The sequence below is a fragment of the Streptomyces sp. NPDC006739 genome, from assembly GCF_042869815.1.
Taxonomy (GTDB): Bacteria; Actinomycetota; Actinomycetes; order Streptomycetales; family Streptomycetaceae; genus Streptomyces.
This window is the reverse complement of the sequence record NZ_JBIAGM010000021.1, coordinates 1-55729: the sequence shown is the minus strand read 5'-3', so window position 1 is coordinate 55729 and position 55729 is coordinate 1. Positions and strand designations below refer to the sequence as shown.

Annotated in this window: 53 protein-coding genes, 4 tRNA genes and 1 pseudogene; 31 read left to right on the top strand and 27 right to left on the bottom strand. The window is 70.9% G+C overall.

Annotation, left to right across the window (positions count from 1 at the left end; genetic code table 11):
* Positions 1-195: 195 nt before the first annotated feature.
* Positions 196-2037: a copper resistance CopC/CopD family protein gene (locus tag ACFYMM_RS32890; RefSeq protein WP_388393303.1), complete on the bottom strand. Its 1842-nt coding sequence runs from the start codon at positions 2035-2037 to the stop codon at positions 196-198.
* Between the two features lie 151 nt (positions 2038-2188).
* Entirely contained in the window at positions 2189-2662 is a 474-nt protein-coding gene (locus ACFYMM_RS32885) for a cupin domain-containing protein (protein WP_388393301.1), read from the bottom strand.
* 103 nt (positions 2663-2765) lie between these two features.
* Between ACFYMM_RS32885 and ACFYMM_RS32880 the strand changes: the two genes are divergently transcribed.
* The 5 genes and pseudogenes from ACFYMM_RS32880 to ACFYMM_RS32860 all read left to right on the top strand — a co-directional run bounded on the left by ACFYMM_RS32880 (position 2766) and on the right by ACFYMM_RS32860 (position 6075).
* Positions 2766-3389, top strand: a complete 624-nt coding sequence (locus ACFYMM_RS32880) for an HhH-GPD-type base excision DNA repair protein (RefSeq protein ID WP_388393298.1) — start codon at positions 2766-2768, stop codon at positions 3387-3389.
* A gap of 73 nt (positions 3390-3462) precedes the next feature.
* A pseudogene (locus tag ACFYMM_RS32875) lies at positions 3463-4184 on the top strand (HdeD family acid-resistance protein).
* A 95-nt stretch (positions 4185-4279) separates the two neighbouring features.
* Positions 4280-4618 (top strand): hypothetical protein, encoded by a 339-nt coding sequence (locus ACFYMM_RS32870; RefSeq protein ID WP_388393295.1) that lies wholly within the window; start codon positions 4280-4282, stop codon positions 4616-4618.
* Between the two features lie 396 nt (positions 4619-5014).
* Positions 5015-5311 carry a type II toxin-antitoxin system VapB family antitoxin gene (locus ACFYMM_RS32865; RefSeq protein ID WP_003999914.1) on the top strand — a complete coding sequence of 99 codons (297 nt, stop codon included), beginning with the start codon at positions 5015-5017 and terminating at the stop codon, positions 5309-5311.
* A 149-nt stretch (positions 5312-5460) separates the two neighbouring features.
* Positions 5461-6075, top strand: coding sequence for a LytR C-terminal domain-containing protein (locus ACFYMM_RS32860; protein WP_388393478.1), 615 nt, complete (start codon positions 5461-5463; stop codon positions 6073-6075).
* A gap of 27 nt (positions 6076-6102) precedes the next feature.
* Here ACFYMM_RS32860 and upp read toward each other — a convergent pair whose 3' ends face one another.
* A complete protein-coding gene (upp, locus tag ACFYMM_RS32855; RefSeq protein ID WP_388393292.1) occupies positions 6103-6738 on the bottom strand; it encodes a uracil phosphoribosyltransferase in 636 nt (211 codons plus the stop codon).
* Positions 6739-6840: 102 nt separating this feature from the next.
* Here upp and ACFYMM_RS32850 point away from each other — a divergent pair, with 102 nt between their 5' ends.
* From ACFYMM_RS32850 to ACFYMM_RS32815, 8 genes are all read left to right on the top strand, one after another.
* Positions 6841-7053, top strand: coding sequence for a hypothetical protein (locus tag ACFYMM_RS32850; protein ID WP_388393475.1), 213 nt, complete (start codon positions 6841-6843; stop codon positions 7051-7053).
* Positions 7054-7314: 261 nt separating this feature from the next.
* Positions 7315-7848 (top strand): hypothetical protein, encoded by a 534-nt coding sequence (locus tag ACFYMM_RS32845; protein WP_388393473.1) that lies wholly within the window; start codon positions 7315-7317, stop codon positions 7846-7848.
* Positions 7849-7934: 86 nt separating this feature from the next.
* Positions 7935-8366, top strand: coding sequence for a tRNA adenosine(34) deaminase TadA (gene tadA, locus ACFYMM_RS32840; protein ID WP_388393290.1), 432 nt, complete (start codon positions 7935-7937; stop codon positions 8364-8366).
* A gap of 55 nt (positions 8367-8421) precedes the next feature.
* Positions 8422-8506, top strand: a tRNA-Ser gene (locus tag ACFYMM_RS32835).
* 114 nt (positions 8507-8620) lie between these two features.
* Positions 8621-8797 carry a hypothetical protein gene (locus tag ACFYMM_RS32830; protein WP_388393287.1) on the top strand — a complete coding sequence of 59 codons (177 nt, stop codon included), beginning with the start codon at positions 8621-8623 and terminating at the stop codon, positions 8795-8797.
* 15 nt (positions 8798-8812) lie between these two features.
* Entirely contained in the window at positions 8813-9106 is a 294-nt protein-coding gene (locus ACFYMM_RS32825; protein ID WP_388393284.1) for a Dabb family protein, read from the top strand.
* A 217-nt stretch (positions 9107-9323) separates the two neighbouring features.
* The gene (locus ACFYMM_RS32820; RefSeq protein WP_388393282.1) at positions 9324-10193 is read left to right on the top strand and encodes an RNA polymerase sigma factor SigF; all 870 of its coding nucleotides are present in this window, start codon (positions 9324-9326) and stop codon (positions 10191-10193) included.
* Positions 10194-10459: 266 nt separating this feature from the next.
* Entirely contained in the window at positions 10460-11371 is a 912-nt protein-coding gene (locus ACFYMM_RS32815) for an RNA polymerase sigma factor SigF (RefSeq protein WP_388393280.1), read from the top strand.
* 224 nt (positions 11372-11595) lie between these two features.
* Here the strand turns inward: ACFYMM_RS32815 and ACFYMM_RS32810 are convergent, their stop codons facing one another.
* Positions 11596-11793, bottom strand: a complete 198-nt coding sequence (locus ACFYMM_RS32810) for a hypothetical protein (RefSeq protein ID WP_388393277.1) — start codon at positions 11791-11793, stop codon at positions 11596-11598.
* 192 nt (positions 11794-11985) lie between these two features.
* Here ACFYMM_RS32810 and ACFYMM_RS32805 point away from each other — a divergent pair, with 192 nt between their 5' ends.
* The 4 genes from ACFYMM_RS32805 (at position 11986) to ACFYMM_RS32790 (ending at position 16492) form a co-directional block, all read left to right on the top strand.
* Positions 11986-12489 carry a MarR family winged helix-turn-helix transcriptional regulator gene (locus tag ACFYMM_RS32805; RefSeq protein ID WP_388393273.1) on the top strand — a complete coding sequence of 168 codons (504 nt, stop codon included), beginning with the start codon at positions 11986-11988 and terminating at the stop codon, positions 12487-12489.
* Between the two features lie 13 nt (positions 12490-12502).
* Entirely contained in the window at positions 12503-15034 is a 2532-nt protein-coding gene (locus tag ACFYMM_RS32800; RefSeq protein ID WP_388393271.1) for an MFS transporter, read from the top strand.
* Between the two features lie 113 nt (positions 15035-15147).
* The gene (locus ACFYMM_RS32795; protein WP_388393270.1) at positions 15148-15969 is read left to right on the top strand and encodes a YceI family protein; all 822 of its coding nucleotides are present in this window, start codon (positions 15148-15150) and stop codon (positions 15967-15969) included.
* Between the two features lie 49 nt (positions 15970-16018).
* Complete coding sequence (locus tag ACFYMM_RS32790) at positions 16019-16492, top strand: PPOX class F420-dependent oxidoreductase (RefSeq protein ID WP_388393269.1); 474 nt, start codon at positions 16019-16021, stop codon at positions 16490-16492.
* 5 nt (positions 16493-16497) lie between these two features.
* On the opposite strand, the gene ACFYMM_RS32785 is transcribed toward ACFYMM_RS32790, so the two are convergent.
* From ACFYMM_RS32785 to ACFYMM_RS32755, 7 genes are all read right to left on the bottom strand, one after another.
* The gene (locus tag ACFYMM_RS32785) at positions 16498-17259 is read right to left on the bottom strand and encodes a TetR/AcrR family transcriptional regulator (protein WP_388393267.1); all 762 of its coding nucleotides are present in this window, start codon (positions 17257-17259) and stop codon (positions 16498-16500) included.
* 97 nt (positions 17260-17356) lie between these two features.
* Positions 17357-19618, bottom strand: a complete 2262-nt coding sequence (locus tag ACFYMM_RS32780) for a glycosyltransferase family 39 protein (RefSeq protein WP_388393264.1) — start codon at positions 19616-19618, stop codon at positions 17357-17359.
* Positions 19615-21078 carry a glycosyltransferase gene (locus tag ACFYMM_RS32775; RefSeq protein ID WP_388393262.1) on the bottom strand — a complete coding sequence of 488 codons (1464 nt, stop codon included), beginning with the start codon at positions 21076-21078 and terminating at the stop codon, positions 19615-19617. The genes ACFYMM_RS32780 and ACFYMM_RS32775 overlap by 4 nt, the downstream gene beginning before the upstream one ends.
* Before the next feature lie 14 nt (positions 21079-21092).
* On the bottom strand, positions 21093-22706 hold the full coding sequence (locus ACFYMM_RS32770) for an ATP-binding protein (RefSeq protein WP_388393259.1): 1614 nt from the start codon (positions 22704-22706) through the stop codon (positions 21093-21095).
* The gene (locus ACFYMM_RS32765) at positions 22703-23443 is read right to left on the bottom strand and encodes a response regulator transcription factor (RefSeq protein WP_388393256.1); all 741 of its coding nucleotides are present in this window, start codon (positions 23441-23443) and stop codon (positions 22703-22705) included. The genes ACFYMM_RS32770 and ACFYMM_RS32765 overlap by 4 nt, the downstream gene beginning before the upstream one ends.
* Before the next feature lie 107 nt (positions 23444-23550).
* Positions 23551-24432: a DUF2797 domain-containing protein gene (locus tag ACFYMM_RS32760; protein WP_388393253.1), complete on the bottom strand. Its 882-nt coding sequence runs from the start codon at positions 24430-24432 to the stop codon at positions 23551-23553.
* Between the two features lie 10 nt (positions 24433-24442).
* A complete protein-coding gene (locus ACFYMM_RS32755) occupies positions 24443-24829 on the bottom strand; it encodes an HGxxPAAW family protein (RefSeq protein WP_388393250.1) in 387 nt (128 codons plus the stop codon).
* Positions 24830-24930: 101 nt separating this feature from the next.
* On the opposite strand from ACFYMM_RS32755, the gene ACFYMM_RS32750 reads away from it, so the two are divergent.
* From ACFYMM_RS32750 to ACFYMM_RS32740, 3 genes are all read left to right on the top strand, one after another.
* The gene (locus ACFYMM_RS32750) at positions 24931-25422 is read left to right on the top strand and encodes a MarR family winged helix-turn-helix transcriptional regulator (protein ID WP_388393247.1); all 492 of its coding nucleotides are present in this window, start codon (positions 24931-24933) and stop codon (positions 25420-25422) included.
* A gap of 167 nt (positions 25423-25589) precedes the next feature.
* The gene (locus tag ACFYMM_RS32745; protein WP_388393245.1) at positions 25590-25946 is read left to right on the top strand and encodes a peptidase inhibitor family I36 protein; all 357 of its coding nucleotides are present in this window, start codon (positions 25590-25592) and stop codon (positions 25944-25946) included.
* A 79-nt stretch (positions 25947-26025) separates the two neighbouring features.
* Complete coding sequence (locus tag ACFYMM_RS32740) at positions 26026-26910, top strand: hypothetical protein (protein ID WP_388393242.1); 885 nt, start codon at positions 26026-26028, stop codon at positions 26908-26910.
* Positions 26911-26940: 30 nt separating this feature from the next.
* On the opposite strand, the gene ACFYMM_RS32735 is transcribed toward ACFYMM_RS32740, so the two are convergent.
* Positions 26941-27951: an alpha/beta hydrolase gene (locus tag ACFYMM_RS32735; RefSeq protein WP_388393239.1), complete on the bottom strand. Its 1011-nt coding sequence runs from the start codon at positions 27949-27951 to the stop codon at positions 26941-26943.
* A 48-nt stretch (positions 27952-27999) separates the two neighbouring features.
* Between ACFYMM_RS32735 and ACFYMM_RS32730 the strand changes: the two genes are divergently transcribed.
* On the top strand, positions 28000-28488 hold the full coding sequence (locus ACFYMM_RS32730) for a MarR family winged helix-turn-helix transcriptional regulator (protein ID WP_388393237.1): 489 nt from the start codon (positions 28000-28002) through the stop codon (positions 28486-28488).
* A gap of 45 nt (positions 28489-28533) precedes the next feature.
* On the opposite strand, the gene ACFYMM_RS32725 is transcribed toward ACFYMM_RS32730, so the two are convergent.
* The gene (locus ACFYMM_RS32725) at positions 28534-29892 is read right to left on the bottom strand and encodes a helix-turn-helix domain-containing protein (protein WP_388393235.1); all 1359 of its coding nucleotides are present in this window, start codon (positions 29890-29892) and stop codon (positions 28534-28536) included.
* A gap of 186 nt (positions 29893-30078) precedes the next feature.
* On the opposite strand from ACFYMM_RS32725, the gene ACFYMM_RS32720 reads away from it, so the two are divergent.
* The gene (locus ACFYMM_RS32720) at positions 30079-30804 is read left to right on the top strand and encodes a DUF4232 domain-containing protein (protein WP_388393232.1); all 726 of its coding nucleotides are present in this window, start codon (positions 30079-30081) and stop codon (positions 30802-30804) included.
* A gap of 122 nt (positions 30805-30926) precedes the next feature.
* Here the strand turns inward: ACFYMM_RS32720 and ACFYMM_RS32715 are convergent.
* Together ACFYMM_RS32715 and ACFYMM_RS32710 are read right to left on the bottom strand one after the other, a co-directional pair.
* A tRNA-Arg gene (locus tag ACFYMM_RS32715) sits at positions 30927-30999 on the bottom strand.
* A 193-nt stretch (positions 31000-31192) separates the two neighbouring features.
* Positions 31193-31283: transfer RNA gene (locus tag ACFYMM_RS32710), tRNA-Ser, on the bottom strand.
* Positions 31284-31635: 352 nt separating this feature from the next.
* On the opposite strand from ACFYMM_RS32710, the gene ACFYMM_RS32705 reads away from it, so the two are divergent.
* Together ACFYMM_RS32705 and ACFYMM_RS32700 are read left to right on the top strand one after the other, a co-directional pair.
* Positions 31636-32166 carry an SSI family serine proteinase inhibitor gene (locus tag ACFYMM_RS32705; RefSeq protein WP_388393470.1) on the top strand — a complete coding sequence of 177 codons (531 nt, stop codon included), beginning with the start codon at positions 31636-31638 and terminating at the stop codon, positions 32164-32166.
* Between the two features lie 304 nt (positions 32167-32470).
* Entirely contained in the window at positions 32471-36658 is a 4188-nt protein-coding gene (locus ACFYMM_RS32700) for a PAS domain-containing protein (RefSeq protein WP_388393230.1), read from the top strand.
* 45 nt (positions 36659-36703) lie between these two features.
* Here the strand turns inward: ACFYMM_RS32700 and ACFYMM_RS32695 are convergent, their stop codons facing one another.
* The 8 genes from ACFYMM_RS32695 to ACFYMM_RS32660 form a co-directional block, all read right to left on the bottom strand.
* Positions 36704-37285, bottom strand: a complete 582-nt coding sequence (locus ACFYMM_RS32695) for a TetR family transcriptional regulator (RefSeq protein WP_388393228.1) — start codon at positions 37283-37285, stop codon at positions 36704-36706.
* A 90-nt stretch (positions 37286-37375) separates the two neighbouring features.
* Positions 37376-39031: a long-chain fatty acid--CoA ligase gene (locus ACFYMM_RS32690; RefSeq protein WP_388393226.1), complete on the bottom strand. Its 1656-nt coding sequence runs from the start codon at positions 39029-39031 to the stop codon at positions 37376-37378.
* A gap of 390 nt (positions 39032-39421) precedes the next feature.
* A complete protein-coding gene (locus ACFYMM_RS32685; RefSeq protein ID WP_388393224.1) occupies positions 39422-39979 on the bottom strand; it encodes a SigE family RNA polymerase sigma factor in 558 nt (185 codons plus the stop codon).
* A gap of 147 nt (positions 39980-40126) precedes the next feature.
* Positions 40127-41308 carry a lipid-transfer protein gene (locus ACFYMM_RS32680; protein ID WP_388393222.1) on the bottom strand — a complete coding sequence of 394 codons (1182 nt, stop codon included), beginning with the start codon at positions 41306-41308 and terminating at the stop codon, positions 40127-40129.
* Positions 41305-41712 carry a MaoC family dehydratase gene (locus ACFYMM_RS32675; protein ID WP_388393220.1) on the bottom strand — a complete coding sequence of 136 codons (408 nt, stop codon included), beginning with the start codon at positions 41710-41712 and terminating at the stop codon, positions 41305-41307. Before ACFYMM_RS32675 ends, ACFYMM_RS32680 begins: the two co-directional genes overlap by 4 nt.
* Positions 41709-42773 carry an acyl-CoA dehydrogenase family protein gene (locus ACFYMM_RS32670; RefSeq protein WP_388393218.1) on the bottom strand — a complete coding sequence of 355 codons (1065 nt, stop codon included), beginning with the start codon at positions 42771-42773 and terminating at the stop codon, positions 41709-41711. Before ACFYMM_RS32670 ends, ACFYMM_RS32675 begins: the two co-directional genes overlap by 4 nt.
* 1 nt (position 42774) lies before the next feature.
* A complete protein-coding gene (locus ACFYMM_RS32665) occupies positions 42775-43803 on the bottom strand; it encodes a bifunctional MaoC family dehydratase N-terminal/OB-fold nucleic acid binding domain-containing protein (protein ID WP_388393215.1) in 1029 nt (342 codons plus the stop codon).
* Entirely contained in the window at positions 43800-44948 is a 1149-nt protein-coding gene (locus ACFYMM_RS32660) for an acyl-CoA dehydrogenase family protein (protein ID WP_388393213.1), read from the bottom strand. Before ACFYMM_RS32660 ends, ACFYMM_RS32665 begins: the two co-directional genes overlap by 4 nt.
* 178 nt (positions 44949-45126) lie before the next feature.
* Between ACFYMM_RS32660 and ACFYMM_RS32655 the strand changes: the two genes are divergently transcribed.
* Both ACFYMM_RS32655 and ACFYMM_RS32650 read left to right on the top strand, forming a co-directional pair.
* Positions 45127-45993: a bifunctional DNA primase/polymerase gene (locus ACFYMM_RS32655; protein WP_388393211.1), complete on the top strand. Its 867-nt coding sequence runs from the start codon at positions 45127-45129 to the stop codon at positions 45991-45993.
* 237 nt (positions 45994-46230) lie between these two features.
* On the top strand, positions 46231-48198 hold the full coding sequence (locus ACFYMM_RS32650; protein WP_388393208.1) for a hypothetical protein: 1968 nt from the start codon (positions 46231-46233) through the stop codon (positions 48196-48198).
* A gap of 73 nt (positions 48199-48271) precedes the next feature.
* On the opposite strand, the gene ACFYMM_RS32645 is transcribed toward ACFYMM_RS32650, so the two are convergent.
* Positions 48272-49240, bottom strand: coding sequence for a LysR family transcriptional regulator (locus ACFYMM_RS32645; RefSeq protein ID WP_388393206.1), 969 nt, complete (start codon positions 49238-49240; stop codon positions 48272-48274).
* 72 nt (positions 49241-49312) lie between these two features.
* Between ACFYMM_RS32645 and ACFYMM_RS32640 the strand changes: the two genes are divergently transcribed.
* On the top strand, positions 49313-49735 hold the full coding sequence (locus tag ACFYMM_RS32640) for a RidA family protein (RefSeq protein WP_388393203.1): 423 nt from the start codon (positions 49313-49315) through the stop codon (positions 49733-49735).
* A gap of 129 nt (positions 49736-49864) precedes the next feature.
* Here the strand turns inward: ACFYMM_RS32640 and ACFYMM_RS32635 are convergent.
* Positions 49865-49952: transfer RNA gene (locus ACFYMM_RS32635), tRNA-Ser, on the bottom strand.
* Positions 49953-50504: 552 nt separating this feature from the next.
* Here ACFYMM_RS32635 and ACFYMM_RS32630 point away from each other — a divergent pair.
* Positions 50505-51611, top strand: coding sequence for a hypothetical protein (locus tag ACFYMM_RS32630; protein ID WP_388393200.1), 1107 nt, complete (start codon positions 50505-50507; stop codon positions 51609-51611).
* 227 nt (positions 51612-51838) lie between these two features.
* Here the strand turns inward: ACFYMM_RS32630 and ACFYMM_RS32625 are convergent, their stop codons facing one another.
* Both ACFYMM_RS32625 and ACFYMM_RS32620 read right to left on the bottom strand, forming a co-directional pair.
* Complete coding sequence (locus tag ACFYMM_RS32625; RefSeq protein WP_388393197.1) at positions 51839-52309, bottom strand: NUDIX domain-containing protein; 471 nt, start codon at positions 52307-52309, stop codon at positions 51839-51841.
* A gap of 2 nt (positions 52310-52311) precedes the next feature.
* The gene (locus ACFYMM_RS32620; RefSeq protein WP_388393194.1) at positions 52312-53055 is read right to left on the bottom strand and encodes an XRE family transcriptional regulator; all 744 of its coding nucleotides are present in this window, start codon (positions 53053-53055) and stop codon (positions 52312-52314) included.
* A gap of 107 nt (positions 53056-53162) precedes the next feature.
* Here ACFYMM_RS32620 and ACFYMM_RS32615 point away from each other — a divergent pair, with 107 nt between their 5' ends.
* The 3 genes from ACFYMM_RS32615 (at position 53163) to ACFYMM_RS32605 (ending at position 55003) form a co-directional block, all read left to right on the top strand.
* Entirely contained in the window at positions 53163-53405 is a 243-nt protein-coding gene (locus ACFYMM_RS32615; RefSeq protein ID WP_388393191.1) for a hypothetical protein, read from the top strand.
* 246 nt (positions 53406-53651) lie between these two features.
* Positions 53652-54095 carry a glycine-rich domain-containing protein gene (locus ACFYMM_RS32610; RefSeq protein WP_388393188.1) on the top strand — a complete coding sequence of 148 codons (444 nt, stop codon included), beginning with the start codon at positions 53652-53654 and terminating at the stop codon, positions 54093-54095.
* A 71-nt stretch (positions 54096-54166) separates the two neighbouring features.
* The gene (locus ACFYMM_RS32605; RefSeq protein ID WP_388393185.1) at positions 54167-55003 is read left to right on the top strand and encodes a protein kinase; all 837 of its coding nucleotides are present in this window, start codon (positions 54167-54169) and stop codon (positions 55001-55003) included.
* Positions 55004-55729: the final 726 nt, after the last annotated feature.

The window sequence follows — 55729 nt, the reverse complement described above, 5'->3', positions numbered from 1 at the left end:
ACGCGTACGCGTCGGACATGGGTACGGGTCAGCGCGACGCGCGCTAGTGCCACACCGGCCCGCGGGGACCACACGGCCCCGGCCGCGGTGCGGGAGGAGACGACGGTGAGCGCGCGCGGGTACGGCCCGTGCGCCCGCGAGGCCGCGATCCCGTCGGTCCGGCGGGTGTCCATTCGGACGCGGACGGGACCGTCGCTAACGCTCGATCCGTACCGGTTTCGTCACCGTCACCTGGTCCAGCTCCGAGACCCGTACCGTCACCCGCATCGTCCAGGTCCCGGGAATGGGGAGGTTGAACGAGTCGGCGGCCCAATAGCCGCCGCGGTCGGTGATCCCGGAGTCCAGCGGGCCCACCTTCTGGGCCGCGAGGACGAAGGAGACGTGCAGTTCGGGGACGCTCGACAGGCCGCCGTCCGGGCCGTAGACCACCGCCTGCACGGAGTTCTGGCCCACCCTGCCGGGGTCCAGGGTGACCTGCACCTTGCCGTGCGCGCCGGGGGTGCCGACGTCGAAGGGCACGGTGGTGACGGAGGCCGCCGGGACGCCGCCCGTCGTGTCCGCTCCGGCCGCCTCGGCCGCCGCCCGGCCCGGCTGGGTGCCGGTGAGGAGGGTCGTCAGGACCAACACCAGGACACCTACGGCCACTTCGGTGAGGACCGAGCGGCGCAGGTCCCTGGGATCGGAACCCGAGGGGGCGGCAGCTGAGGAGGAGACGGCAGGGGGCGTAGTGGCGGAGGCGACCGAGGAGGGCGTCGGTTCGGAGGTGGCCGCCGGTGCGCCCACCGTCTGCGGCACCCGGTCCCGTACCGCCCCGGACACCTCCGCGCCCGCCGACCGCGCCGTCCACCGCCGCGACTGGCCGGCCGCAGCCAGCAGCAGCACCACGGCCGCCAGCTTGGCGAGCAGGATGCGGCCGTACGAGGTGTCGGTGAACGCCTGCCAGGAACCCAGGCCCCGCCAGGACTGGTAGACGCCGGTGGCCACCAGGACGGTCACCGAGGCGAAGGCCGACCGGGAGAAACGGGTCACCACGGCGGTCGGGGGCGCCGCGCGGTAGAGCGTCGTCAGCAGGGCCGCCAGACCGCCCAGCCACACCGCCATCGCCAGCAGGTGCAGCACCGCCGAGACCATCGCCACCGGCACCTGCAGCCCGGCCGAGGCGTGCTCGGCCGCCGCCCAGGTCAGGGACAGCGCCACCGCCAGCACCGCGCCCGCGGCCAGGGCCGACCGGGACCACGTCCGGCGCCTGCGCAGGACCGGCAGGAATGCGGCGGCCAGGAGCAGCAGGGCCAGCCGGGCGAGCAGGAGCTGACCGGGGCGTCCGGTCACCGTACGGCCCAGCCCGGCGGCCGTGAAGGCGGTCGCCGGGGAGGCACCCTCCTCGTACGGCGCCCGCAGCACCAGCAGCATGAGCGTCGAGGCGAACAGGACCCACCAGCCGGCCAGGGCCGGCCGCCGCAGCCGGGCGGGGTCCGGCGGCCGGCAGTGGGCGGCGAAGGCGAGCGTGCCGACCAGGAGGGCCACCGCCAGGTAGGCGAGGTAGCGGCCGATGTTGTAGAGGCTGGTGGTGGCGGGGTTCTCCACCGGGTCGGCGCTCACCTGGGCCGTCGTCGAGGACGGCTTGCCGACCGAGAAGGTGAAGGCCCCGGCGACCGGGTGGCTGTCCGCCGACACCACCCGCCACGCCACCGTGAAAGTCCCCGTGCCGAGCCGGGCCGGCAGCGGCACGCGGGCCGTGTCGGAGTGGCCGGGGGCGTGGTCCGCCCCGCCGGTGCGCACCCGGCGGTTGTCGGGGTCGTAGACGCGGAAGGAGTCGTCGAGCAGGCCGACCGACTCGGAGAAGGTCAGGGTGATCCGGCGCGGTGCCGTCTTGAGGACCGTGCCGTCGGCGGGGTCGCTCGCGCGCAGGGTGGCGTGCGCGGACGCGGGGCCGGCTCCGCCGAACAGGAGGAGGAGCAGGGCGCCGCCCAGCAGGGTCAGTCTCCACAGCCGCCGAAGTCGCCGGGTTGTGCCATACGTTCCTCGCCGGTCGCCCACGTCACCGCTCCGTCGTCGCCACTCGGGTGCTCCCGATAGGTACGCACGGATCCGGCCGCGCGCTCACCACCGGCTCATCCCCGGCTCATTCCGGCTCATCCCGGCTCATCCCGGCTCACCGGCGACTCATCCCGGCTCGCCGGCGCGGCCGTCATGGTCGGCACAGGTCCGCGATCCGGGCGGCCTCGGCCGGGTAACCCGCCGTCAACCGCCCTGCCTCGCCGTGCTCGTAGCCCTCGAAGGTGAATCCCGGGGCCATCGTGCAGCCGAAGAACGTCCACGCGCCGCCCCGCGCCACCCGGCCGCCCATCCAGGTGCCGGCCGGGACGGTGAGCTGGAGGTGCTGGCCGGCCAGCGGGTCGGGGCCGAGGACGGCGGTCCTCGACGTGCCGTCCGGGGCCAGGAGCAGCAGCTGGAGGGGGTCGCCGAGGTAGAAGTGCCAGATCTCGTCGGAGGGCAGGCGGTGCAGGGCGGAGTAGTCGTCGGCGGTGAGCAGCGCGACGATCGCGGTGCCCTCGGGCCGGCCGTCCGCCCGCTCGGGCCCCGCCCAGGTCTGCCGGAACAGGCCGCCCTCGCGGGGGATGGGCTCCAGTCCGTAGTGCGCCACCAGCTCCTCAGGAGTCATCCGGGCAGGCTACCGGCCGGTCACGGAGGACGGTCGGCGGCGCGTCCGCCTCCGGTGCGGGGTCCGGCGGGCGGCCGCCCCGCGGCGGGGGCATGATCGGGGCATGGACGTCACTCTGCATCTCGCCCAGGATCCCGAGGCCGACGAGCTGCTCGGCCGTAGTGCGCTCGCCGCGCTGACCGGCATGCTGCTGGACCAGCAGGTGCCGATGGAGTGGGCGTTCAAGGGACCGGCGACCATCGCCGGGCGGCTCGGCGCCGACGACCTCGACGCGCACGAGATCGCCGCGCAGGAGCCGGAGGCGTTCGCCGCGCTGCTCGCCGAGAAGCCCGCCGTGCACCGCTACCCCGGCGCCATGGCCAAGCGGGTGCAGCAGCTGTGCCAGTACCTCGTCGAGCACTACGACGGTGACGCCGAGGCCCTGTGGCGGGACGCCGGCAGCGGCGCCGAGCTGCTCGAGCGGCTCCAGGACCTGCCCGGCTTCGGCAGGCAGAAGGCACAGATCTTCCTGGCGCTGCTGGGCAAGCAGCTCGGGGTGCGGCCCGAGGGCTGGCGGGAGGCCGCCGGACCCTATGGCGAGGCCAAGTCCTTCCGGTCCGTCGCCGACATCACCGGACCCCAGTCGCTGGCCAAGGTCCGCGCGCACAAACAGGAGATGAAGGCCGCCGCCAAGGCCGCCAAGACGGCCAAGATGGCCAAGGCCACCAAGCCGGCCAAGGCGGAGTAGTCGCGCCGGAACAGGCCGCAGGGCCCTGCGGCGGGACCTCCGGCCCCGGAGCAAGCCGTCCGGTCCTCCCCCGATGGCAGCAGGGCGGCGCGCGGGCCGAGCATGGAGCACGACCGAGCCGTCGAGCGGCGTTCCCGGCTGGGGCCGGGAGTTCGACGACCAGAGGGGCCACGCCACGACGCCCCAGGACCGGGCACCGGGCGGCGGCGGCCACCATGAGCCCGACCCCCCCTTCGAGGGCCCCCTGCACGCCCTGTCCCGGGCCGCCCGGCAGGTCGTCCTGGTCACCGGGATCGCCTCACTGGTCCTGGGCGTCCTGGTACTGGTCCGGCCGGCCGCCTCACTGCTCGCCGTCGGCGTCCTCCTCGGCGTCTACCTGGTGATCAGCGGTGTCTTCCAGCTGGTCTCCGCCCTCGGCACCCACAGGACGACCTCGCTGCGGGTGCTGGCCTTCATCATCGGCGCCCTGTCCATCCTGCTGGGCCTGTTCTGCTTCCGGGGGCCATGCAGTCGATCCTGCTGCTCGCCCTGCGGATCGGCATCGGCTGGCTGATCCGCGGGATCACCCAGACCCTGGCCGCCGCCTCCGACCACCGGATGCCCGCCCGGGGCTGGCAGGTCTTCCTCGGGGTGGTCACCTTCCTCGGCGGCGTCGTGCTGATCGACTCGCCGTTCCCCTCGGTCGCGGTGCTCACCCTGGTCGGCGGCATCTGGCTGGTCGCCGTCGGCGTCGCCGAGATCGTCACCGCGATCCGCTTCCGCGGCCGGGCCGAGCGGGTGCCGCGCACCCTGTGAACGGCGTCAACCCGGCACCCCGTCCCTACGCCGAGCGAGCGGATCTCGCGGCCGGCGCGATGGACGCCGTACCGCTCCCGGGGAGATGACCTCCCATGACCCGCGCGGCCCGAGCCCTCCCGCGCAGCCATGTGTGGCTGCGCGCGCTCATGCTGCTGCTCGCCCTGCTGGTGCCGGGCGCCCACGCGGAGCCGCCCACGGCACCGGCCGTTGCCATGGAGGGCATCGGGTACGACGGCCCGGAGGACGCGGCCCTGCGGCCACCGGCGCAGGTCAGCGCCGTAACCCCGCGTCCCTCGCCGCTCCCGCGGCCGACGTCCGGCGACACCGCGCCGGCCTCCCGCGCGGCCCCGCTCCCTCCCTCGTCCTCGTCCTCGCCGAAGCCGCCGCACGCCCGGCTCCCGGCCCTGCGCTGCGTGGTCCTGCGCTGCTGACCGACCCGCCCTCCGGAAGGTCCGTCAACCAGTCCGTCAACCAGTCCGGCAGCCAGGTCCGTCAGCCAGGACCGTCAGCGAGGTCCGCCGGCGAAGTCCGCCAGTCGCGAGGACCACGACGAACACGAGAACACGAGGAACACGGCCATGTCCACCGACCCTTACGCGGTCCTGCGCGCCCTGCTGCGCGCCGAGGCCGCGCGCGGCGCGAAGAAGACCCCACCGCAGCAGCCCCCGAAGCCTCCCCGGGAACGGGAGCGCTGACCCGCCGGCGGAGCGAGCGGGCAGCTCTCCCGGACCCAAGATCCAGATATGCCCGCTTTGCTCCGCCTTTTCCCGCGTCGCACTCCCTCGCCTTGGCTGCGCCCGGAACGTCTTGACCGGTAGGCTTTCCGTGTGATCTTCAAGCGCATCGGAAACGGCCGGCCGTACCCCGACCACGGCCGGGAAAGCACCCGGCAGTGGGCGGACGTCGCGCCGCGCCCGGTCCGCCTCGATCAGCTCGTGACGACCAAGGGCCAGCTCGACCTCGAGACCCTCCTCGCCGAGGACTCCACCTTCTACGGCGACCTCTTCGCGCACGTCGTGAAGTGGCAGGGCGACCTGTACCTGGAGGACGGCCTGCACCGCGCCGTCCGCGCCGCGCTCCAGCAGCGCCAGGTACTGCACGCACGCGTGCTCGAACTGGACTGACCCGCCGGGCAGGAGCACCCTCCGACCAGGCACCGCGACGTGGACTTGGCCCTTTCGGGTTCACCTGCACGGCGTCGAATGATCATCTAGTAGGAATCGTCGCCGGGGAGCACTACGCTGCGGCCATGAGCATGCTGACTCCCCCTGGCATGGGCGGCCAATACCGGATCACGGGGGACAAGTACCCGCGGATGCGCCAGCGCCGGCGGCGCGGCAGGCTCGTGTTCGCCGTGGTCGCCTCCATCGCCGCGCTCGGTCTGGTCGGCTGGGGAACCCTGCAGCTCATCGACGTCTTCTCGGGCGGCAAGAAGGCCGCGGCGGCCGGCACCGAGAAGGCCTGCCCCGCCACGAAGGCGAGCCCGGCCGCGCGGACGAGGACACTGCCGAGGCCCGGCGACATCACCGTCAACGTCTACAACGCCACGGCCCGCACCGGCCTCGCCAAGCAGACCGCCGACGAACTGCGCAGGCGCGGCTTCCGGATCGGCGACGTGGGCAACGCGGCGAAGGAGTTCGACAAGAAGGTGAAGGGCACCGGGATACTCCTCGGCCCCGCCTCCGCGCTGAACACCTCCCTGCCGGTGCTCGCCACCCAGCTCGCCGGCGCCGAGCCCCGCACCGACGCGGCCCGCAAGGGCGCCGCCCTCGACCTCGTGATCGGGGACGGCTTCAAGGCCCTCACCGGCAAGCCGGCCGCCGACCAGGCGCTGACGAAGCTGACCGCGCCCGGCACGACGGCCGTGACCTCGAAGAAGAGCTGCTGAACCCAGGCCGGGGAAGAGCCGCTCGGCCTACTCGGCCGCCCCGTACAGCCGGTCGCCCGCGTCTCCGAGGCCCGGGACGATGTACCCGTGCTCGTTGAGGTGGTCGTCCACCGCCGCCGTGACGACCGTCACCGGGGTGCCCGCCAGCTCGCGCTCCATCACCTCGACGCCCTCGGGGGCGGCGAGCAGCACCACGGCGGTCACGTCGTCGGCACCGCGCTTGATCAGCTCCTGGATCGCCGCGACCAGGGTGCCGCCGGTGGCCAGCATCGGGTCCAGCACGTACACCTGACGGCCGGAAAGGTCCTCCGGCATGCGCGTGGCGTACGTGGAGGCCTGGAGCGTCTCCTCGTCGCGGACCATGCCCATGAAGCCCACCTCGGCGGTCGGCAGCAGCCGCACCATGCCGTCCAGCATGCCGAGGCCGGCCCGCAGGATCGGCACCACCAGCGGGCGCGGACGGGCGAGCTTGACGCCGGTGGTCGCGGCGACCGGGGTCCGGATGTCGACCGCCTCGGTGCGCACGTCCCGCGTGGCCTCGTAGGCGAGCAGGGTGACCAGTTCGTCGGCGAGCCGGCGGAAGGTCGCGGAGTCGGTGCGCTGGTCGCGCAGCGCGGTGAGCTTGTGGGCGACCAGAGGATGGTCGACGACGTGGAGACGCATGCCCATAACAGTAACCGCGCACGACGTCCCCCGGCTCTGGCATCAAACCGCCCGTCCGAGGGAAAGTGGGAGGGACGGACCGGGGGTGAGACCGTGCCTGACCTGCCTGACCTGCCTGACCGCACATCCGACAAGACCGGGGCCGCCGCGCGGCGGACACGGCCGGCGGAGACGGACGCCGAGCGCCGGCGGCGACGCGCCCAGTTCCTGCGCGACCTCGCCGAGGCCCGGGAGCTGCGCGACCGGGTCCAGCCCCGGCGCGCCAAGGCCGCCCGGCTGCGGCACGCCATGCGTATGCGCACATTCCGCTGGTAGGCGGATCCACCGGGGATCGAGTGTCGTGGGCAAGGCCGTGCGTGAGCGGCGGGAAAACCCGCGTACGATCCGCAGGTGGCGGCAACAAGTGCGCTGGTGACTGATCGAAACTGCCAGACACAGGGAGCCGAAGACGTCCCCTGAACGCTTTGTTTCTGCCACGATTCCGAGTGGGTGGGCTCGGAGCGCAGCTCTCCCCGCCCAGAACCTCCGCCGGGGGGACCCCCAACCGGCACGCCTATGACCAGTGGGAGAGTCACGGTGTACTTCGCCGCACTGCTCGCGCGCACCGAAGACGGGTGGGAAGCGAGCGACACAGAGCTCGACGATGTGGAGACCCTGTCGGATCTGGCCGACCTGGCCCGGGAGTCCTCTCCCGACGACGACACGGTGCTCGTCCTGATCGAGCAGGAGGACGCCTGGTTCGGCGTCGTCCGCGTGGACGGCGAGGAGGACCCTCGCATCTACGTCTCGGACGCCGCCGCTGCCGCCCGCAGTGCCTACGGCGAGCTGTTGCTCACGGATGAACTGCTCGGCCGGGAACCCGGCTCGGACGGACCCGACCTGGACGCGCTGGACCTCGACGGCACCGAGGACGGCGAGTCCGAGGACGACGACGAGGAGACCGAGGCCACCTCCGCCGACGCGGTGCCGCACAGCCCGGTGGGCGACAGCGAGATCCTCGACGACCTGGGTGTCAGCGAGAAGGAGCTGCGCGCCCTGGACGCCGACGACGCGCTGGGGTCGATCGCCGAGGCCCTGGGTGCCTCGGAGGTGCTGGAGACCGTCCGCTGACCGCCCCGCGCCCGGACGGGTCACTCGACGACAGGCCACCGGAGGACAAGCCACCGGACCCGGTCCGCGACCGCTGGCGGGACCCGATGCGGCTCGCCCTGGACGAGGCCGGACGGGCCGTCCGGGGCGGGGACGTGCCCGTCGGCGCCGTCGTGCTGTCCCCGGACGGTACGACGGTGCTCGCGACCGGCCACAACGAGCGCGAGGCCACCGGCGACCCCACCGCGCACGCGGAGATCCTCGCCCTCCGGCGGGCCGCCATACGGCTCGGCGAGTGGCGGCTGACCGGATGCACCCTGGTGGTCACCCTGGAACCGTGCACCATGTGCGCGGGCGCGCTGGTGCAGTCCCGGGTGGACCGGGTGGTCTACGGCGCCCGCGACGAGAAGGCGGGCGCGGCCGGCTCCCTGTGGGACGTGCTGCGCGACCGGCGGCTCAACCACCGGCCGGAGGTCGTCGAGGGCGTACGGGCGACGGAGTGCGCCGGACTGCTCACCGAGTTCTTCCGGGCGCGCTGACCACCGCCGGATACCGATTTCAAACCTCGCCCCCCTGTGCTGTAAGGTCTCCCTCGGTAGCGTGTCCGAGCGGCCGAAGGAGCTCGCCTCGAAAGCGAGTGTGGCGCAAGTCACCGAGGGTTCAAATCCCTCCGCTACCGCTTCAGAAGGGCCCCGTCGACAGACGGGGCCCTTCGTGCGTTGAAGTACACTCGGCCGCCGACAGCACAGGTTTTCGGGCACGCAAGCACAGGACAGGCACAGGGGAGGCCGCGGTGGCGGTGAACGCCAAGAAGATCACCGTGTACGTGCTCGTGGTCTTCGCGCTGTACGTGATCATCACGGACCCGGCCAAGGCGGCGAGCTACGTCCAGATAGGCTTCGAGGGCATATCGGACGCGGCGAAGGCCATCGGCGACTTCATGACCTGGGTCGCCAACGGAGCGAAGTGAGCTGAGGGAACACCCATGATCCGCCACCTGGTCCTCTTCAAGCTGAACGAGGGCGTCGAGCGCGACGATCCCCGGGTCGTGGCGGGCGAGGAGGCCTTCCGCTCGCTGGAGTCGAAGATCCCCGAGATCCGCCACTGGGAACTCGGCTGGAACCTCAGCGACCGGCCCATCGCCTACGACTTCGCGATCAACTCCGCCTTCGAGGACCCGGCCGCGCTGCGCCACTACGCGGAGCACCCGGAGCACCGGGCGGGCGTCGCGCTGTGGCGGGAGTTCGCCACCTGGGTGGTCGCCGACTACGAGTTCTGAGCCGCACCGACTCCCCGAGAGCCCCCCGTCGTGACGGCGGGGGGCTCTCGCGCGTCCCGCGGTTGCCCATCGGGTGCCTTCGGTCTTCTTTCTTCTTTCTTCTTTCTTCCTTCTTCCTTCCTCCTCGAATCTGCCCCAAGTGGGCCTAAAAAACGCAACTTTCCCTCAACACGGCGTTATGCGGTGCTTGCACACAGTGCGCATGTCTTGTGATGCTATGACCGCCTTTGACGCATTCTTGATCGATGAAGAGGTGGCGTTGACCGTGTCGGCCAGTACTGCGCCGCCCCAGGAGGAGGTGCCCGCTCCCGTTCCCGAAAAGCGCCGTGGCGCCGACACCCGCGCCCTGACCCAGGTGCTCTTCACCCAGCTCAAGGACCTCCAGCCGGGCAGTCCGGAGCACAACCGGGTCCGGGGGGCGCTCATCGAGGCCAACCTGCCGCTGGTGCGCTACGCGGCCGCCCGCTTCCGCTCCCGCAACGAACCCATGGAGGACGTGGTCCAGGTCGGCACCATCGGCCTGATCAACGCCATCGACCGCTTCGACCCGGACCGGGGCGTACAGTTCCCCACCTTCGCGATGCCCACCGTGGTCGGCGAGATCAAGCGGTACTTCCGGGACAACGTCCGCACGGTCCACGTACCGCGCCGGCTGCACGAGCTGTGGGTGCAGGTCAACAGCGCCACCGAGGACCTGACCACCGCCTTCGGACGCTCCCCCTCCACGGCCGAGATCGCCGAGCGGCTCAGGATCAGCGAGGAGGAGGTGCTGTCCTGCATCGAGGCCGGGCGGTCCTACCACGCCACCTCGCTGGAGGCTGCCCAGGAGGGCGACGGGCTGCCCGGACTGCTGGACCGCATCGGCTACGAGGACCCGGCCCTGGACGGCGTCGAACACCGCGACCTGGTCCGCCATCTACTGGTCCAACTCCCCGAAAGGGAACAGCGGATCCTGCTGCTGCGCTACTACAGCAATCTCACCCAGTCGCAGATCAGTGCGGAACTCGGCGTCTCCCAGATGCATGTCTCACGGCTACTCGCGCGTAGCTTCCAGCGGCTGCGTTCGGCGAACCGGATCGAGGCGTAACCGCAAACAGGATCGAGTCATCACCGGCGCGAGCGAATCGCTCACCTGGGCCGTTCCCGACAGTTCTGCGGTGAATATCCGTCAGACCCCCTCTTTCCAGGGCCGATTCGCATCTCGCATGTCGACATGTCACTACAGCGTGTTGCCGACATGTGACATTCTGCCGGAAGCGCGTTTGCCGTGGCTCCGGCTCCGGTATTCAGGTGAAGGCTGCGTTCCTCGAAAGAGATCGCCGCCGTACCGTCCCGCGACCCAAAGGGGGTGGCATGTCCGCAGAACAGGGCAGCTCCAAGGTGCTGACGCCCACGAAGGAAGAGGCGGCGCCCAAGGCGCTCGACTCTCTCGACGTGCTCGACAGCGTGGAGGGCGTACCGGCCCTCGCGGCCGCGCCCGCCCCGGCCACCCCGGCCCCCGAGGCCCTCGACACCCGCACCCTGTCCCGCTCCCTGTTCCTGCGGCTCGCCGCGCTCGACGAGGACAGCCCCGAGCGTGCCTACGTCCGGGACACCCTGATCGAGCTCAACCTCCCCCTCGTGCGGTACGCGGCGGCCCGCTTCCGCTCCCGCAACGAGCCGATGGAGGACATCGTCCAGGTCGGCACCATCGGCCTGATCAAGGCGATCGATCGCTTCGACTGCGAACGGGGCGTGGAGTTCCCGACGTTCGCGATGCCGACGGTGGTCGGCGAGATCAAGCGCTTCTTCCGCGACACCTCGTGGTCGGTGCGGGTGCCGCGCCGGCTCCAGGAGCTGCGCCTGGCCCTCACCAAGGCCAGCGACGAACTCTCCCAGAAGCTCGACCGCTCCCCGACCGTCACCGAACTCGCCGCCGTACTGGGCGTGTCCGAGGAGGACGTGGTCGACGGCCTGGCGGTCGGCAACGCCTACACGGCCTCCTCGCTGGACTCCCCGGCCCCGGAGGACGACGGCGGCGAGGGCTCCCTGGCCGACCGGCTGGGCTACGAGGACACCGCCCTGGAGGGCGTGGAGTACCGCGAGTCCCTCAAGCCCCTGCTGGCCAAGCTCCCGCCCCGGGAGCGCCGGATCATCATGCTGCGCTTCTTCGCGAACATGACCCAGTCGCAGATCGGCGAGGAGGTCGGCATCTCCCAGATGCACGTCTCGCGGCTGCTCACCCGCACCCTGTCCCAGCTGCGGGAGGGCCTCATCTCGGACTGAGGTACCGAGGAGTTCCGTCCGGATCGACTCATGGCCGCCGGGGCGCCGTGGTGACGGCAGCGTCGGCGGCCGTCGTCTGCCGTCGTCCCGCCCGGCACGCGACGGGGGTTGTTCCGGGCGCACGAAAGAAACCCGCCTGGACGGCGTGCGCACGTCGAGGCGTGGGCCGCGACCGTCCAGGGGAGTGAGCGGTCCCGGACAGCGGGACCGGAAGCCGGCCGGACCTACATGAGCGCCAGCCAGGCGACCGCCGCCACGACGACGACCGCGAGGACGACGCCGACGATCAGACCGATGCGGGGGCCGGACGGAGCGGCCTGCTGCTGCCGGCCGCCCTGGGGGGCCTCGTCGACGAACGCGCGGAACATCTGGGTGCTGCCGGCGGGGTCGTAGTTGCCCTGCGGGCCCTGGGTGTTAGCCATGGGCCGAGACACTAGCGAATCCCGGGGAAGGGCCCAAGTGGGGGGCTGCCCGGCCCCTCGGCCGTCCCGCCTTCCCGTGCCCCCGCGACACTTGCCTTTGCCAACTTTTTGCGTCACCCTCCGCCTTCTTATTTGCCTGCAGCAACCAACTGTCCTATGGTTGCCCTAAGCAACAAATGCGGGAGGTGTGGGATGGCCGTACAGGCGCGATACGAGCAGTACGAGGAGCTGAGCCGTCAGCTCGGCGCCTTCGGTGCCGTCAAGCGCGAACTGGGCCGCATCCTGCCCTCGGAGTGCGCGAGCGGCTCCGCCGCCGTCGTCACCCTGCTCGGCCGCCACGGCGACATGCGCATGAGCAAGCTCGCCGAGCTGCTCGCCGTGGACATGTCGGTGACCAGCCGGCACGTCGCGCACGTCGCCGAACGCGGCTGGATCGAGCGGCTGCCCGACCCCGCCGACAGACGCTCGCGCATCCTGCGGCTCACCCCCGAGGGCCACCTGCTGCTGGCCGAGCTGTCCCGCCGGACCACGCACCTGCTCGCCGAGCGCCTCGGCGACTGGAGCGAGGAGGACGTGACCCAGCTCACCCGGCTGATGGCGCGGCTGCGGGCCGGCTTCGACGACTGCCGCGCCCTGCCGCCCCGGCTCCCGCCGCCCGAACCCCAGACAACCACCCGTACACCCGCGACCACGTAAGAAAAGGAAGCCCATGGCAACGACCACACCAGCCGGTGTGCGGGCTCACGCCAAGCACGGGGGCGGCGCCACCGCCGACGCCCCGATGACGCACCGGCAGATCATGGAGGCCCTGTCCGGGCTGCTGCTCGGCATGTTCGTGGCGATCCTGTCGTCCACGATCGTCTCCAACGCCCTGCCGCACATCATCGGCGACCTCGGCGGCGGCCAGTCCGCCTACACCTGGGTCGTCACCGCCGCCCTCCTGTCCATGACCGCGGCCACCCCCCTGTGGGGCAAGCTCGCCGACCTGTACAGCAAGAAGGCGCTCGTCCAGATAGCCCTGGTCATCTATGTGCTGGGCTCGGCCGCCGCCGGTCTGTCGCAGAACGCCGGCATGCTGATCGCCTGCCGTGTCGTCCAGGGCATCGGCGTCGGCGGTCTGTCCGCCCTGGCGCAGATCGTCATGGCGGCGATGATCTCCCCGCGTGAGCGCGGCCGTTACTCCGGCTACCTCGGCGCCACCTTCGCCGTCGCCACCGTCGGCGGCCCGCTGCTCGGCGGTGTCATCACCGACACCTCCTGGCTGGGCTGGCGCTGGTGCTTCTACGTCGGCGTCCCCTTCGCGGTCATCGCCCTGATCGTGCTGCAGAAGACCCTCCACCTGCCCGTCGTCAAGCGTGACGTCAAGGTCGACTGGGGCGGCGCGTTCCTGATCTCCGCCGCCGTCTCGCTGCTGCTGGTCTGGGTCACCTTCGCCGGCGACAAGTACGACTGGCTGTCCTGGCAGACCTACACGATGGTCGCGGGCTCGATCGTGCTCGGCGCGCTGTTCGTGTTCGTCGAGTCAAGGGCCGCCGAACCGATCATCCCGCTGCGCCTGTTCCGCAACCGCACCATCACCCTGGCCTCGCTCGCCTCGCTGTTCGTCGGCATCGCGATGTTCACCGGCACGGTGTTCTTCAGCCAGTACTTCCAGCTGGCCCGCGACAAGTCCCCGACGATGTCCGGCGTGATGACGATCCCGATGATCGGCGGCCTGTTCATCTCCTCCACGGTCTCCGGCCAGTTCATCACCCGCACCGGCCGCTGGAAGGCCTGGCTGGTCAGCGGTGGCGTGCTGGTGTCTGCCGGGCTGCTGCTGCTCGGCGGCATCCGCTACGACACCGAGTACTGGAAGATGGCCATCTTCATGGCCCTGCTGGGTCTCGGCATCGGCATGATGATGCAGAACCTGGTCCTCGCCACGCAGAACCAGGTGGCTCCCTCCGACCTCGGCTCGGCCAGCTCCACGGTCACCTTCTTCCGCTCCCTCGGTGGCGCGGTCGGCGTCTCCGCGCTGGGCGCGGTGATGGCCCACCGGATCACCCACTACGTCCAGGACGGCATCTCCGCCCTGAACCCCAAGTACGCCGCCGCCCTGGCCGGTTCGAGCTCCACCGACAGCATCCCGGACATGGGCAAGCTGCCCGCGCCGCTGCGCACGCTCATGGAGAGCGCCTACGGCCACGGCATCGCCGACGTCTTCTTCATCGCCGGCTGCCTGGCGGTCCTCGCCTTCCTGATCACCCTGTTCATCAAGGAGGTCCCGTTGCGGACCAAGGGGGCCCTGGCGCAGGCCGCCGAAGGCGCGGCCCCGGCCGACGTCACCGCCGAGGCCCCGGCCGCCGTCCCCGCCGCCTCCCCGGCCGCGGAGCGGGTGCCCAGCTGGGCCGCCGCCACCTCCACCACCGAGGCGGCCCCCGACGGCACCGGGCGGCTGGCCACGGCCGTCGCCACGATCGCCGAGCCCGGCTCCCTGGGCGGCGACACCCCGGTCCACGGATACGTCCGCGGCGCCGAGAGCGCCCCGGTCCCGCAGGCCGCGATCACCCTGATCTCGCTCGCCGGCCGCCAGCTGGGCCGCTCGGTCGCGCAGGCCGACGGCTCCTACGGGCTCGACGCGCCCGGCGCCGGGTCCTACGTCCTGATCGCCTCCGCCGACGGCTACCAGCCGCAGGCCTCCACCATCGTGGTGGGCGAGGAGCCGGTGTCGTACGACATCCTGCTCAGCGGCACCAGCGGGCTGAGCGGTGTGGTGCGGGCGGCCGGCAGCGCGCTGCCGGTCAAGGACGCCATGGTGATCGTCACCGATGTGCGCGGGGACCTGCTGGCCAGCGCCGCCACCGGTGAGCAGGGCGAGTTCACCTTCGCCGAACTGGTGCCGGGCGTGGTGACCGTCGCGGTGAACGCGATCGGGTTCCGGCCGCGGGCCCTGCCCGTGGAGGTCGGCGCCACCGGCGTCACCCGGATCGAGGTCGACCTCGACTCCGGCGCCCAGCTCCAGGGTGTCGTACACGCCCCGCGCGGTCCGCTGGCCGACGCCCGGGTGACCCTGGTGGACGCGGCGGGCAACGTGGTCGGCACGGCGACCACCGGGGACGACGGGGCGTACGCCTTCGCCGACCTGGACGGCGGCGAGTACACCGTCATCGCGACGGGCTACCCGCCGGTGGCCACGGCCCTGACCGTCTCCGGCGCCGGAGTCGACGGCCACGACATCCAACTCGCCCACCCCGGCGAGTAGTCGGCCCACGGCCCGTGGCGGGCGCGCCTGTCGGTTCCAGGGCGCCCGCCACGGGCCGGTCTCATACGGTCAATTTGTAAGCGTTTCCAGTACTTGAGAAGGAAGAGAACGGGATGGGACTGACCGCGAGGATTCGCACCCGGGACGGATGGGCCGTGTCGCACGCGGTCGTCACCGTGACCGACATGACGGGCGCCCAGGTGCTGCGCGCCGAGGCGGACGCGGAGGGAGCCGTGCGCGACACCACCGAGCTGGCCCCGGGGGCGTACACGGTGATCGTCACGGCCGTCGGGTACGCGCCCGCCGCCGCCAGCGCGCTCGTCACCGCCAGCGGCCGGGCCGAGGTGGGCACGCTGACGCTGGCCCGGCAGGGCGGCACCGAACTGCCGCCGCCCGGCCCCTGGACGATCGACCCGGTGCACTCCTCCGTCGCCGCCGTCGCCCAGCACCTGGGGATCTCCAGCGTGCACGGCCGGTTCACGGAGTTCGCCGGCGGCATCGAGATCGCCCCCGACGACGTCACCAAGTCCCGGGTCCAGGCGGTCATCCGGGCCGCCTCCGTCGACACCGGCAACACCATGCGCGACACCCACCTGCGCTCGGCGGACTTCCTGGACGTCGAACGGCACCCGGAGATCACCTACCGCTCCACGGGCGTCACGGCGGCCGGCTCGGACCGCTGGACGGTTCACGGCGAACTCACCATGCGCGGGGTCGTCCGCCCCGTCGACCTCGACCTCGCCTACCTCGGCACCGGCGCCGACCCCTGGGGCGGCACGCGGGCGGCGTTCCGGGCGACGGCCGAACTGCACCGCGAGGACTTCGCCATGAACTACAACCAGGTGGTCCAGGCGGGCATCGCCGCCGTCGGTACGACCCTCAAGGTGGAACTGGACATCCAGGCGGTGCAGGGCGAGTCGCTGCCGCAGGCGTAGGCACGCCAGGGTCAGCCACACCGGCGCCCCCTGCCCCTAGGCTGAGGCCATGGCACCGAACATCGCGACCAACACCGCCGTCTCGCGGGACGACCTGCTGGACTTCGTACGGCCCCGGCACCGCGCCATCCTGCTCACCCGCCGTGCCGACGGCAGCCCCCAGGGCTCGCCGCTGACCTGCGGGGTCGACGACTCGGGGCGGATCGTGGTCTCCACCTACCCGGAGCGCGCCAAGACCCGCAACGCCAAGCGGGACCCCCGGGTGAGCCTGATCGTGCTGAGCGACGACTGGAACGGGCCCTGGGTCCAGATCGACGGCACGGCGGAGGTCATCGACACGCCCGACTCCGTGGAACCGCTCGTCGAGTACTACCGCAACATCGCCGGTGAACACCCCGACTGGGACGAATACCGGGAGGCGATGGTCAAGCAGGGCAAGTCGATCATCCGGGTCACGCCCGAGCGCTGGGGCCCGGTGGCGACCGGTGGCTTCCCGGCGCGGCTGTCCGAGCAGGAGGGCTGACACCGTCAGCCCCGGGTGACCATCGCCTCGATGCCGGCCACCAGGAGGTCCAGGGCGAAGGCGAAGTCCCGGTCCATCATCTCCGCGACCGTGTCACCGCCCCGGGCCGCCATGTTCTCCCTGGCCTCCTCGACGATCTCGGCGGCCTCCGGCGACTCGGAGGCCGCGCTCATGGCCTGCCGGAAGTAGTCGTCCGCGCTCACCCCGGCGTCCTCGGCCCGGGCGAGGAAATGGCCCTGGATCGTGCCGTAGCCGTACACGAACTGGAAGACGGCCGAGATCGCCCCCGTCACCCGGTGCGCGGGCAGCCCGGTGCGGCGGATGGTGTGCTGCACCGCGCGGGCGAAGACGAGGGCGTTGGGACCGATGTTGAGATAGCGCCCGGTCAGCGGGGACAGCCACGGATGGCGCACCAGCAGCTGCCGGTACTCGCCGGCCAGCGCCCGCAGCCGGTCCCGCCAGTCCTCCTCGCCCTCGCCCTCCGCCGGCGTCCGCAGCTCGCCGAAGGCCGCGTCGAGGGCGAGTTCGAGCAGGTCGTCCTTGGTGTCGACGTACCAGTACACGGACATCGCGGTGACGTTCAGCTCCGCCGCGAGCCTGCGCATGGAGAACTTCGCCGGCCCCTCGGCGTCCAGCAGCCGTACGGTCGCCCCGGTGATCCGCTCCCGGTCCAGCCCCGAGGGCTGCCGGCCCGCACGGCCGCCCCGGCGCGTCCTGCCCGCCAGCCACACGCTGGACCGTGCCGGCCGTTCGGCTGCCTTGCCCATCGGCGCACCTTCCATGACTCCGGCCCCCTCTTGAAGATGCTAGGGCTGGAACCACCTGTGCTGTCAGGGCACGTCCACCCGCTGGGCGGCTTTCCCGTCAGCCTTTCCGGGTCAGGTCGTAGAAGGTGGCCGTGCCGACCGTCACCTTCTTGAAGGTGCTCTCCACCCATGCGGTGATCTGGGACGCCGTGCCGCTGTTGCCGCCGCCCATGCCCCCGCCCATGCCGCCGCCGGCGATGAAGTAGTGGATCTTCCCGTCGGCCACGTACTTCTTGAACTGGGCCAGGGTCGGGGACGGGTCGGTGCCGTTGAAGCCGCCGATCGCCATCACCGGCTCCCCGGTGGCCAGTTGGTAGCTGGCGGCGTTCTGGGAGCCGATGGAGGCGGCCACCCACGTGTACCGGCCCGCGTCCGTCTCCAGCAGTTTCCCGGCCGCGGAGCTGACCTCGGCGCCGTTGAGCAGACCGCCCACGCCACCGCCGCCCCCGCCGGTCCGGCCGCCGGGGAGGCCGTTGCCGTTCTGCCGGCTCCCGCCCGGCATGCCGCCGCCGAAGCCGCCGGTGCCGCCGTTTCCGGCGCCGGGGAAGCCGTTGCCGTTCTGCTGCCGGCCCTGGTTCTGGCCCTGCCCCTGGTTCTGGCCCTGGTTCTGGTCCTGCCCCTGGTTCTGGCCCTGCCCCTGGTTCTGGCCCTGGTTCTGCCCTGGCATGCCGCCGCCGAAGGCGCCGCGCATGCCGCCGCCCTTGCCGCCGGGGCCGCCCCCGCCGAAGCCCATCATGCTCGCGCCCGCCGGACCGGCCGTCGGGATGGAGCCGGTGTGCGCGGAGTCCACCGTGCTGAGCGTGTACGCGGTCGGACCGGCCAGCGCCGCCACCAGACCCACGGCCGCCGCCCCCAGGGCGAGCCGCCGGGAGATCCGGCCCGCGAAGACCAGACCGAGCGCGGCGGCCGGCCCGCCGAACAGGACCAGCCACTTCAGCCAGGGCAGATAGGTGGAGGTGCGGTTGAGCAGGACGTAGCCCCAGGCCGAGGCGGCCACCACGGAGCCGGCCAGGGTGATCGACGCCCACAGTTCGTCCCGCTTCTCCCACAGCAGTCCGGCGCCCATGCCGACGACGGCCGCGATGTACGGGGCGAGGGCCACGGTGTAGTACTGGTGGAAGATGCCGGCCATGTAGCTGAAGACCACCATGGTGATCAGCAGCGAGCCGCCCCAGACCAGGAACGAGGCGCGGGTGGCCGACGTACGGCGGGCCCTGCGCGTCGCCCACAGGCCGGCGGCCAGCAGGATCAGCGCGGCCGGGAGCAGCCAGGAGATCTGGCCGCCGATCTGGGAGTTGAACATCCGGTTCCAGCCGGTGGCGCCCCAGCGGCCGGTGCCGTTCCCGCCACCGCCGCCCACGCTGCCGGTCTCGTCGCCGCTGATGCGGCCGAGGCCGTTGTAGCCGAAGGTCAGTTCGAGGAAGCTGTTGTTCTGCGAGCCGCCGATGTAGGGGCGGGAGGAGGCCGGCCACAGCTCGACGATCGCCACCCACCAGCCGCCCGACACCACCAGCGCGACGGTCGCGAGCCCCAGCTGCGCCAGGCGCCTGCGCAGCCTCACCGGGCCGCAGACGGCGTAGACGATCGCCAGCGGCGGCAGGATCAGGAAGGCCTGGAGGGTCTTGGCGAGGAACGCGAAGCCGATCGCGGCGCCCGCCCACACCAGCCACCGGGTCCGCCCGTCCTCCACGGCCCGTACGACGAAGGAGCAGGCCAGCGCCATCAGCAGGGCCAGCAGCGCGTCCGGGTTGTTGAAGCGGAACATCAGCGCCGCGACCGGGGTGAGCGCGAGCACCGCGCCCGCGATCAGACCGGCCGCGGGGCCGAACCGGCGGCGCACGGAGGCATGGACCACGGCGACCGTGCCGACGCCCATGAGGACCTCGGGCGTCAGGATCGCCCACGAGTTCAGGCCGAAGATCCTGACCGACAGCTCCATCGGCCACATGAACGCGGAGGGCTTGTCGACGGTGATGGCGTTGCCCGCGTCCAGCGATCCGAAGAAGAACGCCTTCCACGACGTGCCGCCCGCCTGCACGGCCGCCGAGTAGAAGGAGTTGGCGTAACCGGAGGCACTCAGGTCGTACAGGTACGTCACGAGGGTGAGGGCCAGCAGGCCGAGGAGGGCGGGGCGGGCCCAGCGCGGGTCCTCGGGCCGGCCGCGCCACAGTCGCCGCACGAACGGCTGTTTGGGTTCGCCGTTCTCCGGGGCCGGGGCGGCGGGGGAGTGCGGATCGGCCGAAGGCGGGGCCGTCGGGGGCGGGCCCCAGGCGAGGGTGCCGCCCTGCTGGGTCGTCGTCCGGTCGTAGTGGGTGGTCATCGGGGGTCCCCCGGGTCGGTGTCGTGGGAACGCGCCGGCTGCAGCCGCATCGTCGCGTCCCTCCAGGTGCCGTCCGCGGCCTCACCGGCGCGGATCTGGGTGGTCGTGGTGGTGGTCGTCGGCGTCCGCGGGGCCGGGCGCTGCGGGAGCGGCGCGTACGGGCCTGGCTGCGCCGGGATGGCGCAGACGGTCTCCCCCACCGGCTCGGCGGCGCCGGCCTCACCGTGGTCCGGGAAGACCCAGGCGCGGAAGAGCAGGAAGCGCAGGACCGTCGCGGCGAGGTTGGCGGCGATCAGCACCGCCAGTTCGGTGGAGTGCGCGGGCCCGGCGCCGGCCGCGTTCAGCGCGGCGAGCGAGCCGCTGGTCAGCGCGAGGCCGATACCGAAGACGACCAGACCCTGCGCCTGATGCCGTACGGCACCGCCCCGGCCGCGCACCCCGAAGGTCAGCCGGCGGTTGGCCGCCGTGTTGACGACGGCGGAGACGAGCAGCGCGAGCGCGTTGGCGATCTGGGAGCCGGAGAACTGCCGGAAGACGCTGTAGAGGAGGAGGTAGAAGAGGGTGGAGAGGCCGCCCACGACGCAGAACCCGACCAGTTGGCGGGCCAGCCCCTTGGGCACGTCCTGGATCTCGCGGTCGCGCGGGTCGTCGCCGAACGGCCGGGCGACCCGGTCCAGCGGCAGCGAACCGGTGGCCAGGGCCCTGCCCACCCGCCAGACGCCCTTGAGGTCCTCGGTGGCCGTCCTCACGATGTGCACGGTGGAGTCCGGGTCGTCGACCCAGTCGACCGGCACCTCGTGGATGCGCAGGCCGGCCCGCTCGGCGAGCACCAGCATCTCCGTGTCGAAGAACCAGCCGGTGTCCTCGACCAGCGGCAGCAGCACCTCGGCGACATCCCGCCGGATCGCCTTGAAGCCGCACTGCGCGTCCGAGAAGCGGGCCTGCAGCGAGCCGCGCAGGATCAGGTTGTACGCCCGGCTGATGAGCTCACGCTTGGGACCGCGCACGACGCGGGAGGAGTGGGCGAGCCGGGAGCCGATCGCCAGGTCCGAGTGGCCGGAGATGAGCGGCGCCACCAGCGGCAGCAGCGCGTTGAGGTCGGTGGACAGGTCGACGTCCATGTACGCGAGGACCGGCGCCCGGGAGGCGGACCACACCGTCCGCAGGGCGCGCCCGCGGCCCTTCTGCTCCAGGCGGACGCTGGTGACCTCCGGGACCTCCGCCGCCAGCCGCGCCGCCACCTGCGGGGTCGTGTCCGTGGACGCGTTGTCCGCGATCGTGATCCGGAACGCGTAGGGGAAGGTGCGCTCGAGGTGCTCGTGCAGTCTGAGCACACATGGCTGGAGGTCCTTCTCCTCGTTGTAGACGGGGATCACTACGTCCAGGACAGGCGTACCGGCGTTTCCGGCCGGGAGGTGCTCCCGCGCCGGCAGGGTGCCGGGAGAAGAGTCGGTTCGCATGGAACCGACTTTCGTCAGGCGCCCTGTCGCGCCGATGTGGTGGCACTGTGCTGTGCCTGTGAGTGCGACTGCCAGTTGGTTTCCGGGGCGGGCCGGGGCACGGCCGGGCCGAGCGCGGGCAGGTGCACGGTGAACACGGTCCGCCCTGGAACGCTGTCCACGGTGACGGCGCCGCCGTGCGCGGTGGCGACGGCCTGCACGATGGCGAGGCCGAGGCCGGTGGATCCGGTGGACCGCGAGCGCGCCGAGTCGCCCCGCGCGAACCGCTCGAAGACGTGCGGCAGCAGGTCGGGCTGGATGCCCTGGCCGTTGTCCTCGACGTCCACGCACATCCACGGGCCGCTCCGCCGCACGCGCGCGGTGATGGTCGTACCGGGCGGGGTGTGTTTGCGGGCGTTGCCCAGCAGGTTGACCAGCACCTGCTGGATCCGCGCCGCGTCGGCCGACACCAGGGCGGGTTCGTCCGGGAGGTCGAGGCGCCAGTTGTGGTCCATGCCGGCCGCGCGGGAGTCGCTGATGGTGTCGACGACGAGGGGGATGAGGTCGGTCTGCTCGAACTGCAGGGGCCGTCCCGCGTCCAGCCGGGCGAGCAGCAGCAGGTCCTCGACGAGCAGGGTCATCCGGCCCGCCTCGGACTCGATACGGCCCAGCGCGTGCCGGGTGTCGGGCCCGACCTGTTCCCTGCCGCGCCGGGTCAGCTCGGCGTAGCCGCGGATGGAGGCGAGCGGGGTCCGCAGCTCATGGCTGGCGTCGGCGACGAACTGCCGTACCCGCGTCTCGCTCTGCTGGCGGGCGTGCAGGGCGCCGTGCACATGGTCGAGCATCCGGTTGAGCGCGGCCCCGACCTGGCCGACCTCGGTGTGCGGGTCGGTCTCCGCCTCGGGGACGCGCTCGCTGAGGTTCACCTCGCCGGTGTGCAGGGGGAGTTCGGAGACGCGGGTGGCGGTGGCGGCGACCTTGCGCAGAGGGCGGGTGGCCACGCCGACGAGGACGTACCCGGCGAGCACGGCGGCGGCCAGGCCGGCGGCGGTGACGCTGACCTCGACGAGGATGAGGGTGTTGATGTTGCCGTCGGTCTCCTTGGTGGGGAAGCCGACGTAATAGCCACCCATGTACTCAACCCGGTACGTGCCCAGTCCCGGGAGATCCACGGTGTGCCCCTGGCCGTCCCGGGAGGCCTGACCGAGTGCGGTCTTCTGCGCGCCGGTGAGGTCCTCGGCGTTCATCCCGAAGCTGGAGTCCGACTTCTTGCCGAGCTTGCCGTCGGTGACGTAGCCGCCCACGACCGTGGCCGCGACCGTGCCGCTGGGCTGGCCGGGGCCGTGGATGACGAACTCGCTGGGATCGATCGCCTTGCGGTTCTGGCCCTGCTGGTCGCTCTGACCGGGCGTGCCGCCGTCCCTGCCCGGGCCAGGAGGCACGTGGATGCCCGACGCGCGCGCGGTGGCCTCGTGCAACTGCCCGTCCAACTGGCCGTACAGGTGCGTCCTGAGCGCCAGCGTCGTCACCGTGCCGATCACCGCGCACACCACGGCGATCAGCACCACCGACGCGACGACGAGCCGCGTCCGCAGGGTGCGCGGCGTACCCGCCCGCTTCCGCGGACGCGGCCGTCGTCGCCCGCTCATGACACGGCGGGCTTGATCAGGTAACCCGCCCCGCGCCGGGTGTGGATCATCGGCTCCCGGCCGGCGTCTATCTTGCGTCGCAGGTAGGAGATGTACAGCTCGACGACGTTGGCCTGGCCGCCGAAGTCGTAGGACCAGACCCGGTCCAGGATCTGCGCCTTGCTGAGCACGCGCCGCGGGTTGCGCATGAGGAACCGCAGCAGCTCGAACTCGGTGGCGGTGAGATGGATGTTGTCCCCGGCCCGCGAGACCTCGTGGCTGTCCTCGTCCAGGGTGAGGTCCCCGACGACCAGCACGGAGTCGGAGCGCCGGTCGGCGGCGCCGGAGCGCCGGATGAGCCCGCGCAGCCGGGCGACGACCTCCTCAAGGCTGAACGGCTTGGTGACATAGTCGTCGCCGCCCGCCGTGAGCCCGGCGATACGGTCCTCGACCGCGTCCTTGGCGGTCAGGAACAGCACGGGCACGTCCGGCAGTTCGCGGCGCAGCCGCCCGAGCACGGCCAGACCGTCCATGTCGGGCAGCATCATGTCGAGGACGACGGCGTCGGGCCGGAACTCCCGCGCGGTCTGGACGGCGCCCTGTCCGTCCCCCGCGCTCCTGATCTGCCAGCCCTCGTAGCGAAGGGCCATGCTCAGCAGTTCGGTGATCGACTGCTCGTCATCCACCACAAGCACTCGGACGGGGCTCCCGTCCGGCCTCAGCAGTTCGGTGCGCCCCTGGGGCGAGGTCGTGGTCATGGTGGACACCCTGTCGGGGCCCTCTGAGAAGACGCTTTCCGCAGTCTGTGTTTTTCCTGAGAAACGCACAGGCGTCTCTCAGGCAGCTCCTGGGAACGCCGCTCCCTTCAGAACAGCCCGTCCTGCACGCCCGCCGGCTCCCCGAACTCTCGCACCGGCAGGGTGAGTCCTTCCCGCTCCGCCACGGCCGGCGACAGCTCCCACCCCGTCATCAGCCGCGTGTCCAGGACGACGACCCCACGCCCGGCGACCGCCAGATGGAGATCGGGCCCGGCCGCCGCGACCAGCTCCCCGCACGCCGCCCCGCCCGGCCCCAGCTCGGCGACCTCCCCGACAGCCGTCGGCAGGTCTTCCAGCCCGAACGCCCGTGCGTGGTCGACCGGTCGGCAGGGCTCCCGGGTCAACGACTCGGGCCACGCGTCCAGTACGACAGCCCGCGCGTGCAGTTCCCTGATCTCCGCCGCCCGTTCGCCCGGTGTCCCCGGCAGCGCGGACCGCACCGCCCGCTTGGCGGCGTACGGGATCCGGTCCGGCACCCGCAGCGCGGCCCGCAGCAGCTCCTCGGTGCGCCGGGCGGCCATCAGCGGACCGGTCCCGAGCCAGCTGAAACAGACGGCACCCTGCTCCAGCAGCCGCGCCGGCCCCCGCTCCAGAGCCGTGATCCCGACCTTCACCATGCCGGGCCCGAACCACGCCAGATAGACGTGGTACGGCCGTGGATCGTCGGCGATCGTATCCGCGGCCACGGAGTGCGCCCGGTCCAGCCGCGCACACTCCTCGCACCGCGCCCCCGTGCTCCGCCCCGGCACCACCGCCCGCACCGGGCACGGATGCCCCCGCGCCCCCACACACTCCCGCACGCCCCCTTCCGCGACCCCGAAGGCCACGCGTTTCCCCCACCCCAGCGGACTCCGGCGCCCGCCGTCCCACACGAGCACAGGGCCGTCCGGCGACCACCGCAGTCCCGAGCACTTCCACGTCCGCGCCATCACTCAGAGACTAGGCGGAGGGTCTGACATCGGCCCCGAGCACCGGCTCACCCTCCCCCACGGCCGGCGCGGCCGGCGCGACGGCCGTCGTACGCGTCCGTCCCCGGCCCGCCAACCGGCAGCTGACGCAGCCGGAGTGACCGTCGCGGGCCGCCGTGTCGCGCACCCGCATCCCCCACTGCCCATGGGGCCGCACCCCGGGCGGCTTGCCCCAGCCGGAGAGGTGCAGGACCCAGGTGACCAGGGCCCCGCCGGCGACCACCGCCAGCCCGCCGACGACGGCCACGACCGAGGCCGTACACACCCCCAGTCCCACCAGGCCGCTTCCGACGGTCGCGATCCCGAACCCCGTCCACCCGGCGATGGTGTGACCCTCGTCGTACAGATGCGCGCTCACGTACCCGCCTTCCCCTTGTAGGCAGCTTGAGAGGCCTAGACTTCTCACGACGGAAGAAATTTAGCGACCAAATCTCTCACGCTCTAAGGGGTTCGCGAAAGATGCACGGCCCGCCGCGACCACCCGCCACCCCGGCCGAGGCGCTGGCGGGGATGGACCACCTGATCGCCGCCCATCTGATCGGCCAGCAGGAGCTGGCCCGCCGTCTGGGCCTGAACGTCACCGACCTGACCTGCTTCGCCTTCGTCCTGGAGGCCGGGGACGACCTGCTGACGGCCGGTGACCTCGCCGCCCGCGCGCATGTCACCACGGGCGCGGTGACCGGCATCCTCAACCGCCTCGAACGCGCCGGATACGTCAGCCGCCGCCCCGACCCCGCCGACCGCCGTCGCGTCCGCGTCGCCGCGGTTCCGGACGCCGTCACCCGCGTCCAGGCCGTCTACGCGGGCCACCACAAGCGGCTGAACGCCCTGTTCGCCGACTACTCCCCCGAGGAGCTGGCCGTCCTCACGGACTGGTTCACCCGCGCGACCGCCCTGGCCCACGAGTACCTGGAGAAAATGAACAGGAACGACCCGGAAGACGAGTGCTGAACGGCACACAAATCGGCGAAACAGGAGAAAGCAGCCGAGGCGCCTTGGGAATCTTTCTTGCCGTCAGCTTTGCGCCGCCATATGATCACTCCGGCTGATCAGCACCAGAAAAATCGCCGATTATTGTCACGGAGGTATCAGTGAGGGCTATTGGGGCCATATCCGCAATGGCTGTCGCGGCCGGCATATCCCTGAGCGCCGCCATCCCCGCGTCCGCCACCAGCTACTGCCCCGGCGGTTCCGGCAGCTGCTTCTTCTACAACTCGAACCGGGGCGGCGCCGTTCACGCCTATTCGGCCAGCACCCCGAACTTCGACGGTGACGTCTTCGCCGACGGTGGCGCCGGAGACGGTGTGCCGGTGAAGAACAACGCGGCTTCGGCGGCGAACGACACCTACTCGTTCACCATGCGCGTGTACTACAACTCGAACTACGCGGGCGTCTACGACGACGTCGCCCCGTCTTCGTGGCGCAATCTGGTGAAGACGAAGAACAACAACGCGTCGCTTCGCCTCTTCCAGTAGAAGTGCTTCGTGGGCGGCGTCCCGTGCTCGGCGGTCGAGTCACGGGGCGCCGCCCTCCGTCGTACAAGAATTGCGAGACATGCGTAAAAGCGAAATCTCCCTGGCGTGCGCCTCCGTGGGGGCTGCGGCCCTCCTCCTGCCTGCACTTTCCGGCTGTTCCGCGGATGCGGACGGAAGCGAGGCGGCGAAGCAGTCCGTCGCCGCGACCGGGGCACCGGTCGACCCCAAGCATTTGACACTGCCGCTGGACGATTACCGCATCCTGAACAAGGACATTCTGGTCATCGACCGGGCACGGGTGGTCCTGCTCAAAAGCTGTATGCGCCGTTTCGGCGTCGATCTTCCCGTGCGGGCCGAGGACAAGGTCCCCGGCCCGCAGTACGACAACGAGCGGCGCTACGGACTGGCCGACGCGGCCGAGGCGGCACGATCCGGTTATCACCTCTTCGAGAAACCGGTGACTCCGGACACGTACTCACGGAAGGAAAAGCAGTTGCTCGACGGCACTGTCACCGTGAGCAACGGGGTCAGCGTGCCGAAGGGCGGATGCGCCGGTGAGGCCGCCCGGAAACTCTCCACGGAAGACGCACAGGAATTCAACCTTGTGCAGAAACTGAACATGAGCAGCTATGTCGCGTCGAAGAAGGATCCCGCGGTCCAGGAGGCGAGCCGGCGCTGGTCGTCGTGCATGAAGAACTCCGGTTACTCCTACCCGGACCCGATGGCGGCAATCAACGACTCCAAGTTCTCCGGACCCACGCTCGGCCCCGACGAGAAATCCGTCGCGAAGGCCGACGTCAGGTGCAAGCAAAAGGTGGGCTTCGTCGCCGTCTGGTCCACCGTCGAGACGGGATACCAGCACGCCCTGATCGACCACGACAAGAGCAAGCTCGCGGTACTGAAGGCCCGGAAGGCCGAGATCGTCAAGCGGGCGGACGCGGTCGTACGCGGGGGCACGGCCTGAGGCCGCCGGCCGAGCCCGGACCGCCGGCCATCACCCGGCCGCCACGGGGGCCCTGTCCGGCGTGCGGAGGCGCTGGGTGCGGAGGCGCTGCGCGATGAAGAGGGCCGCACGGTCCAGTGCCTCGTCGGCCTCGTCGAGGACGCCTGCGAAGCACTGGAAGACGTGCGGCACGTCGGCGGTGACGTCGAGGATGACGTCCACCCCGGCCGCCCTGGCCCGTGCGGCCATGCGCGTGGAGTCGTCCAGGAGCACCTCGTTGGTTCCCACCTGCAGGAGCATCGGCGGGAAGCCGGCCGGGTCGGCGAGGAGAGCCGGGCTGAGCAGCGGCTGACGCGGGTCCTGTCCGGCGAGGTACATGGCTCCCGTGTGGCTGAGCGTCTCGCGCGTGAAGAACGGATCGATGCCCACCTTGGTGTCCATGCTCTCCCCCGTCCTCGTGGCGTCGAGCCCGGGGGAGAACGCCACGATCGCGGCGGGCAGGGGCAGGCCCGCGGCGCGGGCGGCGAGGCAGGTCGTGACGGTGAGGCCACCACCGGCGGAGTCCCCGGCGAACACGATGGCGGCCGGGTCGGCGCCGCCGTCGAGAAGTGCGCGGTAGGCGCCCAGCGCGTCCTCGATCGCCGCCGGGAACGGGTGTTCGGGGGCGAGCCGGTAGTCCAGCGAGAAGGCCCTGAACCCGGTCCTGACCACGAGGTTGCCCGTCAGCGACAGCGCGGTCTCGGGCGAACCGAACACGTAGGACCCGCCGTGGAAGTAGAGGATCGTTCCGGCATGCGTTCCGGCATTCGATCCGGCATTCGATCCGGAACGCGAGGGTGTGACCGGCTCGGCCGGCTCAAGCGGCTCGGCCGGCTCAAGCGGCTCGACGGCCAGTGCGGGGCGGCCACCGAGCACCACCGCCGTGGTGCGGATGCCGTCCGGGACGATCATTTCGGCCATCAACGCCCTGAACCCGGCCCGGATCGCCTCGACCGGCCGCGGCCCCTCCGGCCGGGGCCGCCGCATCGCCGCGTCGATCCTCGCGCGCTGTTCCCTGCTCATGCCTGTGCCCGCCCCTCGTGAAAAGTAGCTTCCGCTACACTATATGCCATGGCATATACATCGTCCGGCGGAACGCCCGAGGGCCCGATCGACCTCCCGGACCTCTTCGCTGACCTGGTCCGATGCGAGACCCGCCTCTACAACGCCCTCAACGACCGCCTCCGCGAGCGGCACGGGATCGTCACGTCCCAGTTCGAGTTCCTGCGCCACCTCCGCGACCACCCCGGGGCGCGGGTGGCCGACCTCGCCGCGGAGTTCGCCATCGGGGTCGGCGCCACCAGCAAGGGCATCGACCGCCTGGAGAAGCAGGGACATGTCGTCCGGCAGCCCAACCCCTCGGACCGCAGGTCGTCACTGCTGGCTCTGACCGAGGAGGGCGCGGAACTGGTCGACGCGGCGGAGACCACCTTCGCCGAGCGGCTGGCGGAACTGATCGGGGGCACCCTCCAGCCGTCCCAGATGGCGGCCACCGCACAGGCGCTTTCGCAGCTGCGCTGCACGCTGGAACACGACGAGATCGGCACCCCCACGGGCTGACACCACTCGATGTCAGTGCCCGCGTGCCTGCGGGTACGGGTCCGGTCAGCCGTTCCGCGCGATCCACTCGCCGCCGCCCAGCGGATAGTCGTAACCCGGACGGCCCGCGCCGGCGCTGGTGCGGAACGCCGTGCCGTCGTTGTCGATGTGGACGGTGCCCCGGCGGCTGCCGCTGGACCATTCCAGGGTGAGGTCCCAGCGGACGTCGTGGGCGTTGGTGTGGGCGATGACGTAGAAGACCTCCGGGTCGGACTCGCTGACCTTGTACGGGAAGTCGCGCTGCCCGTTCTTCACGGTGACCGTGGGACTGCCGTTGTCGAGGTCGATGTCGAACGACTTGGTTCCGACGCCACCGCCGCAGCCGACGCCCATGGAGTAGTCGTTCCAGGCGAGCGGCGCGCCCTTGGTGAGGACCCGTACGTGCAACGCCTCCAGGACGACGGTTTCCTGACCGGTGCCCTGCACGGTGAGGCCGACCTCCTGCTCGCCCGAGGACACCGCCCCGTACGCGGCGGCCCAGCGCGGGGCGTCCGGCTCGTTCGCCGGCGGGCCGACCTGCGCGGGCCCGCTGTCCACGAGGAAGTGCTGGCTGCACGGGCTGTCGTAGACGTAGGGCCGGGTGCCGACCGTGAGGGGGGCACTGCCGGTGGAGCCGCCCGCGGCGTCGCTGGTGGCAGCGCCGTCGGTGCGCGGGGCGCCGCCCTGCTTGCCGCCGTTCCGCGAAGCGCCCGGCCCGGCGTCGTCGGACCCGGCGTCGTCGGACCCGGCGTCGTCGGACCCGGCGGTGGCGGAGGCGGGCGAAGTCGGCTTGTTCCCCTTCGCGCTCGGGGAGGGGGACTCGGACGGGTCGGAGGTGTCCGACGTACCGGTGATCGTGCCGGTGTCACCGGCGGCCCGTTCGCTCCCGGCGCCCTTTCCGTCGCCGAACGGCGCGATGAGCACGACGGCTCCCAGCACGGCGACCACCGCGGCGGTGGCGATCAGCACGGTACGGCGACGACGAGGTGCCGACGCGGTGTCGCGCGGCAGGTCGGCGACGTCGGGCACACCGCTCTCGCCGTCCTCCTCCCCCGGCGCGGCCGACGGGCCCGGCTCGACCGCTTGCCGAACGGAAGCCGTCGCGGTGGCCTGATCCGCCTTGCTCCCCCGTGCCGCGTCCGCCAGGATCCAGCGCCGGTGCAACTCCACCAGCTCGTCCGGCGTCGCCCGGCAGACCCTTGCGAGGCGCTCCACCGGTGCGTACTCGACGGGCACCGCGGTGCCGTTGCAGTAGCGGTGCAGCGTGGACGTGCTCATGTGCAGCCGCTTGGCCAGCGTCCCGTAGCTCAGTCCCGAGCGGTCCTTGAGTTCCCGCAGCAGCCGCGCGAACGCCTCTGTTCCGTCGGTCCCCGTTGCCCCTGGCACCCGTTTCCCCGTCCCCTCATGTCCCAGTCCCGCGTTCCAGGGCCCCTGTGTTCTCCCTGTTCAGAGCGCGTTTCGGTGTTCCAGCGTCCCCAACTGCCCGCCGTGCGTGGCGGTTGGGACAGATCACCTCACAAGCTTCGGTCATCAAATCACCACGCCACCCGAACACCGAAGGGGCTCAGCCACATGTACAACCTCCGCACCCGCCGCACCCGTCTCGTCGGCGCCGCCGCGACCGTCGTTCTCGCCGCGCTCTCCCTGACCGCGTGCGACGGTGGCACAGGGGTCCACGACGAGGGCGGCTCGTCGGCGGCGAACTCCCCTTTTGCCACTCCCACTTCCGGCGTCCGCGCTTCGGTCTCCGCCTCCGACTCGTCCGCCAACTCCTCCTCCGGCTCCTCCTCCACACAGGTCCGGCCGGCCACCGGCACCACGAGGCCCGTCGCGGACGCCCCCGCGTCGAAGGCGCCCGCCCCGGGCGGCAGGCCGGTCACCTGCGAGGGGTCCAACACCAGGACGGTCGCGGCCCCCCTGAACCGCCCCGTGAACCACATGCTGCTCACGGTGACCAACACCGGCAGCAGGACCTGCTTCCTCTACAGCTACCCGGCCGTCCGCTTCGGTGAGGCCCAGGCCGTGCCGCCGGTCATCGAGGACTCGAAGCCGCAGGCGGTCGTCACGCTCCAGCCCGGCGAGTCCGGCTACGCCTCGGTGAACCTCTCCGCCACCGACGGCAGCGGCTCGAACGGCCACACCGTGAACTCCCTGACCGTCTACTTCCACGGCCGCTCCGGCAACGAGAGCGTCGGCACGGGCGCCCACCCGCCACTCCCCGCGAAGGGCGTCTACGTCGACGACTCCCTCAAGGTCACGTACTGGCAGCAGTCGATGGACGACGCCACCAGCTGGTGACCCGGGCACAGGAGGGGACGTGGAGACCAGCTGACTTGACCACATGGTCAGCCAGATCACCACTCTGATCGGTGACCTGAAACGCGAGAAGCCCCGGAATGATCCGGGGCCTCTCACCTGGGTGCACTCGGCAGGATTCGAACCTGCAACCTTCTGATCCGTAGTCAGATGCTCTATCCGTTAAGCTACGAGTGCTTGTTCTGTTTTCTGTCTTCGCTCTCGGATCTTCCGGCCCGCTCGCGGCGACAGGAAGAACATTACATGACTGCCGCCGTCATGTGAAATCCGTTCGGCACACCCCTTGTGACCTGCGGAAATGGCGGAAACGGCCTAGGTTCCGGAAACACCGAAGCCCCGGTCGCGGGGACCGGGGCTTCGGGATCAGGTGCGGAGGCGGAGGGATTTGAACCCTCGATGGGCTTTAAGACCCAAACCGCATTAGCAGTGCGGCGCCATAGACCGGACTAGGCGACGCCTCCAGCACGACCTCCCACGCGAGCGCGCGAGTGGTGCGATGCAGATGATGACACAGTCGAGCGCGGTGTCACCAACCGGCTCCTACGGTACTAGGCAGCCGGGCCGCAGAGCAAAGTCCTTTGCCCTGGGCATGCCGCCGGACGTGTGCGTCCCGTGTCCGGGTGGTCCGCAACGTCCGGGGCGCGTGGGCGTTGGGGAGGGTATGTCGCTCCTCGTCCCGCCCTCACGTGTCGCCATGGCCTCCGCTGCCGCCGCCGTCGCCTCGCTCTCCTCGCTAGTGCTGCGACCGGAAAGGTTCACCGGCTCGCGACGCCCGGCACGGCACCTCGCCGCGTTGTCGCATCACCCGAGTACATCCAGTACGCGGGCGACGCTCCGCCTTGCGATGCACCGCACCGGACGCCGCGAGCTTCTCGGCAAACCTTTCCGGTCACAGCACTAGCCACCGTCCCGACGACCGCAGCAGCCACACCCCTCACCGCCGCCCCGGTGCCGGCTCCGGCCCGGGCCGCCGCCGTACCCGTCACCACGCCCCCGCCCGTGCGCGACGGCGATCACCTGACCGTCGTGGTCCAGCACGCGGGAGGCGGAAAGGACGGGACGTACGAGCTGTCCTGTCATCCGGGCGGCGGCCATCACCCGGACGTGGAAGGCGCCTGCCAGGCCGTCGACCGCAACGTCCGCTGGGGGCGGGACGCCTTCGCGCCGGTGGCCCCCGGCAGCGAGTGCACCATGATCTACGGCGGCCCGGCCACCGCCCATGTCACCGGGACCTGGGCCGGACGCCCGGTCGAGGCGACGTACGACCGCAGCAACGGATGCCAGATCGGACGCTGGGACCGCATGGTGCCGTTGCTGCCCACCTTCGCGGCCCGGACGACCTGACCAGGAACCCAAGGGGCCAGGAGGCCAAGGAGGCAAGAAGGCAGGAGGGCAGGCGGGCAGGCGGGCAGGCGGCCGGAGCGGTGGTTCGTGGCGGAATCCCCGGTTTCGTAAAAGTCCCGCGAAGGTCTCGCGCAGCAAAGCACGCGGTCACACGTTCCCCGTCACTTCGGCGTGCGACCTCCCTCTCATCCGGCGTCGCGAGCGCAACCGCTGCGCTTAGACTCCCTCGCGTGACACGCCGCGGGCCGGTTGGCAAGATGGCCCGAGCGGTCGGCAAGGTGCGGTAACAGGGAGGAAGCGTCTCGTGAGCAGCAGGCCATCCCGAGGCGCTGCTCGCCTCGCAGCCATACTCGACGCGCTGCCTGACGCGTTGGTGCTGGTCAACGCCAATGGGACGGTCGTCAACGCCAATACGATCGCGTTGGAGGCCTTCGAGGCGCCCGGTACGGCTCTGGTGGGGCGCGGGCTGTTGGATCTGCTGCCGGAGTTCGACTCCCGGCTGATCCCGGGTTCCATGCGGCGGCCCGACCACATGGATCCGAGCGGGCGGCTGAAGCCGACCCGGATGATGGCGCGGCGGACGGACGGGAGCGCGTTCCCCGTCGAGGTCACCAGCGCCAATCTGGAGAACGGGCACCAGGCCTACGACGGTTACGGCTACACCGGCGACGAGCTGCTGATGCTCGTCGTGCGCGACCTGTCGGGGACCGTCGACACCGAGGCCGAGCTGGCGCGCTCGCAGCGGCAGACCGAGATGATCCTGCGGGCCGCGAGCGAGGGTGTCGTGGGGACGGACACGGACGGGCGGATCGTGCTCGTCAATCCGGCCGCCGCCCAGATACTGGGGCACCGGGCCGGCGAACTCGGCGGCAAGGAACTGCACGCCCTCGTCCTGCACTCGCGTGCCGACGGCTCCCCCTTCCCGTACGACGAGTCGCCGCTCGCCGACACCCTGCGCTCCGGACGCAAGCACCGGGTGCGCGGGCAGGTGCTGTGGGCCAAGGGCGACAAGAAGGTGCCGGTCGACCTGACGACCGCGCCGGTGCGCGACGGCGACCAGCTCGTCGGCGCCGTGATGACCTTCGCCGACCGGCGGCCGTACGACACCCTCGCCGAGGAGAAGGAAGCCGCCGAGAAGCGGCACACGCAGGAGCTGGAGCGGCTCTCCGAGGAGCACGCCTCCGACCTCACCGCGCTGCGCCAGGAGCATGTCACCGAGCTGGAGGAGCTGCGCGAGCGGCACGCGGAGGAGCTGGCGGCCGGCGAGGAGCGGTACGCCGCGCTCGGCGAGCGGGAGAAGGACCGCTACGAGGCCCTGGCCGCCCGGCACGAACAGCTGCTCACCCTGCTCGGGCGCTCGCTGCGCGGCCCGCTGGACGAGCTGCGCCGCGATCTGGCCGCCCTCGCCGCGGACGACGCCGGCCAGCTGTGGCCCGAGGCCAACCAGGTGCTGCACCATCTGTCGGCCGGTTACTCGCGGATCACGACCCTGATCGACAACGTCCTCGCCTACCAGCTGCTCGACGCGGGCACCGAGGACGTCACCCGGACGAAGGTCATGCTGGACGCCGTCGTCGCCGCCGGTGTGGACGGGGCGGTCGAGCTGATCGGTCCGGGACGCGTGCAGTTCGCCGTACACGCGCCGCCCATCGAGGCCGAGGTGGACCCGCAGCGGCTGGCCACCGCGCTCGCGCATCTCGTCGCGGACGTGGCGGGCGTGGACGCGACCGGGAACTCGCCCGTCTCCACGGGCGGTTACCTGGACAACACGGTGGTGGTGGCGGCGGCGCAGCGCGGTGAGGTCGTACGGATCGAGGTGCGCGGGCCGTATGCCGGGGGAGACCCGGTGCACGAGCCGATCGTGCGCGGGATCGTGCGCGCCCACGGCGGTGTGCTGCAGACGCACGAGGTGCCCGGCATGAGCGGCAGCGCCTATGTGCTGGAGGTGCCGATCGGCGGCGGGGCCGGGGCCGTTCCGGTCGCGCCCAGCGCGCCCGGGGCCGAGGTCGCCCTGGTGGGCGCTCCGGCCGCCGGCAACGAGTACGACGCCGGGCAGGGCTTCGCGGGCGGTCGGCGGCGGGCCCGGCGGGCCTCGACCGACGCCTTCCTGGAGAGCGAGGTGCCCGGCGAGGCCGGCGGCGGGGACGCGGAGGAGTCGCCCCTGCCGACCGGACGGCGCCGCAGGCACGCGGACGCCGCCATGGGCGGAGCCGACGATCCGATGCCGGCGGTGGACGGTGCGGAGGCGCCGGCCTCCGGCGGGACCGGGCGGCGGCGGGGCAGGCCCGCCGAGGACGCGCCCGGTGCCGGTGCGGATGTGGCCGAGGGTGCGGTCATGACGGCGGCCGAGCACGCCGCTGGGACCGCCGCCTCGGGGAACGGACTCGGTGGCACCGTGCCGCCGCAGGGCGTGCCCGCGCCGACGGGCCGGCGCGCCCGGCGGGACGGTGGCGAGCAGCAGGCGCTGCCGCCCGCGCTGCCGGCGGCCGGTACGGCGTCCGCTCCGCAGCCGGACGAGGAGCCCCTCGGGCCCGACGGGCAGCCGACCGGGCGACGGCGCCGCGCGCTGGCCGCCGCGGCCGAGCGTGCCGCCGCGCAGGAGGCGGGGGCCCGTACGGTCTTCGCCCTGCCGCCCGCCGAGGCCGACCGCACGCCCGAGACCGCGCCCCCGGGTGCCGCTACCCCGGGTGCCGCTACCCCGGGTGCAGTCACTCCGGGTGTGGCCGGACCAGCCGAGGACGCCGGCCGCCACGACGCCGTACCGCTCGACCAGGCCGAGGACCACACCCCGCCGCAGCCGCATCCCACCAGCGCTCCGACGGGCCGCCGCCGACGGGCCATGGCCCAGCCGGTCCAGCCCGTCCAGCCGGCCGAGGCACAGGCCCAGGGTGCGAACATGCCGAACGTTCCCGCTCAGGGCGGTACGGCCCAGGGCGGTACGGCGTCGGCGGCCGGGTCGGCGATCCCGTCCGGCATCGTGTCCCAGGCGGGTCTCACCGCTCAGGGCGTCCCGGCGGGCACCGTCGGCCAGGGCGTGCGGGTCGCCCCGGAGCAGCCGGTCACGGCACCGGCCGCCCCGCCGGCTCAGGCACCGCAGCCCGGTCCCGCCGCCCAGGCGGCTCCCACCGCGCTCCCGGCCGCCCAGCCGCTCCCCGCGGAGGCCGCCCCGACGGCCCAGCCCACCGCCCAGCCCGCGCCTGCGCCCCAAGCCGCGCCCGCCGCGGTGCCCCCGAACACCGCCCCCGCCCCCGGCACCCCGCTGCCCCCGGAGCACGCCACCGCGCAGCCGCTGCCCGCGGAGGCCGCCGGTGCCGCACCGTACGACCCGAACTCCACGCAGGGCCGGGCGATCAGCGTGCGCACGCTGGGGCAGGGCGTGCCGTTCTCCCGGCAGGCCGCGCAGGTGCAGCAGCCGACCGCGACGCCGCCCCCGCAGCAGCCGAACGGCTCCGGACGCCGCCGCAAGCTGGGCACACCGCCGGACCCGGCGACGCGTCCGGAGCCGCAGCCGGAGCAGGCGGCCCGTCCGCATCCGCCCACCGAGCAGGCACCGGCACCGGCACAGCCGCCCGTGCCGCAGCCCTCGCTCGCCGGGCAGGCGCGGCTCGCGCCGACCACCGACGGTGCCGGGCGGTCGTACGCCATAGGCGCCCCGGACGAGAACGCGGCCGAGGGGCCCGAGCCGCTGGACGGCCCGGGTGGTGCGGTCGAGGTCGCCGATCCGCCGCGCCCCCAGCCGATGGACGACGAGCTGCCGCCGGAGCCGCTGGACAACCCGCGTCGGCTGCTGGTGTGGCCGGCGCCGGACGTGACGACCCAGCAGGCGCTCAGCGACCGCGGCTACCGGCCGGTCATCGTGCACTCGCGCGAGGAGGTCGACGCGCAGATCGCGGCCTTCCCGGCGGCGCTGTTCGTGGACCCGCTGACCGGGCCGATCACCCGGACCGCCCTGCAGTCGCTGCGCCAGGCCGCGGTGGCCGCCGAGGTGCCCGTGCTGGTCACGGCCGGACTGGGGCAGGCGACGCGCGAGGCGGCGTACGGCGCCGATCCGGCCGTCCTGCTGAAGGCGCTCGCGCCGCGCGACAGCGAGCAGCATCCGCCGCGGGTGCTGCTCATCGAGGAGCACGCGGAGATCGCGCTGGCGCTGACGGCGACGCTGGAGCGACGCGGGATGCAGGTGGCGCGGGCCGCGAGTGACGCGGACGCGGTGACGCTGGCCGGTCAGCTTCGGCCGAACCTGGTCGTGATGGACCTGATGCAGGTGCACCGGCGGCAGCCCGGGACCGCCGGTTTCGCCGGGATCATCGACTGGCTGCGGGCGAACGGGCAGCTCAACCGGACCCCGCTGGTCGTCTACACCGCCGCCGTCGACCAGGCCGACCTGCCGAGGCTGGCCTCGGGGGAGACGGTGCTGTTCCTGGCGGAGCGGTCCACCAGCAACGAGGTGCAGAGCCGGATCGTGGACCTGCTGGCCCGCATCGGCACCAACTAGTAACAACTAGCACCGACTAGTACGACTAGTACCGATCAGTGCCGTTCAAGGCCGGGCGACGAGCCTGCGGGCCGCCTCTTCGATCGAGGCCCGCAGGCGGTCGCGGTCGCCGTCCTCGGCGCCGGTGAGGATGCGGCGCATCTGGGGGACGACGGCGGACCAGTTGGCCAGCGCCACCACCAGCATCAGCAGGTCGCCGGCCGGGATCGCGTCCGTGATGACGCCCCGGGCCTGGTCGTCCGCGATTGGGGCGACCTTGCGGGCGTATTGGTCCTGGCGGGCGGACTCGTCGGGCAGCTCGGTGGTGCCGTACTCGACGCCCTCCCAGAAGAGCAGGCGCAGCAGCTCGGGGTGGGCCGCGTGGTGGCCGAGGAGGCGGTCGCCCCAGCCCTCGACGTCGTCCGTGTCGACGGGGACAGCGGCGGCCAGGTCGACCATGCAGATGCCCAGGACGCGCGTGAACAGCTCCGCCTTGTTGCCGAAGCAGGCGTAGATCAGCTGCTTGTTGGCCTTGGCGGCGGCGATGCGGTCGATGCTGACCCCCGCGATGCCGTACCGGGCGAACTCGGCCGCCGCCGCCTGGAAGATGCGCGCCTTGGTGGCCTCGGGGTCTCTGACTGCTGCCATGGAGTCGGAGTAGCGCCTGATAACCAACCGTTTGGCTGGCAAGGAGAGGGTGGCCGCCGTCGCCCCACGCGGCCCCGGCCGCCTTGGAGGTCAGAGCTGGGTGACGTCCAGCTCTCCCTCCGCGTAGCGCCTGCGCAGCACCTTCTTGTCGAACTTGCCCACACTTGTCTTCGGCACCGACTCGATGATCGTCCAACGCTCGGGAAGCTGCCACCGGGCGATACCGCCCTTGTCGGCGAGATGGGCGCGCAGGGTCTCGAAGTCGGCGGTGGCACCCTCCTTGAGGACGACCGTGGCCAGCGGGCGCTCGCCCCACTTCTCGTCGGGTACGGCGACCACGGCGGCCTCGGCCACGGCCGGGTGGGACATCAGCGCGTTCTCCAGCTCGACCGAGGAGATCCACTCGCCGCCGGACTTGATGACGTCCTTGGCGCGGTCGGTGAGGGTGAGGAACCCGTCGGGGGAGATGGTCCCGACGTCACCGGTCTTCAGCCAGCCGTCCTCGCTGAACTTGTCGGCGGGGCGCAGGGGTTCGGCGTCGGGCCCGTTGTAGTAGGCGCCGGCGATCCAGTTGCCGCGCACCTCCAGCTCGCCGGCCGACTCGCCGTCCCAGGGCAGACGTTCACCGCCGGGGCCGGTGAGGCGGGCCTCGACGCCGGCCGGGAAACGGCCCTGGGTGAGGCGGTAGGCCAGCTCCTCTTCCGTGCCGACCGCGTGGGCCGGCGGGCGGGCGACCGTGCCGAGCGGGGAGGTCTCGGTCATGCCCCAGGCGTGACAGACCCGCATGCCGAGCCGGTCGAAGGCCTCCATGAGGGAGGGCGGGCAGGCCGAGCCGCCGATGGTGACCTGGGTGAGGGAGGAGACGTCGCGCGGCTTGGCGGTCAGCTCGGCGAGCAGGCCCTGCCAGATGGTGGGGACGGCGGCGGCGTGCGTCGGCCTCTCCCGTTCGATCATCTCGGCGAGCGGGGCGGGCTGCAGAAAGCGGTCCGGCATCAGCATGTTGACGCCGGTCATGAAGGTGGCGTGCGGCAGCCCCCAGGCGTTGACGTGGAACTGGGGGACCACGACCAGCGAGGTGTCCTGGTCGGTGAGCCCCATCGACTGGGTCATGTTGACCTGCATGGAGTGCAGGTAGATCGAACGGTGGCTGTACACCACGCCCTTGGGGTCGCCCGTGGTGCCGGAGGTGTAGCACATGGCGGCGGCCTGGCGTTCGTCGATGTCCGGCCAGTCGTAGGTCTGCGGACGGCCGGCGATCAGCTCCTCGTACTCGTGCACCCGCGCGGTGGCGTCCTCGAGGGGAGAGCGGTCACCGGGGCCGGAGACCACGATGTGCTCCACCGTGGGCAGCTTGGGGAGCAGCGGCGCGAGCAGCGGGATCAGCGAGCCGTTGACGATGATCACGCGGTCGGCGGCGTGGTTGACGATCCACACCAGCTGCTCGGCGGGCAGCCGCAGATTCAGCGTGTGCAGGACGGCGCCCATGGAGGGGATCGCGAAGTACGCCTCGACGTGCTCGGCGTTGTTCCACATCAGCGTCGCGACCCGCTCGTCACCCCGCACGCCCAGCTCGTCGCGCAGGGCGTTCGCCAGCTGCGCCGCGCGTGCGCCCGCCTCGGCGAAGCTGCGCCGTTGCGGCTCGGCCTCACCGGTCCAGGTGGTGATCTGGGACCGGCCGTGCACCAGCGTCCCGTGCACCAGGAGGCGGGTAACGGTCAGCGGTACGTCCTGCATCGTGCTCAGCACGGCGTCCTCCCGAGGCGGCATTGCCTGTGCGGTAGTAGTGGATGCGCTGATTCTGCGCACATACCGCGCGGTATGTCACTAGGTGCCTCGAAAACTTGCGAGGCAGGGGAGGAAGGTCACAGCCCCCCGGGGACCTGCCGGAGCCTGCGGGAGGCGTGCCTTGCCCAAGTGCTGCGACCGGAAAGGTTCACCGGCTCGCGACGCCCGGCACGGCACTCCCCCAGCCTTCGGCCGGGGGTACCCCCACGCCGCGTTGTCGCATCACCCGAGTACATCCAGTACGCGGGCGACGCTCCGCCTTGCGAGGCTCCCCCACTGCCTGAACGGCGTGGGAGGTGCCCCCAGCACCGGACGCCGCGAGCTTCTCCGCAAACCTTTCCGGCCACAGCACTAGCGGGCGACGCCCAGCTCAGGGTCCTCCCGGAGTTTGCCGAGCGCCCGCGACACGGCCGACTTCACCGTGCCCACCGACACCCCGAGCACCTCGGCCGTCTGGGCCTCACTGAGGTCCTCGTAGTACCGCAGCACCACCATCGCCCGCTGCCGCGCGGGCAGCTTCATGATCGCCCGCCACATCGCGTCGTGCAGCGCCTGCCGCTCCGCCGCGTCGTCACCGACGGCAGGGGGCTCCGGCTCGGGCAGCTCGTCGCAGACGAACTCGTCGACCCTGCGCTTGCGCCACTGGGAGGTCCGGGTGTTCAGCAGCGCCCGGCGCACGTAGCCGTCGAGCGCCCGGTGGTCCTCGATCCGCTCCCAGGCCACGTACGTCTTGGTCAGCGCGGTCTGCAGCAGATCCTCGGCGTCGCACGGGTTGGCCGTCAGGGACCGTGCGGTGCGCAGCAGCAACGGCCGGCGGTCCCTCACGTACGAGGTGAACGACGGGTACGGGTGGGTCTGCCGCGCTGGTGCGGCGGCGGCCGAGGCGCTGGTGCAGACGGGTGTGGTCATGGCTCCACGCTATGAGTGACGCCCGTCGCGGCGGATCGGCCCCAGGTGCCGAAGCGGGCTCCGCCTCAGGTTGTAGGGGTGGGGGTGGCTACACCTCCTGAAGGTGGACTGAGGGGTGATGCGTGCTACGGGTTTACCCCTGCGGGCTCAGCCGTCCGAGGTCAGGATCACTCCGGACGTCGGCACTCCGGTACCGGCCGTCACCAGGGTCCGGGCCGCTCCCGGTATCTGGTTCACCGCCGTGCCCCGCAGCTGCCGCACCCCTTCCGCCACCCCGTTCATCCCGTGCAGGTACGCCTCGCCGAGCTGTCCCCCGTGTGTGTTCAGCGGCAGCACCTCCTCCGCGACGAGGTCGGCCGCCTCCCCCTTGCCGCAGAACCCGAACTCCTCCAGCTGCATCAGCACGAACGGCGTGAAGTGGTCGTAGAGGATCCCCACGTCGATGTCGGCGGGGGTCAGTCCGGAGGTGCGCCACAGCTGACGGGCCACCACGCCCATCTCCGGCAGGCCGGTCAGGTCGTCGCGGTAGAGATCGCCCCGGTAGAAGCTGGTCATCTGCTCCTGGGCCCGGCCGGCGCCCTGGGCGGCCGCCGCGATCACCGCCGGCGGATGCGGCAGATCGCGGGCCCGCTCCACCGAGGTGACGACGAGGGCCTGCCCGCCGTCGGTCTCCTGGCAGCAGTCCAGCAGTCTGAGCGGCTCGACGATCCACCGGGAGGCCGCGTGGTCGGCCGGGGTGATCGGACGGCCGTGGAAGTACGCCGCCGGGTTGGTCGCCGCGTACCTGCGGTCCACCACGGCCACCCGCCCGAACGCCTCCGACGTGAGCCCATAGGTGTGCAGATAGCGCTGGGCCGCCATGGCCACCCAGGAGGCGGGAGTGAGCAGCCCGAAGGGCAGCGCCCAGCCGAGCGCCACGCCCTCCGCCGTCGGCTCCCGGTGCTGCACGCCCGAGCCGAATCTACGACCCGACCGCTCGTTGAACGCCCGGTAGCAGACCACCACCTCCGCCACACCGGTCGCCACCGCGAGCGCGGCCTGCTGGACGGTGGCGCAGGCGGCCCCGCCGCCGTAGTGGATCCGGGAGAAGAAGGACAGCTCGCCCATCCCGCAGGCCTGGGCCACGGTGATCTCAGGGCTGGTGTCCATCGTGAACGTCACCATCCCGTCCACGTCCGCAGGTGTCAGCCCCGCGTCGTCCAGCGCGGCCCGCACCGCCTCCACGGCCAACCGCAGCTCACTGCGCCCCGAGTCCTTGGAGAACTCGGTGGCCCCGATCCCGACGATCGCCGCCCGGCCGCCGAGGGCGTCCCTCGTCCGCACGCTCATGGTGCTCCCCCCGCCGCCGGGACGGTGACCGTCACCGTGCCGGTCACATGTCGTCCGATGCCGTTCTCACCGACGACCCGGACCGTGGCGGTGTCGCCGTCCACCTCCTCCACCGTGCCCGACAGCACCATGGTGTCGCCGGGGTAGTTCGGAGCGCCCAGCCGTATGGCCACCTTGCGGAGCGTGGCCGTGGGACCGAAGTGGTCCGTGATGTACCGGCCGACCAGGCCGTTCGTCGTCAGGATGTTCATGAAGACGTCCGGGGAACCCTTGTGCCGGGCCAGCTCGGGGTCGTGGTGCACGTCCTGGTAGTCCCGCGACGCGATCGCCCCGGCCACGATCAGCGTGCGCGTGACCGGGATCTCCAGCGACGGCAGCCGGGCGCCCGCCTTTGCCTCCGTCACGCCTCACCACCCCCCACTTCACTCTCCATCGCGATCAACTCCCCCAGTTCCTGCAGCAGTTCGCCACCGCAGCCCAGATACGCGTCCAGTTGTCGCCCCCACAGGAAGTGCCGGTGCACCGGATGGTCGAGGTCGGCTCCCACCCCGCCGTGCAGATGCTGGCCCGTGTGGACCACCCGCTGCCCCGCCTCGGACGCCCACCAGGCGGCGGTCAGCGCGTGCGTGGCGTACGGCAGCCCCGCGTCCCGCCGCCAGGCCGCCTCGTACGCCGTCACCCGTATCGCCTCGGTGTCCATGTGCGCGTCCGCCGCCCGCAGTTGGACGGCCTGCCGGGTGGCCAGCGGGCGCCCGAACTGCTCCCGGGTGTTGGTGTGCGCCACGGCCCGGGCGAGGGAGCCCGCACACACCCCGGCCTGGAGCCCGGCGAAGGCGGTGCGGGCGGTGGCGAGGACGTCGGTGTGTGCGCCGGTGTCGCGCGTGTCGTCGACGCCGCCCAAAGGCTCGGCCGGAGCGTGGTCGAGGACGAGCCGTCCCGCCGACCAGGGCGCGGTCACCTCCACCGGCGTGACCTCGGCCCCGTCCGCCCGCGACACCAGCCACAGCCCCCGCCCGGCATCGGCGACGAGAACGTGCGTGGCGTCCAGCAACCACGGCACGACGGGCACCGAACCGGTCAGCTCCCCGGAGCCGGACTCCCGCACCCCGCCCTGCGCCGGAAACGCCCCGCTCACCACCACCGAGCCGTCCCCGATGCCCGGCAGCAGCCGCTCCCGCTGCTCGGCCGTACCGTGCGCGGCGACCGCGAGCAGTCCGTACACGCACGTCGCCGCGAACGGCACCTGGGCCGTCGTACGCCCCTGTTCCTCCAGCAACAACACCAGCCCGAGCAGGCCCACCTCCTGCACCGCGCCGATCAGGCCGGCCGCGCACAGGGACTTCCACAGCTGTGGATCACTGCCGGTGCCGGCGGCCTTCAACCGGTCGTGGGTGGAGAGGTCGCCGAAGATCCGCGCGGCCAGGTCCCGAGCGCCGGCCTGTGCCTCGGTGGGCGTGAAGTCCATGTCACACCTCGCCCTCGGTGACCCGGAAGACCGGCAGGACCAGGGAGCCCTCGTCGTCCTCGTACCGCTGGAACTCCACCCGCACCGGCAGCCCGATGCGCACCTTGTCGTACGGCACCCCCACCACGCCGCTCACCATTCGCACGCCCTCCGCCAGCTCGATCAGGCCGACCGCGTAGGGAGGGTCGAAGGCGGGGAACGGCGGGTGGTGCATGACCACGTACGAGTGAACGGCCCCCTCGCCGCTCGCCTCCACCGTGTCCCAGTCCAGGCAACCGCACGCGTTGCAGCCCGGCAGCCAGGGGTGACGCAGGGTGCCGCAGCCCGTGCAGCGCTGGATGAGGAGCCGGTGCGCGGCCACGCCGTCCCAGAACGCGGCGTTGTCCCGGTTGACCACCGGCCGGGGGCGCCGGACCTTCTGCTGCCGGGTCTCCTGCTGTTGGGTCTCCTGCTGTTGGGTCTCCTGCTGTTGGGTCTCCTGCTGTTGGGTCTCCTGCTGCCGGGGCGGACCGGGCCGGGCGGGGGCGTACTTGAGGATGCGGAAGCGGTGCGTGCCCACGAGGTCGCCGTCCACCCGAACGTCCATACGAGTGGTGACGAAGTACCCGGTGCCCAGCTTGGTCGTCTTGCGCCCGGAGACCGACTCGATCACCGCGTCGAAGGTGACCTCGTCCCCCGGCCGCAGCGGCCGCAGATACTCCTGCTCGCAGTCGGTGGCGACCACCGAGGTGCAGCCGGACTCGTCGAGCAGGGCGAGCAGTTCGTCGTAGGCCCCCGTCCGTCCCTCGTGGCCGGAGAGGCCGCCCATGGTCCATGCCTGGAGCATGGTGGGCGGGGCGATGGCGTCCGGCCCCTGGTACGCGGGGTTCGTGTCGCCCATGGCCTCGCACCAGTGCCGGATCATCGGCGCGTTGACCGGGTCCTTGGCCACCCCGCCGACGGCGGCCGACCGCCCCTCGTACGCCCTCAGCCGCACCCCCAGCGCGTCCGGCTCCGCCGACGCGTCAGGACCACTTCGCACCCCGCTCACCGCCGCCCCCTCGTCATCCCGAGCCGCATCGTCGCGACGATCTCCCGCTGCACCTCGCTCACCCCGCCCCCGAACGTGTTGATCTGCGCCGCCCTGTTCAGCCGCTCCAGCTCGCCGTCCCCGAACGCCCCGGGTGAACCGGAGCGGACGAATCCGGTCTCGCCCACGATGTGCTGACACATGCGATACGTCGCGACAGCCGATTCCGTTCCCGCGAACTTCACCCCGCTCGCCTCTCCGGCGGCCAGTCGGCCCGCCCCCACATCCCCCACCAAACGCCAGCTGAGCAGGCGCGATGCCGCCAGCCGGGCATGTGCCTCGGCCAGCTGAAAACGCACCCAAGGCTCGTCAATCCGGCGTCGACCGGTCACCGGATGGGGGGTACGGGCGGCGGAGAGCGCGGCGGCGTGGAACTCCTCGGCCTGCATGCCGATGGCGGCGAGGGCGACCCGCTCGTGGTTGAGCTGTTCGGTGATGAGCGACCAGCCGTCGTTCTCGGCGCCGACGAGGTTCTCGGCGGGGACGCGGACGCCGTCGTAATAGGTCGCCGTAGTGGTCTGGCCGCCGACCGTCTCGATGGGGGTCCACGCGAACCCGGGGGCACTGGTGGGGACGACCAGGATGGAGATGCCCCGGTGCTTGGGAGCGTCCGGGTCGGTGCGGCAGGCCAGCCAGATCCAGTCGGCGTGCTGGGCACCCGAGGTGAAGACCTTCTGCCCGTCGATCCGCCAGCCGTCACCCTCCCGCACCGCCCGGGTGCGCAGGGAGGCCAGGTCGGTGCCGGCGGACGGCTCGCTGTAGCCGATCGCGAAGACCAGTTCCCCGCCGAGGATCCGGGGCAGGAAACGATCCTTCTGCCGCTCGCTGCCGTATTTCATCAGCGTGGGCCCGACCGTGTTCAGCGTGACCATCGAGACGGGGGCACCGGCCCGGTACGCCTCGTCGAAGAACACGAACTGCTCGTCCGCGCCCCGGCCCTGACCGCCGTACTCGACCGGCCAGCCGAGGCCGAGCCATCCGTCCGCCCCGATGCGGCGCAGCAGCGCGCGCGGGTTCGGAGGATCATCCGAGCCCGTCAACGCATGGAAGTAGGCACGCAGTTCGGCGCGCAGGCGCCGTTGGCGCTCGGTGGGGGCGAGGTGCACGGCGGGGACCTCCTGGGACCGACGGACGGCAGTTCCCGACCGGCGGTTTCTGACTGTCCGTCAGATTCGGTCGGGTGTCAAGGTCGACGAACCCGAGGCCGGCACAAGCGCGCCGCCTCCGGTCGGAGTCGCCGCATCCCCTCTTCCTTTTTTCGAACATACGTACGATCATCGAGCTATGGCCACCCCAGACCGGCAGGCCACGACGCTGGCCCTCGCACACGCCCTGTCAGCCGCCGAACGCGGCCTGGCCGTCATCCCCCTGTCCCGGACGAAGCTCCCGGCCCTGCGCTCCCCCCACCGCGACGCCCCCTCCGCTCCCGCCTGCCACGGCGAGTGCGGCCGCTTCGGCCACGGGGTGTACGACGCCTCGACCGACCCGGCGCGCATTCGCGAACTGTTCGCCGCCGCCCCCCGGGCCACCGGCTACGGCATCGCCTGCGGCCTGCCCCCGCACCACCTGATCGGAGTCGACCTGGACACCAAGACGGGCACGGACTCCTCGGCGGCCCTGCGCGAACTGGCCCTGCGCCACCTGTTCACCATCCCGGAGACGGTCGTCGTCCTCACCCCCAGCGGCGGCCGCCACCTGTGGCTGACCGGCCCGCCCGACGTCGTCGTCCCCAACTCGGCCGGCCGGCTCGCCCCCGGCATCGACATCCGGGGCGCCGGCGGCTACCTGGTGGGGCCCGGTTCCCGCACCGACCACGGTGTCTACGGCACCGCCCCCGGGACCGCGCACCTGCCCCCGGCAGCCTGCCCGCAGGCCCTGCTCCGCCTGCTCCTGCCGCCCCCGCGCACCCCGCACCCCGGCCCTCCGGCCACCACGCCGCACGGCCATGGCCTGGTCCAGTTCGTCCTCGCCGCCCACGAGGGCCAACGCAACACCCGCCTCTTCTGGGCGGCCTGCCGCGCCTACGAGAACGGCATCGGCCCCGTCCTGCTCGCCCCCCTGCTCGACGCGGCCCTCGACACGGGCCTGACCGAACGCGAGGCCCGGGCGACGATCGCATCGGCGGCCCGGATGACCGGACACCAGCCATAAAAGATCACCCGCCGATCACCGCCGACCGCATGAGCAGGTCTGATAGATCCGAGCCGATGGATCCGATAGATCTGATCAAGGATTTACCCGTTCCGCGTTGTTCGTGGTCGGTTACGTGACTAGCATTCCTGCGCCCCCCCAACTGCGGATCTCGCCTCTGCATCGACCGGCGGCATCCGACTGTCATGGGCAGACCGTTCGGTCTCCCATCGTCACCACCACAAGAAGGGCATTTCCTTGCTCTCAAGGAGACGTCGGGCGGCATCCACTGCCGCCCTGCTGTCCACCACGGCACTCATATCGACCGGATGGCTCGCGGCCACCGCGGCGACCGCGTCCGCCGCACCGTCGGTCACCGGGGCGGCTCACGTCAAACACCTGTGCGCCCACGCGACCGCGCCGGGCCACGTGGCGTGCCTCGCCGAGGCCCGCACCGACGTCGTCCAGCACCTGGGTGTCAGGCCGAACACCGCCCCGTCCGGCTACGGTCCCTCGGACCTGCAGAGCGCCTACAACCTGCCGTCCTCCACCGCCGGTTCGGGCCGCACCGTCGCGATCGTCGACGCCATGGACGACCCCAACGCCGAGTCCGACCTCGCCGCCTACCGGTCCCAGTACAACCTTCCCGCCTGCACCACGGCCAACGGCTGCTTCAAGAAGGTGAACCAGACCGGCGGCACCACCTACCCGAGCGCGGACTCCGGCTGGGCCGGCGAGATCTCCCTCGACCTCGACATGGTCAGTGCCGCCTGCCCGCAGTGTCACATCTTGCTCGTCGAGGCCTCCTCCGCGGACATGACCGACATCGGCACGGCCGAGAACGAGGCCGTCGCCCTCGGCGCGAAGTACGTCTCCAACTCCTTCGGCGGCGCCGAGGACCCGACCGAGACCACCGCTGACGTCCAGTACTTCAACCACCCTGGCGTGGCGATCACCGTCAGCGCGGGAGACAGCGGCTACGGCGTCGAGTACCCGGCCTCCTCCCCCTACGTGACGGCGGTCGGCGGCACCTCCCTCAGCCGTGCGGGCAACACCCGCGGCTGGAGCGAGTCGGTGTGGTCCACCGACAGCACCGACGGCACCGGGTCCGGCTGCTCCGCCGACGAGGCCAAGCCCACCTGGCAGTCCGACACCGGCTGCGGCAAGCGCACCGTCGCCGACGTCTCCGCGGTCGCCGACCCGGCCACCGGCGTAGCCGTCTACGACACCTACGGCGCCAACGGCTGGGACGTCTACGGCGGCACCAGCGCCTCTTCGCCCCTCATCGCGGCCACCTACGCGCTCGCCGGCACCCCGACCGCGAACAGCTACCCGTCCTCGTACCCCTACGGGCACAGGTCTGCGCTGAACGACGTCACCTCGGGCAGCAACGGCACCTGCTCGACGAGTTACCTGTGCGCGGCCGCCACCGGCTACGACGGCCCGACCGGCCTCGGCACCCCCAACGGCACCGCCGCCTTCGTCGGTGACGCGAACGCGGTCAACTCGCTGCAGCCCGGCCAGAAGCTGACCTCCGGCCACCGTCTGAGCAGCGCGAACATCACGCTCACCATGGGTACCGACGGCAACCTGGTCGCCTACCTCAAGACCAACGGAACGAGCAGCAGCGGCCCGGCGATCTGGTCCAGCCACACGTCCGGCAACTCCGGTGCCTACGCCTACATGCAGAGCGACGGCAACTTCGTCGTCTACTCCAGCACCGGCAGCGCGCTCTGGTCCACCCACACCAACGGCCACACCGGCGCCTACTTCCTGCTGCAGGACGACGGCAACCTGGTGGTCTACGGCTCCGGCGGCGGCCCCAGCACCGGCGGCTCCCTGTGGTCGGACGGCACCTACGCACGGTCGGCCAAGATCGGATCGGGCCAGAAGCTCCCGGGCGGCTGGTGGGCCCAGACCCAGTACGCCCGCCTGGTGATGCAGCCGGACGGCAACTTCGTGATCTACCGCAAGCACGACGGCAAGGCGGTCTGGTCCACCGGCACCTCCGGCCACTCCGGTGCCTACGCCTACATGCAGAGCGACGGCAACCTCGTCGTCTACCCGAGCACCGGCACCGCGCTCTGGTCCACCCACACCAACGGCCACACCGGCGCGTACGCCCTGCTGCAGAGCGACGGCAACTTCGTCGTCTACTCGACCACCGGCGGTCCCGGCAAGGGCGGCGCCCTGTGGGCCAGCAACACCCGGTCGTACATGCCCTGAGCAAGAGGGCCTTGGAGGCTGACGACAGCGCACAGACGCGGCGGCGCTCCGGCCACAGGCGCCATCCTCACCCCTACGGAGGAGAGGATGGCGCCTTCTCCCTTTTCTGGGTACGGTCCCCGCCTCGAAACGACCCGGGGCTGTCCGGCGGATCTTGGCTGATGGTCGCCAGCAGGCGTGCGACGAGGGGATCATGGTCGTTCTGGCGCCAGGCGACGGCGACTCGTGTGCGGGCGGTGCGGGGTTCGATCCTGCGGAAGGCGACGCCTTTGAGGCGGATGCGTCGGATGCTCGCCGGGGCCAGGGAGACGCCCAGACCGGTTTCCACGAGGGCGCACACGGTCTGCCACTCCACCGCGTGCTGGGACACCTGCGGGGTGAACCCTGCTGCGGTGCACAGGCCGATGATCTGGTCGTGCAGTGACGGGCCGACCGTGCGGGGCAGCAGCACGAACGGCGAGTCGGCCAACTGTGCAAGCCGTACGGCCCGTTGGGCGGCCAGAGGATGGGCGGACGGCAGCACGGCCACGAAGGGCTCGCTGAGTACCGTTCTGAAGCCGAGCTCTGTCTCGTCAGTGGGGGGTTCGCGCAGTAGACCGATGTCGATGGTCTTGTCGTGCAGGGCGGCGATCTGCGGAGCGGTGGTCATCTCGTGGATGTCCAGGCGCACGCCAGGGAACCGGTGACGGAAGGTGCGCAGCAGGCCGGGCAGGATCGTCAGGGCGAGGGAGGCGGCGAAGCCGATCCGTAGGCGGCCGGTCCGGCCGCTGCCGACGGCCCGGGCCGCGGCCAGGCCGTCCGCGAGGTCGGTGAGTGCCCGCCGGGCGGCGGGCAGTAGTTCGATGCCGGCTGGGGTGAGAGTGACCCGCCCCGGGGTGCGGGTGAACAGCGGGTGGCCGACCCTGTCCTCCAGGCGGCGGATCTGCTGGCTCAGCGGCGGCTGGGCGATGCCCAGGCGGGCGGCCGCGTGGCCGAAGTGGAGTTCCTCCGCGAGCACGACGAAGGCGTGCAGCTGCGGTAGGGGGAGTTCGGGGCGCTCCATACGCCTAGAGATATCAGGTCATGCATGCGGTCGTATTAGACGTATCAGTGCCGTCCGTTTAGCGTTCGGCGCATGACGGAGCGACGCGCGATTCTCAGCGGCTCGACCTTTGAGGAGCAGATCGGCTATGCCCGTGCCGTGGTCGACGGCGACTGGGTGCATGTGTCCGGGACGACCGGGTTCGACTACGCCACCATGAAGATCTCCGACGACGTGGCGGAGCAGGCCGAGCAGTGCCTGCGCAACATCGAGGCCGCACTTTCCGAGGCGACGTGCACCCTCGCCGACGTGGTGCGCGTGCGCTACCTACTGCCCGACCGCGAAGACTTCGAACCCTGCTGGCCGGTCCTGCGCCGCTACTTCGGCGACGTTCGGCCGGCCGCCACGATGCTCGTGTGCGGTCTCGCCGACCCGCGAATGAAGATCGAGATAGAGGTGTACGCCCGGCGGCGCATCTCGGAAGCGCCTGTCCTGCCGGTCGGCGCCCTCGCGTAGTGGCGGACCGACGTCGAGCACCGCGCGGCGCAACAAAACGAGGACCGGATCAAGGTGAGACAGGCCCCATGCAGAAAGGGCGCCCCTCATCGAGAGACACCCCTTCTGACCAGCTCTTACGCTGACCTGTGCGGAGGCGGTGGGATTTGAACCCACGGTGACATCGCTGCCACGACGGTTTTCAAGACCGTTCCCTTCGGCCGCTCGGACAATCCGCCTGGCCCCGCCCCACCTGCGGCGGAGCAACTACGGCCTACCGACCCCTGGCCTCGCGCGGGGACCGTGGTCCACACGGGGTCCACTGGTCGTTCCCACGCCTCGGACCCACCGCTCAGTACACCAGCTTGCATGCTGTGGCCAGACCTCTAACTGCCGACATCAGCGCTATCCGCGTCCGAAGTAGTCGAAGGGTGCTCCCGCCAGGCTCGCTGCGCTGCGCGCCAAGAAGCGAAGACTTCGGCGAGCTGATCCAGTAGACCCTTGATCGCAAACAGCGCAACGCTCGCTACACCTGCTGTGGCGAGGATCCAGAGGATGGCGGTTGAGTCCACTGGTCGAACGTTCCCTCCTGGCTGGCCCGCTTGTCGGGCCGGATGACTACAGGGAAGCTCCTGCCGCAGGTCCGGCGCTAGGCAAGCGGACAGAGCCGTGAAAAGCCGGACAGCCAACCGAAAGTGAACTAGCCTGACCCTCCATCACCGGACACTGCTGGACGGCGTCGGACGGTTCTGGACAGGCATAGCCACTGTTGGTGTGACCTTGGGGAGACATGGCTGGACGGGACATCTACGAGTACCTGCAACAGTTGCGCGAACTGGCTGGTGACCCATCGATTCGAGAAATTGAGAAATTGACGGCAACTCAAGGGCGAGGTCGAGCCATGAGTCGCGCAACCATCCAGGATAAGTTTTCCGGTAAATCAGCTCCCAAAGTTATTCAGCTGCTTGCACTTGTCGAAGCTTGCATCGCGCACGCAAGGTCTATCGACATATCCATACCTCCAGAAGAAACTAGTTTGGAAATTTGGCGCAAGCGGCTCGCCGACTCTAAAGCAGGCGAGAAGGTGCGGAGCGGAAACCCGAAACAAGAGACGTCAAGCATCAGCTCCCACACCTGGGATTTGGAACCCCTTAAGAGGGCGGCAATGTGGGACGTCGTAAGACTTGTGGAAAATAGTCGTGAGACCCCGCTTCACGAATGGATGCCATTCGTGGTCGAGTCCTTGAAGCTGGCAAGCATGGACGATGAGGAATTTCTAGGCGTTGCATCGACAGAAGGCCTCGATGAAGTAGTAGCACTACTCATCAAGCTCGGAGAAAGGGACGACGAACTCGCCCGCAAACTGTGGAAACTTTGCCTCAAAAATCAGCCACCCGAAATGCTTCCTCCACTACTTGCCTCGCTCAGGAGGAGTGAGTCGGAGTATGCAAATATGATCGCCTTGTCATTCGTGGAAAGCTCGCTGGAGCCGCACAGGTGGGGCACGTCCCACCGCAAAGACATCGCAGAAGTGATCAAGTGCCTCCGGGCCGCGTCCATGAATCGAGACGCAGACGCACTGGTCGAAGCCATCGGTGCCCATGTACGCGGTCGAGAAGCCATAAGAATTGCGGAGCAATTCCCTGAGGAATTCATGGGGGACCGGGAAAGGATCCTAATGGCGCTCCCCGGACAGGGACCAGCAAACCTGGTTCGCGTGATCACTGAGGCGAACCAGTACCCCATTACTGACAGGGACAACAAAAAAATCATCACACTGATTCTGCACGGCATCCCTTCGCATCGGAGTGCGGAATTCTCCAATGCATTCACACAAGCCGGCCTCGACTCGATCGCCCAAGAGATCACGCAAATAAATAAGGATAGACCTTTTTAAATCGAGCGAGCCACCCCAGGTCTCACAACTTCCCCATAAGCGGGAAAATAGACCATTGGCGGGTGGGTCTAAGCACCCGCGCATCGAGCGCGGCGCCTTGCCGCCCACTGATACGCCGGTGCCTCACCCATGGAATCAGGTCATAATTTTCGCAAGGAAGCTCGGCCTTCATCCGAATTGATCAGCGAAGTTGCCGATCAAAAATTGCCTCGGCGCAATGAACGGGTTCAGCCGAGATAGGGCCGCTCACGGTGCTCCAGGAAGTGACGGATCCGGAGCTGCTGCGTGTGGTGCATCGGCAGTTGATTGATCTCCTCCGGCCGGACGAACCGCAGCTCCGTGGACTCGTCCGAGATCGCGAGCCGGCCTCCGATCACACGGGCGGTGAAGCAGACGTTGAACTGCCTGCGTACCTCACCGTCCGAGTAGGCGATGATGTGGCGAGGGTCGGTGTACGTGCCCACGAGCCCGGTGATCTCTACTTCCAGGCCCGTTTCTTCCTTCACCTCGCGGACGGCTGTTCCTGGGAGGGAGTCGGTCATCTCCATGCCGCCGCCAGGTAGCGCCCAAAGATCGTTGTCCCGACGGCGTTGCAGGAGCACGCGTCCTTCGTCGTCGGTAACCACGGCGGACGCGGCGACCACCATACTGTTCGGCTCTGGTGCCGCTGGGTCGTCGTAGTACTCGGTCCTTGCCATGGTCAGCCTTCTCCTACCGGTGTCGCGGTCTCCCACACCGCATCAAAGCTGCTGGCGTAGGTGTCGAACATGCCGCCCTTTCCGCTGCGCCGAAGATGCCACACAGGAGCACCGTAGGCGTTCACGCCCCAGACATGGGCGTTGACCAGCGCCTGGTCATCCGCACGATAGATCGAGTTGTAGAGCGTGGTGGCGTGGGTCCGCACTTCGATGCCGGATACCCCGGCAAGGGGGCGATAGTGCATGAGGGCAAGTCGGCAGCGGGACTCGATCCCGTGACCGAACCTCTCTTCGGCGCCACGCTGTTGGACATTCGTACTGTCCGGATCACCGATCGCGATACGGACCGCACAACCGTCGGCAGCTCGCTCGCGCAACAGGTCATTGAGCCGCGGGTACGCCTCGTGCAGGAAGACGGCGGCGTACACCAACACGTCGATGTGCTCGCGGGCCTGGGTCAGCATGTCCACGAAGGTGGACACGGGGATGTCCGCCCGCTGGTCGTAGAGAGCCACAAGTTCCGGACTGACGGCGCGGGCAGGACGAGCCTGCCGGAGCGCGGGCCATAGAGCGTGCACGTCTTCTCCTAGTATTTCCGCTGCCAGCATGGCCGTGGCGCGGCGCGGCGTACGCCCCAGGTTGACCCATCTCTCAACGGACTTGGGATCGACTTCGACCTTGTCCGCCAGCGCGGCGTACGTCCAGCCATCGGCCGCCATGGCAGCACGTAGCCTCTCGTTCGGCATCCCAATCTCTCCTAACACCCGGGGACGGCACCAGGGACGTTCTACCCGACGCGGGACGTCCTGAAGTGGGGTTTGTCGGAGGTTCCAACGTCCTGACGAACGACGGGATGCTCGTCCGCATGGCGAGCAACCAGCAGACCAGACCAGGCATCGGTGCACTGGCGAAGGACACTGCCAGTGGACGTATCGGCGTCGTCATGGGTGAGGTCGGTGCCCGGGTGCAGATACGGCCCGTGGGTGGCGGCGTCGAGTGGGATGCCATGCCGGACAACGTGGTGGCGCCGACAGCGCGGGAGGAACTGAGCGCGCGCCTTGCCATCAGGAACGGCAACAGTCGGGGCGGCCTGTGATGCGCGCCATCGGCCGGTACGCGGGGGTCCTGTTCATCGTCGTGATCAGCGGGTCCTGTGGCCTGGTGATCGGCATGGCCTTCGGTATCAGCCAGTAGATCGGCCGTCCCGGACGGGGGCCCGTTTCCCTGGCTCCCCCTCCCCCGTTCGGGTCCGGCCTTCCATCCCCCGGTCGTCGCAGGCCGTGCCTCGTCGACCGGTAAGGGCGCAAGTGCCAGAGCACAGCGACACTCAAGGAGTATTCGCATGACGGCAACGGCCAACGACCAGAGGACTGGCCGCGCGGTGGCTGGTGAGGAGCTGTTCGACAGCCTCACCCACTTCGTGATCGTCCACAACGGCCAGTCCCGCGAGCGGGCCGAACGGATCGCGGACCAGGCGGTGGCCTTCGTGGTGACCGCCGCGACCGCCACCGTCCCCATGGTCCCGTCGGACGACGTGGACCTCGGTCTGCACGCGCTCATCCTGCACACGAAGGAATACGCCGCTCTCTGCGACCGGTACGCGGGCCGCTTCCTCGACCACAACCCCAAGCCGGGTGGCGGGCCCCGTGACCCGAAGAAGGTCGCCGCCTCCGCACACGCGATGAAGGCGGCCGGGTTCATGGTCTTCGACGACCTGTGGACCGTGGACGGCACGAACCTCGCGCAGTGCGACTCGGACTGCGGCCGTCCGTACGGTCAGGAATAGGCGACACGACACCAGCGACGCGGCCGGCCTCGATGCGGGGTCGGTCGCGTTGCCCAGAAGGAGAACAGACGTTGCCCGGGACACCCCCTGAACTGCCGGTCGTCGTGCTCGACGCACTCGTGCCCAAGACTCAGCGCCTGGTCGTCAATCGTCGGGGTTCGATGGTCTGGGAGGTCGACACTCATCGGGGTCAGTACGCCGTGAAGGTCGGTTACCCGATCGAGGCCACGGCCGACTGGCCCGCCCAGCACTGGACGGCACTCGCCCCCGCACGCGAAGGTGCCGTGCTGCACCGTCTCGGCCTCGATGACTTCGCGTACGGCGAATGGGAGCGGGGCACCTGGAACTTCCAGCCGTGGCGCGAAGGGCCCGACCTCTACGAGCTGTGGAAGCCCTGTCGCGATCCGGACTCTCGCATTGAACCGCATACCAGCGCCGCTCTCGGCTGTGTAGAGGCGCTGGCCGAACTGCATGGCAAGGGCTGGGCCCACGGTGACTTGCAACCCGCACACTTCATCATCGGGGCAGAGCGAACGCACCTCATCGACCTCGCCTTGGCACGCGGTGCACACATCCCCAAGGGGTACGACTTCCCGTTCCGCGGCTGCCTCGTCCACTACGAGGCGCCGGAGATCGCGCGCAGCGTGCTCGCCACCGGAGAGGCTGAGCCGACGCAAGAAGCCGACATCTATGCACTCGGCGCCTCTCTGCTCATCTCCGCCACGGGCTGGCGGGCCGTCGAGTATCCGGACGACGCACCGCGTCCCGAGCAGAGAAGGGCAGTGGCAAGCGGTAAGCGTCGGCCCGTGAAGGTGGGTGGCGCTCTGGGCGAACTGATCGACGCCATGCTCAGCCCGGCGCCCGAAGACAGACCCACGATCTACGAGGTCGGTAAGGCCCTGAGCTGAACCGTAGGCACAGCAAGTAGAAGACCGGACCACCCCTCAGCCTGGACAGCATTCCGGGTGGTCCGGTCACGGAAGCCCTGATCAGGACCCCGATGCCGATGGTACCGGGGTAGTTGGCGTGCTCGAATTCGGGTGGCGCCGCAATCCCGACTCCTGGTTGTCGAGTTGGAGAGGGGTTCTGACATGAGCCACCGAAAGTCAGCCACGACGGCGGGTGCGCCGGACGAGCACCCGTCACGTGTGTTCCCAGCAACCACCCGCCGGCCTCAGCCACGCTTCTTCAATGCGTCACGGGCCTCGTCCTCGCTCCGGCCTGGGCGTTGTCGACCCAGCTCCCTGACGCATGGTTCTGCCTGTGGCCAGGGCCGATCGGCTTGGAGCGGTGGCCGGTTGGGCGCTCGGTCACGCCTGGTCGGTGTCGGCCTGGTCCTGGCGCTCGGAGTGATCGTGTTTCTTCGTGGTCTGGTCGACCGCCTTGGCGGTGCTGCGCGCTGAGTGGCGGGGGGCCGCCGGAGCGGTGGCGGAGACAAGGAGCGGCGGCGGCCACGGGCCGCCCGCGCGCGCGGCCCGCCGTAGGCGGGCCGCCTTGATCCAGTAAAGAAACTCTGAACAGCTCCGCTGCGCTGGGCTCTGTCCGGTCCCGGTAGATGCTTGACGGTTCGGTCCCAGCTGATGGTTGACAGTGGCCGTGATCGGTTTTTCTGTGCACGTCGTTGCGGCGTGTGG

Coding starts and splice junctions, on each gene's coding strand:
- ACFYMM_RS32750 (WP_388393247.1), top strand. CDS start 24,931: ATGCACGGCCCGCCGCGACCACCCGCCACCCCGGCCGAGGCGCTGGCG.
- ACFYMM_RS32760 (WP_388393253.1), bottom strand. CDS start 24,432: ATGGCGCGGACGTGGAAGTGCTCGGGACTGCGGTGGTCGCCGGACGGC.
- ACFYMM_RS32730 (WP_388393237.1), top strand. CDS start 28,000: ATGGCATATACATCGTCCGGCGGAACGCCCGAGGGCCCGATCGACCTC.
- ACFYMM_RS32685 (WP_388393224.1), bottom strand. CDS start 39,979: ATGACCACACCCGTCTGCACCAGCGCCTCGGCCGCCGCCGCACCAGCG.
- ACFYMM_RS32695 (WP_388393228.1), bottom strand. CDS start 37,285: ATGGCAGCAGTCAGAGACCCCGAGGCCACCAAGGCGCGCATCTTCCAG.
- ACFYMM_RS32800 (WP_388393271.1), top strand. CDS start 12,503: ATGGCAACGACCACACCAGCCGGTGTGCGGGCTCACGCCAAGCACGGG.
- ACFYMM_RS32805 (WP_388393273.1), top strand. CDS start 11,986: ATGGCCGTACAGGCGCGATACGAGCAGTACGAGGAGCTGAGCCGTCAG.
- ACFYMM_RS32795 (WP_388393270.1), top strand. CDS start 15,148: ATGGGACTGACCGCGAGGATTCGCACCCGGGACGGATGGGCCGTGTCG.
- ACFYMM_RS32640 (WP_388393203.1), top strand. CDS start 49,313: ATGACGGAGCGACGCGCGATTCTCAGCGGCTCGACCTTTGAGGAGCAG.
- ACFYMM_RS32790 (WP_388393269.1), top strand. CDS start 16,019: ATGGCACCGAACATCGCGACCAACACCGCCGTCTCGCGGGACGACCTG.
- ACFYMM_RS32620 (WP_388393194.1), bottom strand. CDS start 53,055: ATGCCGAACGAGAGGCTACGTGCTGCCATGGCGGCCGATGGCTGGACG.
- ACFYMM_RS32880 (WP_388393298.1), top strand. CDS start 2,766: ATGGACGTCACTCTGCATCTCGCCCAGGATCCCGAGGCCGACGAGCTG.
- ACFYMM_RS32885 (WP_388393301.1), bottom strand. CDS start 2,662: ATGACTCCTGAGGAGCTGGTGGCGCACTACGGACTGGAGCCCATCCCC.
- ACFYMM_RS32765 (WP_388393256.1), bottom strand. CDS start 23,443: ATGACCACGACCTCGCCCCAGGGGCGCACCGAACTGCTGAGGCCGGAC.
- ACFYMM_RS32670 (WP_388393218.1), bottom strand. CDS start 42,773: ATGGACTTCACGCCCACCGAGGCACAGGCCGGCGCTCGGGACCTGGCC.
- ACFYMM_RS32785 (WP_388393267.1), bottom strand. CDS start 17,259: ATGGGCAAGGCAGCCGAACGGCCGGCACGGTCCAGCGTGTGGCTGGCG.
- ACFYMM_RS32820 (WP_388393282.1), top strand. CDS start 9,324: ATGACCGCCTTTGACGCATTCTTGATCGATGAAGAGGTGGCGTTGACC.
- ACFYMM_RS32645 (WP_388393206.1), bottom strand. CDS start 49,240: ATGGAGCGCCCCGAACTCCCCCTACCGCAGCTGCACGCCTTCGTCGTG.
- ACFYMM_RS32720 (WP_388393232.1), top strand. CDS start 30,079: ATGTACAACCTCCGCACCCGCCGCACCCGTCTCGTCGGCGCCGCCGCG.
- ACFYMM_RS32680 (WP_388393222.1), bottom strand. CDS start 41,308: ATGAGCGTGCGGACGAGGGACGCCCTCGGCGGCCGGGCGGCGATCGTC.
- ACFYMM_RS32740 (WP_388393242.1), top strand. CDS start 26,026: ATGCGTAAAAGCGAAATCTCCCTGGCGTGCGCCTCCGTGGGGGCTGCG.
- ACFYMM_RS32630 (WP_388393200.1), top strand. CDS start 50,505: ATGGCTGGACGGGACATCTACGAGTACCTGCAACAGTTGCGCGAACTG.
- ACFYMM_RS32815 (WP_388393280.1), top strand. CDS start 10,460: ATGTCCGCAGAACAGGGCAGCTCCAAGGTGCTGACGCCCACGAAGGAA.
- ACFYMM_RS32610 (WP_388393188.1), top strand. CDS start 53,652: ATGACGGCAACGGCCAACGACCAGAGGACTGGCCGCGCGGTGGCTGGT.
- tadA (WP_388393290.1), top strand. CDS start 7,935: ATGCGGCTCGCCCTGGACGAGGCCGGACGGGCCGTCCGGGGCGGGGAC.
- ACFYMM_RS32615 (WP_388393191.1), top strand. CDS start 53,163: ATGCTCGTCCGCATGGCGAGCAACCAGCAGACCAGACCAGGCATCGGT.
- ACFYMM_RS32870 (WP_388393295.1), top strand. CDS start 4,280: ATGACCCGCGCGGCCCGAGCCCTCCCGCGCAGCCATGTGTGGCTGCGC.
- ACFYMM_RS32775 (WP_388393262.1), bottom strand. CDS start 21,078: ATGCGAACCGACTCTTCTCCCGGCACCCTGCCGGCGCGGGAGCACCTC.
- ACFYMM_RS32860 (WP_388393478.1), top strand. CDS start 5,461: ATGGGCGGCCAATACCGGATCACGGGGGACAAGTACCCGCGGATGCGC.
- ACFYMM_RS32745 (WP_388393245.1), top strand. CDS start 25,590: ATGGCTGTCGCGGCCGGCATATCCCTGAGCGCCGCCATCCCCGCGTCC.
- upp (WP_388393292.1), bottom strand. CDS start 6,738: ATGCGTCTCCACGTCGTCGACCATCCTCTGGTCGCCCACAAGCTCACC.
- ACFYMM_RS32810 (WP_388393277.1), bottom strand. CDS start 11,793: ATGGCTAACACCCAGGGCCCGCAGGGCAACTACGACCCCGCCGGCAGC.
- ACFYMM_RS32735 (WP_388393239.1), bottom strand. CDS start 27,951: ATGAGCAGGGAACAGCGCGCGAGGATCGACGCGGCGATGCGGCGGCCC.
- ACFYMM_RS32780 (WP_388393264.1), bottom strand. CDS start 19,618: ATGACCACCCACTACGACCGGACGACGACCCAGCAGGGCGGCACCCTC.
- ACFYMM_RS32655 (WP_388393211.1), top strand. CDS start 45,127: ATGGCCACCCCAGACCGGCAGGCCACGACGCTGGCCCTCGCACACGCC.
- ACFYMM_RS32825 (WP_388393284.1), top strand. CDS start 8,813: ATGATCCGCCACCTGGTCCTCTTCAAGCTGAACGAGGGCGTCGAGCGC.
- ACFYMM_RS32770 (WP_388393259.1), bottom strand. CDS start 22,706: ATGAGCGGGCGACGACGGCCGCGTCCGCGGAAGCGGGCGGGTACGCCG.
- ACFYMM_RS32625 (WP_388393197.1), bottom strand. CDS start 52,309: ATGGCAAGGACCGAGTACTACGACGACCCAGCGGCACCAGAGCCGAAC.